39 protein-coding genes and 3 pseudogenes are annotated in these 42,209 nt (G+C 42.2%); 24 read left to right on the top strand and 18 right to left on the bottom strand.

What is annotated here, in order from left to right:
• The 3 genes and pseudogenes from B2866_RS05430 to B2866_RS05420 all read left to right on the top strand — a co-directional run.
• Positions 1-270 (top strand): annotated as a pseudogene (locus B2866_RS05430) (Mg2+ transporter-C, MgtC family protein); the annotation flags it as partial.
• Between the two features lie 497 nt (positions 271-767).
• Positions 768-1,460, top strand: coding sequence for a VIT1/CCC1 transporter family protein (locus tag B2866_RS05425; protein WP_296191376.1), 693 nt, complete (start codon positions 768-770; stop codon positions 1,458-1,460).
• A 238-nt stretch (positions 1,461-1,698) separates the two neighbouring features.
• The gene (locus B2866_RS05420) at positions 1,699-2,430 is read left to right on the top strand and encodes an IS1 family transposase (RefSeq protein ID WP_109592153.1); all 732 of its coding nucleotides are present in this window, start codon (positions 1,699-1,701) and stop codon (positions 2,428-2,430) included.
• Here B2866_RS05420 and B2866_RS05415 read toward each other — a convergent pair.
• Positions 2,431-3,539: pseudogene (locus tag B2866_RS05415) on the bottom strand (IS3 family transposase).
• 272 nt (positions 3,540-3,811) lie between these two features.
• Here B2866_RS05415 and B2866_RS05410 point away from each other — a divergent pair.
• On the top strand, positions 3,812-4,876 hold the full coding sequence (locus B2866_RS05410; protein ID WP_058023639.1) for a 2,3-butanediol dehydrogenase: 1,065 nt from the start codon (positions 3,812-3,814) through the stop codon (positions 4,874-4,876).
• 598 nt (positions 4,877-5,474) lie between these two features.
• On the opposite strand, the gene B2866_RS05405 is transcribed toward B2866_RS05410, so the two are convergent.
• Positions 5,475-6,305, bottom strand: a complete 831-nt coding sequence (locus B2866_RS05405) for a cation transporter (RefSeq protein WP_087814222.1) — start codon at positions 6,303-6,305, stop codon at positions 5,475-5,477.
• A gap of 326 nt (positions 6,306-6,631) precedes the next feature.
• On the opposite strand from B2866_RS05405, the gene B2866_RS05400 reads away from it, so the two are divergent.
• The 7 genes and pseudogenes from B2866_RS05400 (at position 6,632) to B2866_RS05370 (ending at position 12,284) form a co-directional block, all read left to right on the top strand.
• Complete coding sequence (locus B2866_RS05400) at positions 6,632-7,606, top strand: VOC family protein (protein ID WP_211317073.1); 975 nt, start codon at positions 6,632-6,634, stop codon at positions 7,604-7,606.
• Entirely contained in the window at positions 7,596-8,657 is a 1,062-nt protein-coding gene (locus B2866_RS05395) for an ArsO family NAD(P)H-dependent flavin-containing monooxygenase (RefSeq protein ID WP_109592152.1), read from the top strand. The genes B2866_RS05400 and B2866_RS05395 overlap by 11 nt, the downstream gene beginning before the upstream one ends.
• A gap of 100 nt (positions 8,658-8,757) precedes the next feature.
• Positions 8,758-9,117 (top strand): ArsR/SmtB family transcription factor, encoded by a 360-nt coding sequence (locus B2866_RS05390; protein WP_102076267.1) that lies wholly within the window; start codon positions 8,758-8,760, stop codon positions 9,115-9,117.
• A 52-nt stretch (positions 9,118-9,169) separates the two neighbouring features.
• Positions 9,170-9,502: pseudogene (gene arsC / locus B2866_RS05385) on the top strand (arsenate reductase (glutaredoxin)); the annotation flags it as partial.
• A 51-nt stretch (positions 9,503-9,553) separates the two neighbouring features.
• The gene (arsH, locus tag B2866_RS05380) at positions 9,554-10,309 is read left to right on the top strand and encodes an arsenical resistance protein ArsH (RefSeq protein ID WP_227678594.1); all 756 of its coding nucleotides are present in this window, start codon (positions 9,554-9,556) and stop codon (positions 10,307-10,309) included.
• A gap of 58 nt (positions 10,310-10,367) precedes the next feature.
• Positions 10,368-11,678, top strand: a complete 1,311-nt coding sequence (locus B2866_RS05375) for an arsenic transporter (RefSeq protein ID WP_109592150.1) — start codon at positions 10,368-10,370, stop codon at positions 11,676-11,678.
• Positions 11,679-11,837: 159 nt separating this feature from the next.
• Entirely contained in the window at positions 11,838-12,284 is a 447-nt protein-coding gene (locus B2866_RS05370; protein WP_102076270.1) for a MerR family transcriptional regulator, read from the top strand.
• Between the two features lie 180 nt (positions 12,285-12,464).
• Here the strand turns inward: B2866_RS05370 and B2866_RS05365 are convergent, their stop codons facing one another.
• On the bottom strand, positions 12,465-13,454 hold the full coding sequence (locus B2866_RS05365; RefSeq protein ID WP_109592148.1) for a zinc-dependent alcohol dehydrogenase family protein: 990 nt from the start codon (positions 13,452-13,454) through the stop codon (positions 12,465-12,467).
• Positions 13,455-13,592: 138 nt separating this feature from the next.
• Positions 13,593-14,354, bottom strand: a complete 762-nt coding sequence (locus B2866_RS05360) for an NADPH-dependent F420 reductase (RefSeq protein WP_407691884.1) — start codon at positions 14,352-14,354, stop codon at positions 13,593-13,595.
• Positions 14,355-14,440: 86 nt separating this feature from the next.
• On the opposite strand from B2866_RS05360, the gene B2866_RS05355 reads away from it, so the two are divergent.
• Both B2866_RS05355 and B2866_RS05350 read left to right on the top strand, forming a co-directional pair.
• Positions 14,441-14,824, top strand: coding sequence for a winged helix-turn-helix transcriptional regulator (locus B2866_RS05355; RefSeq protein ID WP_095570550.1), 384 nt, complete (start codon positions 14,441-14,443; stop codon positions 14,822-14,824).
• A gap of 238 nt (positions 14,825-15,062) precedes the next feature.
• Entirely contained in the window at positions 15,063-15,914 is an 852-nt protein-coding gene (locus tag B2866_RS05350) for a thymidylate synthase (RefSeq protein ID WP_036600623.1), read from the top strand.
• Positions 15,915-16,085: 171 nt separating this feature from the next.
• Here the strand turns inward: B2866_RS05350 and B2866_RS05345 are convergent, their stop codons facing one another.
• The 6 genes from B2866_RS05345 to lgt all read right to left on the bottom strand — a co-directional run bounded on the left by B2866_RS05345 (position 16,086) and on the right by lgt (position 24,102).
• Complete coding sequence (locus B2866_RS05345; protein ID WP_109592144.1) at positions 16,086-16,598, bottom strand: hypothetical protein; 513 nt, start codon at positions 16,596-16,598, stop codon at positions 16,086-16,088.
• Entirely contained in the window at positions 16,595-18,703 is a 2,109-nt protein-coding gene (locus B2866_RS05340; protein WP_296191352.1) for a site-specific integrase, read from the bottom strand. Before B2866_RS05340 ends, B2866_RS05345 begins: the two co-directional genes overlap by 4 nt.
• A complete protein-coding gene (locus B2866_RS05335) occupies positions 18,703-21,156 on the bottom strand; it encodes a site-specific integrase (protein WP_109592140.1) in 2,454 nt (817 codons plus the stop codon). Before B2866_RS05335 ends, B2866_RS05340 begins: the two co-directional genes overlap by 1 nt.
• The gene (locus B2866_RS05330) at positions 21,153-22,388 is read right to left on the bottom strand and encodes a tyrosine-type recombinase/integrase (RefSeq protein WP_109592138.1); all 1,236 of its coding nucleotides are present in this window, start codon (positions 22,386-22,388) and stop codon (positions 21,153-21,155) included. The genes B2866_RS05335 and B2866_RS05330 overlap by 4 nt, the downstream gene beginning before the upstream one ends.
• A gap of 42 nt (positions 22,389-22,430) precedes the next feature.
• Positions 22,431-23,075: a thymidylate synthase gene (gene thyA / locus B2866_RS05325; RefSeq protein ID WP_296191346.1), complete on the bottom strand. Its 645-nt coding sequence runs from the start codon at positions 23,073-23,075 to the stop codon at positions 22,431-22,433.
• 142 nt (positions 23,076-23,217) lie between these two features.
• A complete protein-coding gene (gene lgt / locus B2866_RS05320; RefSeq protein ID WP_296191344.1) occupies positions 23,218-24,102 on the bottom strand; it encodes a prolipoprotein diacylglyceryl transferase in 885 nt (294 codons plus the stop codon).
• Between the two features lie 180 nt (positions 24,103-24,282).
• On the opposite strand from lgt, the gene B2866_RS05315 reads away from it, so the two are divergent.
• A complete protein-coding gene (locus B2866_RS05315; protein WP_296191342.1) occupies positions 24,283-25,896 on the top strand; it encodes a DUF4139 domain-containing protein in 1,614 nt (537 codons plus the stop codon).
• Between the two features lie 35 nt (positions 25,897-25,931).
• Complete coding sequence (locus B2866_RS05310; protein WP_296191341.1) at positions 25,932-26,744, top strand: NRDE family protein; 813 nt, start codon at positions 25,932-25,934, stop codon at positions 26,742-26,744.
• A gap of 83 nt (positions 26,745-26,827) precedes the next feature.
• Here B2866_RS05310 and B2866_RS05305 read toward each other — a convergent pair whose 3' ends face one another.
• Entirely contained in the window at positions 26,828-27,349 is a 522-nt protein-coding gene (locus B2866_RS05305; protein WP_068403735.1) for an RNA pyrophosphohydrolase, read from the bottom strand.
• Between the two features lie 550 nt (positions 27,350-27,899).
• Between B2866_RS05305 and B2866_RS05300 the strand changes: the two genes are divergently transcribed.
• Both B2866_RS05300 and B2866_RS05295 read left to right on the top strand, forming a co-directional pair.
• A complete protein-coding gene (locus B2866_RS05300) occupies positions 27,900-28,313 on the top strand; it encodes an OsmC family protein (protein WP_296191337.1) in 414 nt (137 codons plus the stop codon).
• Between the two features lie 14 nt (positions 28,314-28,327).
• Positions 28,328-28,753 carry an MAPEG family protein gene (locus tag B2866_RS05295; protein WP_296191335.1) on the top strand — a complete coding sequence of 142 codons (426 nt, stop codon included), beginning with the start codon at positions 28,328-28,330 and terminating at the stop codon, positions 28,751-28,753.
• Between the two features lie 71 nt (positions 28,754-28,824).
• Here the strand turns inward: B2866_RS05295 and B2866_RS05290 are convergent, their stop codons facing one another.
• From B2866_RS05290 to hisIE, 6 genes are all read right to left on the bottom strand, one after another.
• Positions 28,825-29,874: a tRNA dihydrouridine synthase gene (locus tag B2866_RS05290; protein WP_296191333.1), complete on the bottom strand. Its 1,050-nt coding sequence runs from the start codon at positions 29,872-29,874 to the stop codon at positions 28,825-28,827.
• Positions 29,875-29,933: 59 nt separating this feature from the next.
• Positions 29,934-31,433: a UvrD-helicase domain-containing protein gene (locus B2866_RS05285; RefSeq protein WP_296191331.1), complete on the bottom strand. Its 1,500-nt coding sequence runs from the start codon at positions 31,431-31,433 to the stop codon at positions 29,934-29,936.
• A 224-nt stretch (positions 31,434-31,657) separates the two neighbouring features.
• Positions 31,658-32,524, bottom strand: a complete 867-nt coding sequence (gene tatC, locus B2866_RS05280) for a twin-arginine translocase subunit TatC (RefSeq protein WP_296191329.1) — start codon at positions 32,522-32,524, stop codon at positions 31,658-31,660.
• A complete protein-coding gene (tatB, locus tag B2866_RS05275; RefSeq protein ID WP_296191327.1) occupies positions 32,524-33,225 on the bottom strand; it encodes a Sec-independent protein translocase protein TatB in 702 nt (233 codons plus the stop codon). Before tatB ends, tatC begins: the two co-directional genes overlap by 1 nt.
• Positions 33,226-33,250: 25 nt before the next feature.
• Complete coding sequence (gene tatA / locus B2866_RS05270) at positions 33,251-33,490, bottom strand: Sec-independent protein translocase subunit TatA (RefSeq protein ID WP_296191325.1); 240 nt, start codon at positions 33,488-33,490, stop codon at positions 33,251-33,253.
• A 181-nt stretch (positions 33,491-33,671) separates the two neighbouring features.
• Entirely contained in the window at positions 33,672-34,517 is an 846-nt protein-coding gene (hisIE, locus tag B2866_RS05265) for a bifunctional phosphoribosyl-AMP cyclohydrolase/phosphoribosyl-ATP diphosphatase HisIE (protein WP_296191323.1), read from the bottom strand.
• 357 nt (positions 34,518-34,874) lie between these two features.
• Here hisIE and rpmI point away from each other — a divergent pair, with 357 nt between their 5' ends.
• From rpmI to B2866_RS05240, 5 genes are all read left to right on the top strand, one after another.
• Positions 34,875-35,072, top strand: coding sequence for a 50S ribosomal protein L35 (gene rpmI / locus B2866_RS05260; RefSeq protein WP_011281253.1), 198 nt, complete (start codon positions 34,875-34,877; stop codon positions 35,070-35,072).
• A gap of 131 nt (positions 35,073-35,203) precedes the next feature.
• Positions 35,204-35,560 carry a 50S ribosomal protein L20 gene (rplT, locus tag B2866_RS05255; protein ID WP_058369591.1) on the top strand — a complete coding sequence of 119 codons (357 nt, stop codon included), beginning with the start codon at positions 35,204-35,206 and terminating at the stop codon, positions 35,558-35,560.
• A 364-nt stretch (positions 35,561-35,924) separates the two neighbouring features.
• Positions 35,925-36,980 carry a phenylalanine--tRNA ligase subunit alpha gene (gene pheS / locus B2866_RS05250; protein WP_296191320.1) on the top strand — a complete coding sequence of 352 codons (1,056 nt, stop codon included), beginning with the start codon at positions 35,925-35,927 and terminating at the stop codon, positions 36,978-36,980.
• An 82-nt stretch (positions 36,981-37,062) separates the two neighbouring features.
• Positions 37,063-39,477, top strand: a complete 2,415-nt coding sequence (gene pheT, locus B2866_RS05245; RefSeq protein WP_296191318.1) for a phenylalanine--tRNA ligase subunit beta — start codon at positions 37,063-37,065, stop codon at positions 39,475-39,477.
• Positions 39,478-39,725: 248 nt separating this feature from the next.
• Positions 39,726-40,025: an integration host factor subunit alpha gene (locus B2866_RS05240; protein ID WP_200663362.1), complete on the top strand. Its 300-nt coding sequence runs from the start codon at positions 39,726-39,728 to the stop codon at positions 40,023-40,025.
• A gap of 187 nt (positions 40,026-40,212) precedes the next feature.
• Here B2866_RS05240 and B2866_RS05235 read toward each other — a convergent pair whose 3' ends face one another.
• Positions 40,213-40,569, bottom strand: a complete 357-nt coding sequence (locus tag B2866_RS05235) for a hypothetical protein (protein ID WP_200663360.1) — start codon at positions 40,567-40,569, stop codon at positions 40,213-40,215.
• Between the two features lie 497 nt (positions 40,570-41,066).
• On the opposite strand from B2866_RS05235, the gene B2866_RS05230 reads away from it, so the two are divergent.
• Together B2866_RS05230 and B2866_RS05225 are read left to right on the top strand one after the other, a co-directional pair.
• Positions 41,067-41,951, top strand: a complete 885-nt coding sequence (locus B2866_RS05230; RefSeq protein WP_296191313.1) for a KPN_02809 family neutral zinc metallopeptidase — start codon at positions 41,067-41,069, stop codon at positions 41,949-41,951.
• A gap of 112 nt (positions 41,952-42,063) precedes the next feature.
• Positions 42,064-42,209, top strand: a 146-nt coding sequence (locus B2866_RS05225; RefSeq protein ID WP_296191381.1) for a helix-turn-helix domain-containing protein, incomplete at its 3' end; no start/stop codon positions are given.

The raw sequence follows: 42,209 nt of genomic DNA, 5'->3' as shown, positions 1-42,209 counted from the left end.
TGGCTGGGTGACGCCGGTCTTATCGCAGGAACCGTACTGAGTTCTATGTTTGAGGTGCATGCAGCAATGGCTGCTGTAGTCATGCAAGGGAACCCAACTAACCCTATTTTATTGCTCGCCTTATTATTGGGTTTAGCGACACATGCAATTTCTAAATCAATTAATGCGGCAATTACGGGTGGTTTTCAATACGCACTTGCTTTTGTTCCAATCCAAATTATTCATATGATTGTTTTAATTATCTTGATATATACTATGACAAATAATTAAAAAAACTCGGTGGTGTGTCAGAAAGTATGCTGGGGAATAAAGGAGGGTGACAGCCGAGGCAAGATGATATATTTGAGTAGATATCAGCTGCCCCGACTGTCACAGTCCCGGTTTAAAGAAACCCCGATATTAACAACGTCACCTAAGGAAAGTAAACTTCATACCTCAGTCTTCTACACTATATAAATAGTAGCATATAGAGCTTTCTCGACTCATAAGATTTAAATAAACCCATAGTAATTATAGATATTAATAATATTTCGAGCACTATAATATTGAGGGATCCACTACCTAATAAGTTATAGTGCAGATTGTATAGGTTAACTGATCTCTAATATCGCTCTCAAATTCGGAACTGAATCTTTAACTTGATTAAAATTTGAACAATTCTTGAAGCCTTGAAAGCCCTATAGAATCAGAGAACTTAGCATAGATTTCTTATTGATTTTATCGCCAGCATACTTTTTAGAACACCACCGTATTTTTTGAGGATGTCTATGTCATACTCTATTCACGATGAGCCGCACCTAAGTAACCGGAGTCAATGGCTCAGAGCAGCGGTACTTGGCGCCAATGATGGACTCATTTCTACCGCCAGTTTACTGGTTGGTGTTGCCGCCGCAAACGCGAGCAGCCAAACCTTATTACTGACAGGATTGGCGTCACTGACTGCAGGGGCTTTATCGATGGCGGCTGGTGAGTATATCTCTGTGTCCTCACAAGCAGATACTGAAAAGGCTGATTTAAAAAAAGAGCTTTACGAGCTGGCGCATAATCCTGAGCGGGAGCTTGTCGAGCTGACAACAATTTATAAGCAGCGTGGACTTGATCAAGACTTAGCACACCAAGTTGCTGTCGCCTTAACTGAGCACGATGCACTTGAGGCTCATTCTCGTGACGAGATAGGGCTAACTGAAATCAGTCAAGCAAAGCCCCTGCAAGCTTCCATTGCCTCCGCATTGGCCTTTAGTACTGGTGCCATATTTCCTGTCATCGGCATCTTGGTGTTTCCAGCCCAGATCCTTGTTTGGTCATTGGCCGCGCTGACCATAGTCGGCTTAGTCCTACTTGGCATGGTATCGGCGCGCTTGGGCGGTGCACCCACTCTCCCTGCTGTCACTCGCGTCGTCGTGTGGGGTGTATTGGCCATGGTCGCAACATCACTTATTGGGCGATTACTTGGGGTGTAGCAGATTCAATTTAAAAGTATGACAGTTTTATTTTCAAATGACTAGAACGGTTTAGAGCCCAGTTTATTTTTAGCGCTCATTACTTTTTCGTAACGCATCCTAGAACGATACGTCTGTATCAGCGCGCGTTTGTAAGTAAAGACCTATTAAGGTATTCAAAAAGTGGTGGTGTGTCAGAAAGTATGCTGAGGAGATGAAAGGAGGGTGACAGCCAAAGCAAGATGATATATTTGAGGTTATGAAGACACAAATACAGATCAATTGCCCCGACTGTCACAGTCCCAGTTTTTCGATACACGGCAAAAAAAGCTATGGCAAGCAGAACTATCAATGTAAGGACTGCAAACGCCAGTTTATTGGCGATCATGCCCTAACTTATAACGGCTGTCACTCTAGAATAGAAGATAAAATACGGCTAATGACAGTGAGAGGCTGTGGCGTCAGAGACATTGCTATTATAGCCTCAGTTAGCATTGGTAAAGTGCTTAGCACCATAGGCTCATCTGTTTATAAGATTGCGCCTAAGAAGCGCTATTATGAACGCTTAGAGGTTGATGAGTTTTGGACTTACGTGTATCGCAAGAAGCGTAAAGTTTGGCTTATTTATGCTTATGACCGCGCTACCAATGAGATTGTCGCTTATGTCTGGGGCAAACGTGACCTGAAAACAGCTAAGAAGCTAAGAGCCCGTCTTAAACAACTGAAAGTCAGCTATGGCTCTATTAGCATGGATAACTGGGATAGCTTTATAACCGCATTCAAGCCTGACAAGAAACAAATCGGCAAGCAGCATACGGTAGGCATAGAAGGTAATAACTGTCGCCTTAGGCACCGATTGCGACGAGCCGTTCGAAAGACCTGCTGCTTCTCAAAGAAGTTTGATAACCACTTTAAGGTGTTTGATTTGGTATTCTTCTATGTCAATGACCCCTGCCGTCAAATCCGTATACATAAACTTGGGAGATTTTAGTTACGCAGCTTGACGATAATAATCAAACCACATCTGTCTTGGCGATTTATAGCTCAAGCCCTTTTGAATCCTAGTCTGGTTGTAATATAGCTCGATGTATCTAATGATATCGGTAATGGCGGCAAATCTAGTTTTATAATCCTTATGATATACCAACTCATTCTTCAATATGCCCCAGAAGCTTTCTATTGGAGCATTGTCGAAGCAATTACCTTTAGCGCTCATTGAACCTGTAAACTGATGCTGCTTAACGATCTTGTGGTAGGCATGGCTGCAATACTGGCTGCCTCTGTCAGAGTGAACGATTAGCCCTTTGTTTGGACGTTTATTCCTGATGGCCATGTTCAATGCGCGACAGACCAAATCTGCGGTCATGCGTTTGTTAATAGCGTAACCGACCAGCTCTTTGGTATATAAGTCTTTGACTCCCGCTAAATACAACCAGCCCTCATGTGTCCAGATATAAGTAATATCGCTTACCCATGCTTGGTTAGGGCGATTGGTGTCAAACTTCTGATCGAGCACGTTTGGATAGACCAGTTTGTGATGATTAGAGTCAGTGGTGACTTTAAAGCGCTTATGACGACGGCATTTGATGCCGTGTTCCTCTTTGATGCTTCTGACCATGTATAGACTAATATCATACCCTTGCTCGGTGAGCGTTGCATGCAGACGCTCAACACCATAGCGCTCATGAGTCTCACTATGAGCGGCTTTAACTAGTAGCTCGCACTGATTACGGTGTACCTGCTGACAGCTGATATCACGACTCAGCCAGTCGTAGTAGCTCGATGGTTTAACGCTAAGTACGCGGCACATCCTACTGATGCTAAAGATTTGCTGGTTGTCTTTGATAAAGGCGTACTTTACTAACTGTTTTTCGCGAAGTACGCCGTCGCCTTTTTTAAGATCTCGCGCTCCTATTCGGCAACTTTAAGCTGTCGCTTTAGGCGTTTTACCTCTTCAAGCGCACTCATAAGTTCAGGGTCATACTGCTTTGTTCCTACAAGCTTGCCTTGATTGGCTTTGTTATGCCAATTTGAGAGCGTTTGCATCTCTATTTCGAGCTGCTGAACAGTTGCACTCAAGTTACGATTGTTGTCTGTTATCTTTTTGACAGCTTCTACTACAAATTGACTGCCATGTTATGCCCTTTTAATGCCATAAATCTGATATCGTTCTCTTAGGCTTATATGTGTGTAGCTCACGGTTGCAATCTTGCTTTGGCAGTGGATAATGATTTTGAGGTTAGGGCATCTATGCCTATTTTTTATCTGCTCAGCCAAATATTTACAATCATCCATTATGGCTACGTTTGATGCCAGCATAATTTTTGATGCACCATCCAATATTTTTTTAATGACAATCAAAGGAGATTTATATGAAAGCGGCACGTTTTTATGACAAAGGCGATATTCGTATTGAAGATATTCCAGAGCCTACTGTAGAGTCGGGTACCGTTGGAATCGATGTCGCTTGGTGTGGCATCTGTGGTACCGACTTGCATGAGTTTATGGAAGGTCCTATTTTTATTCCCCCTTGCGGTCATCCTCACCCAATCTCAGGAGAGTCTGCCCCAATCACTATGGGTCATGAATTCTCAGGCGTCGTTTATGCTATTGGTGAGGGTGTTGATGATATTGAGATCGGTCAGCATGTCGTGGTTGAACCATATATTATCGCTGATGATGTTTCTACCGCGCCTGGTGAGAATTATCACTTATCAAAAGATATGAACTTCATTGGTCTTGGTGGTCGCGGTGGTGGTTTGTCTGAAAAAATTGCGGTCAAGCGCCGCTGGGTACATCCTATCTCTAATAAAATACCATTAGATCAAGCAGCCTTGATTGAACCGTTAGCCGTTGGCTATCATGCTTTTGTGCGCAGTGGCGCCAAAGCAGGTGATGTTGCTTTGGTCGGTGGCGGTGGTCCGATTGGATTGTTATTGGCGGCAGTTTTAAAAGCCAAAGGCATTACCGTCATTCTCACTGAATTGAGTACCAAGCGCAAAGAGAAGGCTAAAGAAAGTGGGATTGCCGATTACATTTTAGATCCGACTGAAGTAGATTTGACTGAAGAAGTCATGATGCTTACGGATAACCGCGGTGTGGACGTGGCTTTTGAATGCACCAGCGTCAATAAGGTATTGGACTCGCTGGTTGAACTTACTAAACCTACTGGTGTGGTTGTGATTGTCTCTATCTGGAGCCACCCAGCTTCCGTAAATGTACATAGCGTAGTCATGAAGGAGCTCGATGTACGTGGGACTATTGGTTATGTAAACAATCATCAAGAAACCATCAAATTGGTCGAAGATGGCTTAGTGAACCTTGAGCCCTTTATTACTCAACGTATCAAATTGGATGACTTGATTGCTAAAGGCTTTGAGACTTTAATTCACAACAATGAATCAGCAGTGAAAATTATTGTGAACCCGAACCTGTAAATAGTAAGGCAAGGGATATCCGGCTAGCTAGGTGGTTTTAATCCGTACGTTAGAATTTACCAAACCTCAAGTTGCCCAAATCTACCTAGGAAGCCTTAGACACACTGATCCCTGCTGTCAATCCCGTACACTTAAACTTGGGAGATTTTAATCAGACAACTGGCGGAAGTTTTTTAGGGTATACCCTAGCGAACCAGTCAAGTGCTTTCACTGGTTCGGTTCCCTAGTGAGGACTTGAATCTTTGGCTGTGAGCTAATGGTATTAAGGTTTCAACTTGCTGAGATAGCCACAGTGTACTTCATGATGTACTTACCATAGATATTCTATCTATGATCGGTGCGCTAGTGAGGACTTGAAGAGACCATCCCAGATTCTGTGTAACTGACGTTTAGATTAAATACTTACACAAAATTTAGGAAGGTCTCCCAGATTCTTATCAAAGACTTCATCATCTATTATTCGCCAAACGGCAACTTGCTGATGGTCTTTGGTGGTGACTAGATTTAAAGTTTGTTCAATCATTGCTTGAGGTCTCATATCCTTATGATGTTTATTTGCTTCAAACCCAGTTACTTTACACTTAGCGGTTTAATTAAGCTACTTACTCAACTTCAATATTCTAAAGGCGCCCTGAATAACTAAAGCAAATACGATGCTACCAATAATCAAATCAGGCGTACTAGAGTGTAACCAATTAACCAAAATCCCTGCAACAATTACCCCTAAATTGATAATCACATCGTTTGAAGTGAAAATCATACTGGCTTGCATATGGGCTTCTTCTTTGCTTTTCGATTTTTGTAGTAAATAGAGGCAAATCGAGTTTGCAATTAGCGCAAGAATCGATATGACTATCATGGTAGAAAAGTCAGGTAACTGCTCATTGCCAAAGAAACGTCTTAGTACTTCTAAAAAACCAAGAATCGCTAGCGTAATTTGAAAATATCCGGCAATTCTAGCAATCCGTTTTTTCTTAATGACCGTTCCACCGACCGCAAATAAGCTAATTCCGTACACGAAGCTATCTGCTAACATATCTAAGCTGTCGGCGACCAACCCCATCGAACGAGAAATCAGTCCCGTGCTCATTTCAATAATAAAGAAAGCAAAGTTAATGACCAGCACTATCCATAGTAGCTTTCTTTGCTCAGCATCTTTTTTGTGACTAGAGTCAGCATCAATTTTAAAATTATTGTTGGGATCAGAGGGGTCAATGGTTTCGGTCGAGAGTAGGGTGTCTCCTAATTTTAGGTCATGAATAGCAGTCTCTATCCCTTCTATATTGTCATGATGAAACACAGTTAATTGACGGTTAGGAATGTCGAACTCAAGATGTTCAATATTCGAGTGGCCCTCTAATTTCATTCGGATTAGGTTTTCCTCCGAAGGGCAGTCCATCTTCGATATTTTAAAAGTTGTTTTATTCATAGCTACATTTATATCCGGGTGGTGGTTCAAATGCCCAGCCTGTCTAAGTGACAATATAAAGAAAAATGGTTTCAAAAGCTATACCCTAAAGTGCATCGTAAACAGTTATACATGAGCTAGCTATTTCAATTAAAAGCTTACAGGCTATATCATAGTAAATCCTAAATATATCGAGCTAGAATTGACGGACAACTTAAAGCTAATGTCAGGATAGTCTTGATTTATCTCATTATGTCTATATTATTAGACATATAGAAACAATTAATACTATACTTTTAAAAAAAGTTCGATGAAAATGTTTATGTGATTTGTTCATTAGAATCCTGATGAACCATCTGATTGGTATAGATAATTTATATTATCAAGCATATGTCGCATGTTTATCAAAGCAAGCAAATCAATCGTGTGTATTTACAGGGCTTACTATGAAAAACATCCTATTTCTTTGTGTCGCTAATTCGGCCCGAAGCCAAATCGCTGAAGGATTGGCCAGATATTATCTGCCAGAAAGCATCCAGGTTACGAGCGCTGGATCTATACCATCTAACCTTAATCCTTATGCCATTAAGGTGATGGCAGAGTTAGGTATTGATATCAGTCAACAACATGCCAAAGCAGTTGAGGAGCTAGACACCCACCTTGTAGATGCTGTTATAACTCTGTGTGCTGAAGAGGTCTGTCCTATTTTTTCAAGAGATGTTCAACGGCTGCACTGGCCGCTAATCGATCCTGCAATTGGTTCAAGTTCGTCAGACGAAGCACTTGAGCGTTTTAGAATGGTGAGAGATCAGTTGCGACAACGAATTTTAGTATTGGCGGAGCTAATAAAAATGCCATCTGGTATCGATTCTATAGAGTCTCATACTAGTATTCGAGTCAATGATTTAGCGAAGAGTACGGCGTTTTATAGCTGGTTATTAAACACGTGGCCAAAAGAGTGGACCCATCGATATGCGACCTTTATTCGCCCAGACCTAAACTTGAATATGGTTCTGGTCGTCTCTGATGGTAAAGAGCTTAATCATGACACGCTTTATCATTTAGGGGTAAATGTGAATAACCAGCAAGAAGTTATTGATGCTTTTTTTAGCGCAAAAGATGCTGGCTTAACTGTTTTTAAACCACCGAGAACCACTTGGAAAGGCACACCGTTACATGAATTATGGCTAAAAGACCCTGATGGTAATCTAATCGAGATTTATGCACGTCTAACAGATACAGAGATTTTAACAAAACCCCAAAATGAGCAGCCTACTTTTTTAGTAGCAGGAACTGATACTGAGGATAGTGATGTCAACTAAGATATTTGACGTGATAGTAATTGGCGGCGGTCAAGCAGGTTTGGCGGTAGGGTATTACCTGAGACGTGCTAAGCTTGATTTTATTATCCTCGATAATCAAATCCAAAGTGGTGGAGCGTGGCGTCATACTTGGCCATCACTAAGGTTGTTTTCTCCAGCAGTAATGAGCTCATTACCTGGTAGGCTCATGCCAAAGGCTAAAGATAATGAATACCCGCATCGAGATGAGGTGCTCAGTTATCTTGCTGATTATGAGCAGCACTACCAGCTGCCTGTGTATCGACCATATCAGGTGACCAATGTACAACGAGATAGTGAACACAACTGTTTGCGAGTGACGGATGGAAAATTTACTTGGTTGGCTAAAGCAGTGGTTAATACGACAGGTACATGGAGTCATAGCGTTATACCAACGCTTGAGGGTCAAGAGATGTATCGCGGTGAGCAGTGTCATTCTGCAAACTATGCGGGTATTGAGACGTATAAAGGCAAGCGGATACTGGTAGTCGGTGGCGGCAATTCTGGCGCGCAAATTTATGCTGAGCTAGCTGAGGTTGCCGATGTAAGCTGGGTCACGCGTGAGCCGCCATTATTTTTAGCAGATGATGTCGATGGTCGCGTATTATTTGAGAGAGCTACGGCTCGGATTATGGGTAATAATGGAGATGCACCGGTGGGCGGAATTGGTGACATTGTTATGGTGCCTCCAGTGAAAGCGGCTCGTGATAAAGGTATTTTAAAAGCGGTGTCTATGTTTAGCCGATTTACTGAGCAAGGTGTCGTGTGGAACGATGGACGTGAGGAACAAATCGATGCGGTGATCTGGTGCACTGGGTTCAAACCAGAGCTTGACCATATAGCCAATTTGGGTGTGCTAGAGGATGATGGTAAGGTAGAAGTAAAACAAGGCCAATCTATAAAAGAGCCTCGTTTATGGCTATTTGGCTATGGTGATTGGGCAAGTCCAGGTTCAGCTACTTTAATTGGTGCTGGACGTAGTGCTAGAGAAAATACTCCCGCTTTGATTGATTTTGTGCAAGGGGTTTCTTAATACTCAACTCGATTTAGACAGTTATAGCTTGAGAAAGCCAGTTTATGAAGACCTCATAAAATATCTTGATTTATTTTTATATGTCTATATTATTGGACTTATGGAAATAATAAATGCTACTGCCAGCTTTGCTGCGCTCTCTCAAGAAACTCGATTAAAAGCTTTTAGACTTTTGGTTAGTCATGAGCCTGATGGTCTGCCTGCTGGTGAAATCGCTCGCAATCTTGGTGTGCCACATAATACGATGTCGGCTCATTTAGCCGTGCTTGCCCGGGCAGGATGGGTAAGCTCACAACGACAAAGCCGCCAGATTATTTATCGTGCGTCTCTTACGCATGTCGAAGATGTCATTCAATTCTTGTTAAAAGACTGCTGTGCAGGTCACCCAGAGTTATGTGGCTCTCTTTTGGACAGCTTGAGTGCCTGCGATATCAACCCATCCGACAAACCCAACAGCTAAGCTACTATTCTTTTAAGAATACAAACCCTTCTAACACTATAAAAAGGTCGTTATGACACCTATCATTTTTCACAACCCTAATTGTGGTACGTCTCGCAATACCTTGGCCATCATGAAGGCTTCAGGCGAGCAACCGAACGTCATTGAATACCTCAAAACACCGCCTACTCGTGAATATTTGATTGAGCTGTTAGGATTGATGAAACTTTCACCGCGTGAGCTTCTACGCCGTAAAGGTACGCCTTATGATGAGTTAGGTTTAGACGACCTTGTATTGTCTGATGATAAGCTTATTGATGCAATGATGGCGCATCCTATTTTGATAAACCGTCCTATTGTGGTGACTGATAAAGGCGCAGCATTATGCCGACCTTCAGAGCGGGTATTTGAGCTATTGCACCATCCAGTGAGTCGTTTTACCAAAGAAGATGGCGAAATCGTCCAATCTACTAAAGACAACAGTCTAGACCTCTCTGTCGATTTAACGGAGTTACCAAATATAGATGCAGTAGAGCTGCAGCCGATTGATATTGATGCTCTGATTGGTGCAAATGATCCCCGTCATCCACCAAGAATATTGGTGCTATACGGCTCTTTACGTGAACGCTCGTTCTCTAAATTAGCAAGTGAAGAAGCGAGTCGGATATTGCGTTGGTATGGTTGCGAGGTGCGTACCTTTGATCCTACGGGTTTACCATTGCCTGATAGTACTGATGCTAATCATCCGAAAGTACAAGAGTTACGTGAGCTAGCAGCGTGGTCTGAGGGCATGCTATGGGTTAGCCCTGAGCGCCATGGCAGTATCACTAGCATCATGAAAGCGCAGATTGATTGGATTCCACTGTCATTAGGTGGCGTTCGACCGACTCAAGGTAAGACGCTTGCAGTGATGCAGGTCAGTGGCGGCAGTCAGAGCTTTAATACCGTCAATCAGCTGCGTATCTTGGGGCGCTGGATGCGTATGATTACCATACCCAATCAGTCGTCTGTTCCGAAAGCTTTTTTAGAGTTTGATGACAATAATCGTATGCTTAATTCGCCTTTATATCAGCGTATCGTTGATGTGTGTGAGGAATTAGTGAAGTTTACGTGGCTCACACGTGGTCGCTCCACTTATCTAACCGATCGTTATTCTGAGCGCGTAGAGAGTCGTGAGGAAGTATCACAGCGTGTAAATCAAAAATCACTCTAAACTCAAGCGTATCTAACGTTAACCTTCTCTAATACCATTGTTTTATTAAGGCACCTTTATGCTCGCATTAGCGATTTTTATTGTCACTTTGACTTTAGTCATATGGCAGCCAAAAGGACTGGGTATCGGTTGGAGTGCAATGGGCGGCGCAGTAGTTGCCCTGCTTCTAGGGGTGGTGCAATTATCAGATGTGGCTATCGTCTGGAATATCGTCTGGGATGCCACCTTTACCTTTGTCGCGCTTATCATCATCTCATTGATATTAGATGAGGCTGGATTTTTTGGCTGGGCAGCATTGCATGTTGCAAGATTAGGTAATGGTCAAGGTCGGCGACTGTTTCCCATGATTGTTATTTTAGGCGCATTCATTGCTGCCTTTTTTGCTAATGATGGGGCGGCGTTATTGCTTACTCCTATTGTCATTGCCATTTTGCTGCGCCTTGATTTTGCACCCAAATCAGCTTTAGCCTTTATCATCGCTACTGGCTTTATTGCCGATACCGCAAGTCTGCCATTAGTAACGTCTAATCTAGTCAACATCGTTAGCGCTAATTATTTTGATATTGGTTTTGGTCGCTATGCAGCAGTCATGGTGCCAGTGAATATCGTATCTGTTATCTCAACGCTACTGATATTATGGCTTGTCTATGCGCGACATATTCCGAAGCATTATTCAATGGATAGTCTAAGCTCACCGCAATCTGCTATCAAAGACCCTTTGGTTTTCCGAGCGGCCTTCCCAGTATTGGCCTTATTACTCATCGCTTATTTTGCCACTGAGTCATTGGGACTAGTGATTTCGTTGGTGACTAGTATCGCAGCACTAGTGCTAATAGCAATCGCAGGCCGCTGGTGGCAAGGTGGTCGTGGTACCAAGCTTTCCGTGACCCATGTCCTACGCAAAGCGCCATGGCAAATCGTGTTGTTTTCAATCGGTATGTATTTAGTGGTTTATGGCTTGGGTAACGCAGGACTCACGGCATATGGCGCGCAAATACTAAACTGGTTAGGACAGCAAGGTAACGTCATTGCGACGGTCGGAACAGGCTTTCTATCAGCTATCATCGCCTCAGTCATGAATAATATGCCGTCAACGCTTATAGGAGCGCTGGCGATTGATAGCGCCCAAGTTCCCGCTGCAACGCGCGAGTTGATGATTTATTCCAATATTATTGGTAATGATTTAGGGCCAAAATTCACCCCAATTGGTAGCTTAGCAACCTTGTTATGGTTACATGTACTGGCGGAAAAGGATTATAAAATCAGCTGGGGTCAGTATATGAAGATTGGCTTATTCATAACACCGCCAGTACTACTCGTAACGCTTTTAGCTTTAGTATTTTGGTTGCCTATGTTACCCAGTGTTTAAGTAAGCGGTCATTCTTATAGTACGGTGCCTGTATAGCGCACCGATCATGTTCCCACAACAGAGTTTATGACGTTGGATGTCAGAAATCAGTTCTTACTGGTTCTATTTAGGTATAATTATTTAAAACTAGATAAAAATTATATTTTTAAGGTATATGGTATGGAATCTGATACATCATTCTTATTAATAGGAGCTTTAGCAGCCCAAGCTAACACAACCAAAGATACTATTCGTCATTACGATGAGATGGGGCTACTGAAATCTCGAAAACGCCAAGCAGGATCACGCCTATACACCGAATTTCATCCTGAATGTATTGAGCGTATTAAAATGATTAAAGGCGCACAAGCTATCGGTTTTACTCTTAATGAATTTAAAAGACACCTAAATGATCATTTCAATGGCACTCTCAATATTGATAAAGATTTAATTACTATTTCCAAAAAACTTACTGAAGCGAAACGTCAAAAAACTGAGATCATCAATACTATTAACCGGCTTAGTGCTTATTATATTATTCTAGAAGAAATAAAGTCAGACAATATCGGCTTCATTTCTAAATCTGAATGGGAAAAGCGAATAGCGGCGCAGCTCTGCTTAACCTGAATCGCACCGATCATGAATAGAATATGTATGTTAAGTACACCATGAAGTACACTGTGAATATTTCAGCGATTTAAAACGTTGATAACATTAGCCCGCAGCTTAGCATTCAAGTCCTCACTAGGGAACCGAACCAGTGAAAGCACCTGACTAGTTCCCTTGAGGTATGCCTCTAGAAATTTCCTATAGCGTCACAACAATTTTGCCAACCTGTGTGTTGGATTCCATATAGCTGTGAGCTTCCGCCATCTCTTCAAAAGCGAATGTCCGATTAATAATAGGACGCAGCTCGCCATTGGCAAGGCCATGATTGATGAAATTCTTTGCCTGTTCCAGCTTGTCCAGATCGCCAGTAATTTCAAAAAGCTCATAGCCACGCAGCGTTAAGTGCTTGCTCAATATATCCATGACCGGAACGGGAATATCGCGGTTATCCAGTGCACCGTACTGAAAGAAGATTCCTTGCATGGACAGCGTTTGAAGAATTTTCCCAGCATCGGGACCTCCCACAGGATCGAACGCCATGCGTGCACCTTTGCCGTCAGTGAGCGCCATTACCTCGCTAATCAGATCTTGCTCTTGCGTTGCAATCACGTGCACAGCTCCGGCGTCAAGCAATGCCTGTCTTTTCTTGCTGCTGCGCGTCAAGGCTATCGGTGTCGCTCCAACCATATTCGCAATCTGGATTGCGGCTAGTCCCACGCTGCTTGAGGCTGCCCCGATCAGTACGGTTTCGCCCGCTTCAAGCTTACCAAATTCGATCAAGGCGCCGTAGGCAGTAACAAACATCATCCACGTTGCCGCAGCCTCGATAAAGGACAGATTTTCTGGATGCTTAACCACCGCATGCGCGGGCGCATTAACCAACTCGCCATAAAGACCGTAGTCAGCAAACGAAAAAGCGGGCACCACACTGACTATATCGCCAACCACAAACTCGGTCACGTCCGGCCCGACGGCTTCAACAATACCAGCTGCTTCATAGCCTAAAACAGCGGGAAACTGCGGCTCAATGACGTACTGTCCAGTTCGATACATAATTTCGGCACGATTAATACCAAGGGCTTTCACACGTATCTGAACCTCTTTGGTTTTGGGAGCAGCGACGTCGACATTATCGATTTGAAGAACGTCAGGACCGCCAGTTCGGTGAAAACGAATGATTTTGGACATAAGATTTGTTCCTATTGATAAATGGAAATAATTATTGGGTTACAATTTGAGAATTAGGTGCTCGCCATAATAGGCATGGTGTTCAGGCAATATCCGATCTCTGTTAAAGCATTTAGCTTCTATCCATAGAGTAATATTTTACATAAATAGGGCACGACTTAAACGTACAGCATAGTCAGCATCAGGATTTGTCTTACTATCGCCCATTCGCTCAGAGATAGCTTCGACAGATATATCTCTTCTTTTAGGGAGGCGTTTTTTTTCTGCCATTGAAAGTGCAGAACCAAGCTCCTCATAAGTCAAGTCAGTACAATAAGATGGTGAGCCAGGCTGTTGTCTCCACGACTCTGCAAGCGTTCCAGAATATCTTGCATCGAATCCCGTTTGTTGAACAAGCATCATTCCGATCTCTTTATGTTCCTCATTATCAGCAGCAACAGGAATCGCAATGCGATCAACGCTATTGACGGGAGATGATTTTTCGGCGAAAGAATGGGAACCAATAGCATTCCATGCCTTGACTACTGACCTACCTAATATCTCTGTTACCCACAAACTTTCAACTTGACCCTCATCAATACTTTCTATTCGATCATCTCGAAGAGGATAGTAATTCGAAGTATCGACAACGATTGTTTTAGCTGGAAGTTTTCTAATGAGAGGTGCGATATCTGGAATCCGCATTAGTGGGATAGACAATATAACGACATCGGCATCTGCTACTGCTTCCTCAGTCGTTGCAGGCTGCGCTCCATTTATCAGCAAATCAGCTTCGATAGATTGTGGACCTCGTGAATTGGCTACTTTTACCTGATGACCCGCTTCACTTAATCTTATTACTAATGTTTTTCCAATATGACCGGTGCCAATAATTCCAATTTTCATAGATAAATGCCTCACTATTGATTTGCTAATTAAGATATACTTAAACTTACTAAATAACAAGAACCTACCAAAAAGTATGGTACACACCAAAAGGTAAGTATATGAGTGAACGAGATTGGCATTGCGAAGATCCGAAACAACAGCTTATTTGGGCTGCGGCAACGAGTGAGACACTTAGAGTCCTAGAAGGGAAATGGAAAATGGTGATTATCTGTCAACTGTTTGCAGCAAAATGCCCCCTACGTTTCTCTGAGCTTGAGCGACGTATAGATGACATAAATCAAAAAATGCTGATCCAACAACTTAAGCAACTTGAGAAAGATGGTATTGTAGAGCGAACGGTTTACCCGCAAGTGCCACCTAAGGTTGAGTATCATTTGACTAAAATGGGTATCGCTTTGGGACCGTCAATGGAGGCTTTGATCGATTGGGCATTCTTACGACGTGAACAACTTATTCAAGAAGACAAAAAAGAAAGGAGTTAACGTATAAAGGTACATCATGGTAAATGGTTTTAGATAGAATGATTCGGTTTCATTGGATCCATTGGGGCATAGCCTGTTGATAAGTTATTAAGACAATTAGTTGTTACGAACAGGTTTGTACAATTGAGCCTTGAAACTTTATAATGCTCAATGAAATCAAAAGGTAAAATGTATTGTCCACGCAGTTCAACAAAAATCACCTTTTGAGATAAGTTTGTAGTCCAACTAAGGTTATTGAATGAAACAGTATCTAGATTTATGTCAACGTATAGTTGATGAGGGTGTATGGGTCGAGAATGAACGGACTGGAAAACGCTGCTTAACCGTTATTAATGCTGATTTAAACTACAATGTAGGAGCTAATGAGTTTCCCTTAGTAACTACTCGAAAGAGTTATTGGAAAGCAGCTATCGCAGAATTATTAGGGTATCTACGTGGTTATGATAGCGCAGCTCAGTTTCGAGCTATTGGATGTAATACATGGAACGCTAATGCCAATGAAAATGAAGCTTGGTTAGCTAATCCTTATCGTAAAGGTAAGGATGATATGGGCCGAGTTTATGGTGTACAGGGGCGCAGGTGGCGTAATTCAGTAGGAGAGGAGTTTGACCAGCTTCATAAGATCTATGATAACTTGCGAAACGGTATTGATGACCGAGGTGAAATTCTAACCTTCTACAATCCAGGTGAGTTTCATATGGGATGTTTACGTCCTTGTATGCATACTCATACATTTTCGTTGTTAGGTGGCAAGCTTTATTTGACTTCATCACAACGTTCATGTGATGTACCATTAGGTCAAAATTTTAATCAGATTCAAGTGTTTACCTTACTAGCTCTCATGGCTCAAATTACGGGCCACGAGGCCGGAAAAGCTTATCATAAGATCGTAAATGCACATATTTATGAAGATCAATTACAATTAATGCGTGACGTGCAATTAAAACGCGAACCGTATCCAGCCCCTAAACTTCACATTAACCCTGAAATTAAGTCTCTCGAAGATATTGAGACATGGGTAACATTGGACGATTTTGAAGTGGAAGGGTATCAGTATCATGAGTCTATCGCGTATCCATTCTCAGTTTGATACAAATATAAATTAAAAGTTAAGAAAGATGATAAATTTCTGTTAGGCATAAAGTATTAATATATGTGATTTATGCTATAAGGTATATATTTGTTAGCTAAGCTCTTGCTAGCTTTTAAGTACAAGGAAATTAAGTTTATACTTTTTATAGCATAGGTAGTTTTCGATAGATTAGTGCATCAGCTGGTTCGGTGTTGCATCTTTTAAAGCTAACATTTGTCTCAGTTTTTTAATCTCCTGTCTAGCTTCTAATAACGACCTTTTATCTGTATCAGATTGTGTTTTATAATAATCTCGTGACTCTCTCATTTTTTGTAACCGTTTATCTGAGTGTTGAGCGACTCTTTTTATATCTTGATATTCATTAAACCAGTAGATAACCTCATTTTGTGCTTGAATCATTTTTGCTTCAAGCGCATTCTTAACATCAGCGTTATCTATAGCTTTTTTTTCTTTACGCGATTTCTCTTCAGCTTTTCTGATATCTTTGAGCTGATTTAGCTTTTGGACAGGCCAACCACGGTTTGTAATAGTATTTCGATGAATACCAGTCATCTTCGAAAGTTGCGCTATAGTGGGTTTTAGTTTTTTGTTATTTTGAAGATCTATTAGGGCAATATTTAGAGCAGAAGTTATTGCTTCATAGTCATCATTATTTTTTTGATCATAAGCTTCATTACTCATAGTTCGATTGCCTCACCAAGATTTTCCAATACCATTTTGGCCTCGTTCATTGCTGCTAGAATTTGCTCACGAGACTCCAAATATTCTGGTTTATTGAGGTTGTTCTTATTTAACATGTAAACTTCACGCCATTTAGGAGCATGCTTGGTAGTTACAACGGCTTGTTTGCATCGAGCTGGGTTACAACGTAGTGAACCAATACATGGTAGGCTTGAGTCATACTCTTCTGCTCTACCACCATAGCAAAGCCCTTGTCCCATATAGACCATGGCAACCCCTTGATCTACCATAGCCTCATAAATCTCATCCTCTGTGTATCCTTCAGCCATATATCCACTAAACGTCTTGATCAGACCTTTTTTATGCTCACTCGCTTTACCACCATAATATGTACCATTTGGATTATGGGCAGTCTTAATAGCATCTAATTCAGCTGCTCGGCGCAGTGATTTCGTATCACCTTTTCGGTTACCGTCTTTTGACAGCATCTCACCTATATCACCGTAGCCTAACGTAACTGACGAGGTGGCGCCAGCAGATGTGTACTTAGAGATACTCTCTACAAAATGTTTCAATTGAAACGATATAAGAGGCAATCCAACTTCAGCCTTAAACAATTGATATGTTAATGTGTGTCTTAGCATGTAGGGATTGAACTTCAGTTCATCAGCAATGTTTTTGCCTAACAGTTGGCCTATAAAACTATTCATTTGATGTGTAATGCCATTACTAGCCATCGACTGAGGGGAGCTACCTGGTTTAACAGTATCTACATTAGAAATTAAGTAAGGTGAAACTTTAATTTTTGAAATATACGATGCTGCTAATATTGCATCTTTAACAATCGGTATAGCTACCCATCTGTCGTCAAACAAACCTGTACTAATTTCATCTTTATGTTTCTTGACGGTACTTTCAATAAGCCAAACGCCATCATCTTGAACTAAGCACGAACAATCTTTAACTCTTATTTCTGATAGTTCAGATGGTCTCATACCTGTATACTGGCCTACTAAATATGTGCATGCATACGCTACGAGGTTAAAGTATTCTCTAAGATCGTCTAACTTGTAACCACGTTTTTTCAATGCTTTACGTAAAGTCAGTCCACCCATAACATTAGAGTCTTTGTTAAGCATCCAATCATAAGGTTCGACTATATTTGTAACGAAACTCGGAGGATAACCTTTGGTTCCTAATCTAATAGCAATATAGGCGTTGAAAATTTCGTGGGTTACTCTTTCTTTATTTGCCCATGATACGTAGTTGCTTGTATCAAATCTTTCTAAAGAGTTAGGATCTGATATCTTTGCTGAAGCTCCTATAGCACTCAAAAAATCTACTACAATAAAAGATGCAATCTTTGATAAAGATTCAAAGACTAAGTCTGGTAACACTTGGCCTTTCTTGTCTTTATCAGCATTCGCCAGCTTCTTCCATTTCAGGCTATTTAACTCTACATAAGCGATAGGTTTTTCAAATACATATTTAACCGAAGCTGGACTGCGTAGATATTTAAAAAATTCATCTAGTTCTCTATCTTTTACACGATCATAGTTTTCAGCGGCTTTGGAATACAGTTCGGGTGTTATATCGGAGAGCGTTCTAACTTTTTCTTGAACAAACTCATAGCCTAACTCATAAGATGCCTGTTTAAATATTTCATTAATAAATGCTAAACCTCTTTCGAAAATTGCAATCAACGAGTTCACTTTTAATGATTTTTTTATTCGGCTTTTCCCCTCTTTTCCCTGCGGCTTGAAAATCGAATTGTTTAGCAGAGCCAGCTCGAATATAACTTTAATTTCTGTTAAAACGAATATTGGGATATCTGTATGCTTTGAAAAATTAATGCGGAGCTTTGCACCTTGGACATTTTGTGCAGCATTAGGATAGTCGTTATTAAAATTCCAACACATGTCAGAAAACTTTGATAATTTCGATACAGGTTTGTCCATAAGGTACGTCACATACGCTATGTCATATGTGTAATTATTTTGAAGGTGTTTCTTCTTTTGAACTGTAGCATGGTCTAGAGCATCTAAGATATATAAACGATGTTCTGCAAAACCTACTAATACATTTAGCTTTTTTTCATAGTCCATTAGATTACTCCATCAACTAGTGTGGTCGTTTCAATGTATTCTGCTAAACGCCGCCCATTTTCTAATTCTTCTAAGGAAAAATTAGATAGTTCTGGTTCTGTGATGCCTTTTATCAGCTCTAAATTCTCTGAGATTACATGCCCATAGGGTGTGTCCATGACACGGGAGTGCTCTGTCAAAAGCGTATAGTCACGCTTCATTGCAAAGATTTCAGGGAGGTTTTTAGCTGTAATAATGACATTGTCACAGCTCAAGCACTTATTATATTGTGAGCATGGAGTACCAGGTATGTAGGATGAAAGGTTTTTTACAAAATTTGGCGGGTCAAAAATATTTCTGCATTCAGCTAGAGGAGTATGAAAGGTTGTTACCAACTCATCATTTTTTTTGGACTTTATATCTTCTGGCACTTTCTCAACTTGTTTATCCAGAGTCGATTGATGTATCTCTTCTAATTCATCTTTTATCTTCATTCTACTCATGGAGTTAAAATCTAGAGAATCTATATAACCGAGAGTTGTTTGGAGTGAGGAGTGGCCCAACATGAGCTGAATTTCACGTACAGTTACGCCATTTCTAAGCATATCACTAACAAATGTTGGTCTAAACCGACTTATTGTAAGAGTTAGGGGGTCTCCTTCATCATTTTTTAAATTATATTTTTTAACAAACCTAGATAAACTAGCTCCCAATGCTTTTGCATTTTTTCCTTTGTTTCCTAATAGTGGAGATACTCTGCCGTGCTTTTTTGTACTATTCGACTGATAGATGAACAACCTATCTTTAAAAGCATCATCTTCAATATCTTGTCGAAAACTACCAGTTAATTGGTCCAACTCTTCAAAAATAACTTTTATCGACTTAGCTTGAGATGATGTAAGCCATGTCAGTTCTGCATTAAAAAGATCAAGGTGGTACTCTTTATAACCATCAGATCGCTCTTTCCAATATCTAAGGCAAGGTTTTGATGTTGCTTTATGAGAGTCTACGTAATCATCAATATCAAGTGAAAGTAAGGAGTCTGCATTTAGTCCTGTAATTTGGGCGAGTCTTAAAAGGTAAGGGATGAGTACGTCTATATTTATCATTGGGGGAACGCCCCATTCGTTGTATACCTCTATCAACCCTTTATCTGAATCGGCAATAATTGCCAAGAAAGATTTCTCGATAGTTGATTTAGCTGTATTATGATGGACTGGCTTACATTTTAAGCAGTTTTCAAAAAGCCATCTTGCATTGTCCAGTGTTGAAAGCCCGTATATTCGACCTCCTTTCTTATCCAGAGGGTTTTTTCCGACTCCACTTTTTTTGTAAGGAGTTAGAATTGCTCTAGATTCTCCTATACCTTTTTCAATAGCATCTAATATTTGAAGCCGCTCGTTCATTGTAAACGGCTTTTTAATATCTGTTTCTCTGCTTACAGAAAAACCACCCACATCAAAAAAAATGTAGTCTATATCGGACACTTGTTTTAATCTATATAAGGCCTTACGTACGGCACTTAGGTTTGTATTTGCGTAATGGCTTGAGATTTCTTCTTTTATTATCTTCTGTTCCAAATGCTTCCGATATCTAGACAGGAGATGCTGGTCAAAAGCTATTAAGATATTTAAGGGTACAGTTCCATGAAGATCTGATAAGAACTTGATAAACGACGTGCTCGCAGCTCTATAGTTACTCTTGCCTGATTCTGAGGCGACAGTCTTACAGTATGAAGCAAATAGTTGCTCAACCTGAATGAAAGGTTCTAACTTTGAAGGAATAAAAAAATCATTAGTAGCATTTAATTCTCTTGATGCAAGTCTATTAAAACGGTCTATCTGACTTTCACTGGAATTTTTTCTATTGACATTCGCTTCGCTTGTTCGCTCAACAACACTTTTATAATTTGGATCAATGATCCCAAGTTTTTCTAGATCATGATGGATTAAGTCAAAAGCACTTCTAACAGCGTTGAACTTTAAAGTATATTGTTTTATAGGTAATTTTTGTGAAGACATTCGACTAAGACAGATCTTATTGCCAAAAATAGGCAATTCACGCTTTTCTTTTTCAGATAACTTTCTATACCAATTCAGAAGTTTTCTTCGGTTTTCGAGGCCAGTAGCCTGGCTTTTTTCATCTAGAGTTACTAAAATTCCTTCTTCAGTCATTTTCTTAATTATAGGAGATGTAAGCTCTCTGTTTTCAGATGCAGCAAGATATGAGATTCCTACTGCATTTTGTATATATTTGACAGACACCCCAAAGCCTAAAGAGTTTTTAGCCGTACTAATCGGTATTTCCCACAATTCTTCTATATCTTTAACTGTTTTTGATACCCATTCTATGACAGCTGCTTCGGCGACATTAATCGGTTGTTTTTCTTCAAATCCCTTAAAGTCTGTATCTACGATATTTAGCTCAGAAAAACTCTCATGAACCTTCTCAATAGTTATTCCGCCGTTTTTCATTTGATGTCCTTAATGCCAATTCTTAACTGTGTCTGTTCAGATAAGCGCCTCATCTTCTCGGCCCTAGTTAATAAGTCACCATTCTCATCACACATACTGTTATAGATATCTTGGGGGATACTTGTATATATCTGTGTAGTCTGGAGATGGTTGTGCCCTAAGTTTTTTTGCACAATAACGAGCCGATCTAAGTAATCGGAACCTAAATCATTTGACTGCAATATTGCATAAGCATTTCCGTGCCTTAACTTGTGAGGAGAGATGCTTCGATCAAGGCAACCCTTCTTTATTGCACGTTCACTTATACGTTCAAGCAATTTGTTGATTGCACTAGGCGTATAGGGAGTACCTTTAGCATTAAAAAATGCTGGGGTTTTAGACGGCTCTACATATTTACGGGCGTATTTTTTATACAGGGGAGATGCATGATATTTCTGCACACGTTTGATAGTTGCTAAGCTAAGCAGAGTCCAGCGAGGCTTAATTTGATTACCACGGCCTTTACTTCCTTTAACTTTCAACGGCACGTAATCAGCATGAATAGGCTGATCAGTATCGCAGGAAATAAATTTTTCAGAACTAAAATTGCTAGTATCTTTAAAGTCCTGAAGGGTAACTCTAGGTAGTTCTGAACGACGTAAGCCAGAGTCGTACAGAAACTGGAGTAAAGCTCTTTCTCGTTCTGAATCAGTAAATTCAATCAATATGAAAAGGTCATCAAGTGTGCAAGAGCTAATCGGTGTGCGCTTTGGTGGTTTTGATAGCAAGCCATCGCTATATGGGTTGTCTTGTCTAAGCTTATCACGGTCTTCTGTAGGGCTACAAAGGTATTGGATGAAGGCATGTATTGTCTCATCTCGACTCCTAACAGTAGATGAGCTCTTATGATCTTCACGAATTAAAAATGTCAGGTATTCTTGAATTACGTATTTTGGAATCGTAATAAACACTTCATCAGATTCATTATCATCATAATCTGGACGACTACGAATATAATTTAAGAAGTAGCTTAGGTTTCTACCATAAGTAACTGCTGATTTGTAGGAGATTATTTGATGTTTAGATTGATACGATAAATACTCAGAAATAATAGGAAGGATCTTGCCATCATCGTCAAATATTCCAACACCATTCACTGTTACGGTTTTGTTCAATGATAAGTTTGGAATCTCATTGAGTAAACAAGACTTAGATAAATCTAACTTTGCATCAGAACAAACTTTAACATCCATAATAATCACTATCTCAATACATAGACTAAATTATGTATTGCATTATATACGATCTATTACTCCGTATTGTGCATTATTGTTATGGGGGTATAATAGAAATAAATCCGCTGAGCGCTGATAAAGCTGGCAGGACAGTTTATTGTCCGCAACGAAAAATTGAAATAAGGTATGGCAAGGTGGCAAAGCCACTTGCTCGGCTTCCTTTGGATTCCAACCAGAAACGATTAAGCGGCGCGAATTAGGATTGGTCTTTATTTGTTCAATCACGTCAGTGATTTGATCGACGCCATCGTTCTCATAGCTGCCGTCTTCCCGCTTGGTGGCGCCATAATTACGCCATTGATGACCATAAATGGGACCCAAGTCGCCAGCAGGACGGTTAAAGCGCGCGGTTTGGTCAGCGGTCGCCCATTCATTCCAGATACGCACGTTATTTTCTTGCAGATAATCGACGTGAGTGCTACCGCTTAAAAACCAAAATAGCTCATAAACGATAGATTTAAAATGGACTTTTTTGGTGGTTAATAAGGGAAATCCATCGGCTAAGTCAAAACGTAGCTGCGCACCGAAGTGGCTTAGCGTACCAGTGCCAGTACGATCGCCTTTTTCAGTGCCATTCGTCATGACATATTTTAGCAAGTCTAAATAGGCTTGCTCATTTTTACTGTTATGGTAATTACTGGTCATAAAGGTACTCTTTTACGCTGTTAAAACGTTTCTTTAAATTATTTCTTAAAATACAGTTTTTAAAAACATCGTTATTAAAAATCTGGTTCTTAATATCATGCTCACTATAGCCTTTAATAGGGTAGTGGATACTAAATAAGGCTTAATAAGCCGACTGCTTACCCCAATCATAGATGCCACGCTTATAAGCGTAAATCAGCATGATGAGACCAATAATAATCATTGGCGCGCTCAGTATTTGGCCTTTGGTCATCCAGCCCAGTAAAATAAAGCCTTGGTCGGCATCGGGCTGACGGAAAAACTCGATAATAAAGCGGCTGAGACCGTAGCCTAATAAAAAGATAGCCGAGACCGCCATACGAGGACGCGGTTTTGAGGAATACCACCACAAAAAGATAAAGAGCAGCAGACCTTCAGCAAAGGCTTCGTAGAGCTGTGATGGGTGACGCGGCAATAAATACTGCCCATTGACCTCTAGCATCAATGCTTGCAACTCAGGGTTGGTTTGTAATTGCTGCGCATCAAATGCTGCGGCTTGCGGAAAGTAAGTCAGCCAATTGTAGCCACCGTCTGAGACGCGGCCCCATAGCTCACCGTTGATATAGTTGCCGATACGACCAAACAGCAGACCCGTTGGTACACAAGGAATAATAAAATCGAGTACTTGAAAAGGGGGCTTTTTATATTTGCGGGCAAAATACAACATGCCTAACAAAACACCAATCATGCCGCCGTGAAAAGACATACCGCCTTCCCATACCTTGAAAAGATAAGCGGGATTTTGCAAAAGCTCGCCAAATTGATAAAACAATACATAGCCAATACGGCCGCCCAAAATCACCCCAAGGGCACCAAAAAAGACCAAGTCAGACACCATGTCGGTGGTCCAGTTATCGCGTTTGGAGCTGCGATACCATGCAAGGCCATAAGCAGCGGCAAATGCCAATAAGTACATTAAACCATACCAGTGCACTTCTACTGGCCCCAAGGACAGCGCTACGGGGTCGAACTGAGGATGAATCATCATAAAGGCATCATATTATTGATAATGGAATGTGGCCCATAATAGCAAAATTCATCCGTTGGGAATACTATGATAAGTTTATCGATAAATAAATGGGTAAGTAAATGGTGTATTGAATCAATAGCAAAGCACTGCAAAAACCGCTAAGATGAAAAAAAGTGCTTCAATTTCTAAGGAATCCTTATGCAGCTGCCTTTATCAACATTATCCTTGCTAGGAATCATAGCTTCAGGCCTCACGCTGTGGGTTCCGAGTAGCGCCCAAGCAGCGATGAGCAATATTGAAAACATCACTATCTATCAAGGCTTGGCAAGTGTCACACGTTCATTGCCAATCAATGGTAGTGGCGAGCAAACGCTGGTTTTTTCTTGTTTATCGCCGACTATTGACTCAGATAGTATCAGCGTACAGGCACTAGGCAATGTCAATGTTGGCGAAGTCAGTATCGAAACCTTGAGTGCTGAGCAAGCGGCGCAATGTCAATATGGCCAATATCAAGGCGATGCCAAAGTACAAGTCCAGAAAAACAATCTTGCCGATATCAGTGCTGAATTAGAAGCCGCACGCTTAACCAAAGCCTATTTGCAAAATTTGACCAAAGTGACGCAAATTAATACGACTGGCACATTGGCCAATAACGCGCGTGATTTAGAAATGCAAGCGGCCAATATTAATAAAAGAATTGTCGAGCTACAGCAGCGCGAGGCACAAGCAAAAGATGCGCTCAATCAGCTGCTAGCGGGCAGTACGACCTCAAAACAGAATAGCGTGACCCAAGTCAGTGTACGCACCGCCAGCCGCACGCCAAGTACGGTTAAACTGCATTATCAAGTACGCGGTGCCAGTTGGGAGCCGACTTATCAAGCGCGCTTAAATACCGACAGTAAGCAGCTGAATATTACCGCCTCCGCCATCATCGCTCAACAAACCGGCGAGAACTGGAGCAACGTGCCCGTTATTTTAAGCACGGTTAATCCCAACCAAACGACCACCAGTCAGCTGCCACAAGTTGAGCGCTTGTCATTATATGAAGAACAGCAAAATAGTAAATTGGCGCGTTATGCAGCGCCGATGATGGAGATGGAAGCATCGCCTGTCGTTGTTGTTTCTGCAAGAGACAATTATGGCGGCGGTGCAGAGATGCCGCCACTACCGAGCTTTACCGTGAGCAGTCAAAACAAAAACGGCATCACCGAATATCGCTTGCCGCAGCGTGTGAGTATTCCCAGTGATGGCAGGCGCGTACGCACGGTCATTGATGAGCAATCTGGCACCAGTAAGCTTTGGCTACGCAGTACACCAAGTGCCGAGACCGCCGCTTATTGGTATGCATCCGCGCCGTTCTTGACGCCTGCTTGGGCTGATGGCTCGTTGCAGCTATACCGTGATGATAACTATGTCGGGCAGTCGCGCTATAATTATCAAAACTTAAAAGAGCAGGGTATTGGTTTCGGTATTGACCCAAGTTTGCTGGTCAAGCAATTGACCGATGAGAATAAACAAGGCGATAAAGGCGTGTTTAACCGTCAACAAACCAAAACCATCACTCAAGCGTATCAATTTACCAATCAGCACAATCGCAGCGTACGCTTGCAAGTGTTAAGTGCTGAGCCGTTGAGCAGTGATGACAGTATCAAAGTCACGGCGGCGCACACTCCAACTGTCAGCCAAAAAGATTGGAATGACCATAAGGGTATGGTCGCTTGGGAGTTTGATTTGCCAAGTAAGCAATCACAAGTGCTGCAATCGACGTATCAAATCAGCTACCCTGCCGATAAAAAACTGAATACCAACTAAGCGCTAATAATTTAATATTTATATCAAGGAAAACTATGTGTATCGTCGCCATTGCTTGGCAGTTGTTTGATGAGTTGCCGTTGGTTTTATTGTCCAACCGTGATGAGTTTTTGCAGCGTCCCACAGAATCGATTCATCAATGGGAGGATAAGCCTATTTATGCAGGGCGCGATAAGCAAAGTGGCGGTACGTGGCTTGGCATTCATCAACAGCAACATGGCGATTTTTACGAGCAAAACGGACGCTGGGCGGCAGTATTAAATTTTCGTGATGGTGTGCAGGCAAGTCATGACGAACGCTCACGTGGTGCATTGGTCACCGATTTCTTGATCAGTACACTAAGCCCGATAGAGTTTGCTCGGCAAATCAGCTTACAAGATTATGCGGGTTTTAATCTTATTATTGGTGATGCGGCGCAAGCGGTGATTGTCAATAATCGTGGTCATGCACCGACACCTTTATATGCTGGATTGTACGTACTATCTAATGGTCAGCCAGAAGAAGGGTGGTTTAAGACTGAGAAGTTACGTGGCCGTTTAAGACAAGAAGTATTGCCTTTGATTGCTGAAAATAGCGCTCCTAAGTATTGGCAAGAAGCGGCGTTTGCCGTGATGTCTGATAAAACGCCAGCGCCAGAAAATAAATTACCCGAAACGGGTGTTGCTAAGCAGATTGAGCGAGCACTATCTTCTATTTATATCGAGTCTGCTGAGTTGAGTAGTATGAATAAAACAGCCATGCCAAGTTATGGAACGCGGACGCAAAGTATTTTAACCTTACGTAAAGAAGAGAGATCAGACAAAAAAATCAAAGCCACGCTTGTAAGCCGTGAATGTCAGCCTAGGTAAATTTAACATAAAAAAAATACCCCTATGAATAGTAGCTATTAATAGGGGTATTTGTTTTTTGATTGTCAAAGCAGGCAATATGCTTATTCCACCAACAAATGGTTGTTTTGTTCTGGAATAATCAGTTCTTGTTTAAGCGGTAGTTCGCGCACCAATTCTTGCAAGGCGCGACGATATACCCCGCGTTTAAAATGAATCACTTGTCCGAGTGGATACCAGTAGCTGACCCATTGCCAATGATCAAATTCTGGTTTACCCTCATCAAAGCGGATATGTTGAGTATTCGGCTCATCTAAGCGCAGCAAAAACCATTTTTGTTTTTGCCCAATACACAAAGGATACTGCCCATGACGCACATAGCGTTTTGGCAAACGATAACGCAACCAATCTTGCGTGACCGCCAGTAGATCCACATGACGCGGATGTAACCCGACCTCCTCCCAGAGCTCGCGATACATTGCATCCATCGGCGTCTCCCCGCGGTCGATACCGCCTTGAGGGAACTGCCAAGCGTTGTGACCAATACGTTTTGCCCACAGAACTTGCCCTTGTGTATTTGCCAAGATGATGCCGACATTGGCGCGAAAGCCGTCTGCATCTATCATGACTAAACCCTTTTAAATTGTTTAAAAATAGCTTATTTCGACAAGGTACAACAACAGCAATCATAGTTATTATAGGGTGATCACCATCAGTACTATGACAAAATAAGATTCATTACCGTTATTAAACCAAGAAACAACCAAAATGTGTAACAGTATTTTGCTATAAAATGTTTCACAAGATTAATACTTTAAAATCAGTGACTTATAAGTCTACTTTTGTAAGTAAATTCCGTAGATTTTTCTAAGAATGATAAGTCGCGGTAACGATAGGTGTATAAATACTTAAATATCGAATATTATTGTTAAAGCATAAATAAGGTAGCGGTTTATAAAAGGTAAGCAAGAAAAGGCAAACGAGGAAAGGGCGTCATAAATCTGGTTTTTGCTTATGCTACACTAACAAAAAACAGTATTTTTCAAGAAAAGATTGTATTTCAAAAAATAAGAAACCGTTACTATTCAAGTTAAAAATCATGTCAAATTAAAAAGCATATGAATTAAGAAGCATGCGCATTCAAAATCGTAGCAATTAAAACAAGGAATATCTAAGATGTCAGAGTCAAAAGCAAGCATCACGTGGCAAGAAAATAAAGCCTTTATGGGTGTATCGCCATCAGGACATAACGTCCAAATCGATGCTGATAAAGAAAAGGGCGCCAGTCCAATGGAGCTGATTTTATTAGGACTTGGTGGCTGTGCCAGCTACGATGTGGTGGCAATTTTACAAAAATCGCGCCAACAAGTGACAGACGTACGTTGTGAGCTGACCGCTCAGCGGGCTGAGACCATTCCAGCAGTTTATACCGACATTCATATGCATTTCATCGTGACCGGACAAGAAGTCAAAGAAAGCCAAGTAGAAAAAGCCATCAAACTATCAGCCGAAAAATACTGCTCAGCCAGTCGGATGCTGGTGCAGGGCGGCGTCAATGTGACTCACGATTTTGAAGTCATTGCAGGATAGGGGCGAGTATACTGATGAGTCTATTCTTTGGGTTGATTCCCGATAGTGCCGCAGCGGCTATTTGGGCGATGGTGGTGGCAAGTTTGCTGCCACTGGCGATGGCGCTGACGGCAAAAGCGCTCGGCGGTTTTAATTTGGCTGACAATGCCCATCCGCGTGATTTCTTACAAGGGACGACGGGAGCTGCCGCGCGGGCCAATGCTGCCCAGCAAAACAGCTATGAAACCTTGCCTATATTTTTGGCGGCAGTGTTGGTTGCGATGCTGTTTTTTGTACCGCAATTAATTATTAATACCATCGCTTGGCTATATGTGCTGATTCGTATTGGGTTTTGCGTGGCTTATATTACCAATTTAGCCACCTTTCGCTCTATTCTATGGGTGCTGTCGATGGCCTGCTCATTGATGTTATTTTACTTAGCAATTAGGGTCAGTTTTTAGCTTATTGCTGCTGTAAGTCTTTTGATATTTTTGTTTTTAACACCATCACAATATCGATCATAAAGCGCTGATTATTCGAATGTGCTCTTTTGCAGCGCAGCGATAATCACCGATTTATTTTTTTCTCTTTTGATACTTTCCCACAAGGTTTGTGCCTCAGAGTAACCCTTGGTTAGCATACCAAGCCACTGCTTATAACGCCCGACCAACACCACATCGTTTTTCGCCGCACCCTCTAAAAACTTAATCTGATGGGCAATTAAATCTTGCCATGCTAAGACTGTCAGCATTTTTATGTCGTTATTATCCGCATCAATCTTGGCAATCAAATCGGGACGGGTGACAGCGCCGCGCCCAAGCATTAAATGCGTCGTACCTGATTGCGTCATACAGTTTTGTGCGTGTTCACTATTCCAAATCTCACCATTGGCAATCACTGGTATAGCAAGCGTATTAAAATTTTGGATTTTATCCCAATAAGCGGGCGGCTTATAGCCTTGGGTTTTGGTACGCGCATGAATGGTTAACCAATCGGCGCCGCTCGCAGCAATCGCTGCTTTGATATCATCCATGCGACACGTATCGGTATAACCCAAACGAATCTTTGCGGATACAGGAAGATGAGCGGGTACGGTTCGGCGTACGGCGCTGATAATCTCATATATCACGTCAGGCTCATCAAGTAGCACCGAACCACCGCGATGGCTGTTAACCGTTTTAGCCGGACAACCAAAGTTGATATCAATCGCTGGCGCACCAAGCTCGGCAGCATAAGCGGCATTTTCTGCCATCAATTGCGCGTCACTACCAAGTAGCTGAATATGAATCGGTGTACCAGATGTGGTTTTGGCATCATGATGCAACTCTGGCACGTATTTATAAAAAACGTGTGCTGGCAAGACAGTTTGGGTGACGCGTATAAATTCACTGACCGACCAATCATAAGGGCGACCCAAGTCTGTGGCAATTTGCGTCAATATTTGGCGCATCAATGGATCGGTCAAACCTTCCATGGGTGCAAGCAGGCGAACAGGATTGGCAAATAATTGCTGTATGGTGTTTTGACGCTTTTGTAGTGCTTGAGATAAAGATGAAATGTTAGGCTGCTGCTTATGGTTCATGGCTAATTAATCATTGAATAGAAGGGAGTAGAGAGGTTTGGTGGGTATAGACGGGAAGATTAAGTATTACCAAAAATCACTTTTTTACCCGTCTGCAACCCTGATATCAAATCTTTGATATTATGGATATCTAAATTGTTCTGTGCCCGCGTGCAAGCAACGTAGAGCAAACGCAACTCTTCTGGGCTTATCTTTACCGCATTGGTGGTTACGTCATAATAAAAATCATCATCGAGCTGCACTTTACCCCACTCAAGCCCTTTGGCTTTATGCGCGGTTGAGATGACATAGTCAGCATTTTCGATACGCGTTAGGCTATTTACCGCCTGCGTCAACACATTGGTACCATGGTCATCGACCAATTTCACCAAGGTTTTAAGGTCGCTGCCTTCATTGGTTTCAGAATATTCTTGGACATCCCCCCAATTATAAAAATATGCCAGTTCGGGCACACCATAAGCCGATTTGCCATTTTTTAAGTTTTCAGCTGCCTGACAAAATTTAAGCATACGATCGGTATCGGCTTGCAGAGCAACTCTATGCCCAAGCTTTAAGCCCGTCAGCAATTGCGACATAGCAGCCGCATTGGTACGGCAAAGAATGGCATCTTTTTTACTGTGTACCATGCCTTTGTCGGTAGACGATTGCTTATTTGGATTGCCTTTTAATGGTACTTCTTCTTGTAAAGCTTTGAGCAAGGTATTGGCAATCTCAGCAATCGGTTCGCCAAAACGAAAAGATTGGGTCAATAAGGTTTGTGGCAACGGCAGTTTTTTCATTGCATTGACCGCCCCGCGCCACTCATAAATCTGCTGATGGGCGTCGCCGACATAAATCACCTGCCGTGGCTGCTGGGTCAAAATCCCCATCATTAATGGATCGGCATCTTGTGCTTCATCAAACAAGATAAAATCCGCAGGAATGCTCGGCTTCGATAAGGCCCACAATTTAAGATAAATATCATGGCCGATACCAGCAGGATGACGGGCATCAATCGACTGTAACCAGCGCTGTTCAACAGCAGGGTAGAGCATTTCGCGCAACTGCTCGCTATCTGACTCAGCAAGCCAGCTTGGAAATTCAAGATGCCTTGGGGCAGGATAGCTGGCGTGCGTGCTACAAAAATTGCTCACCGCATCACTGACAAAGCGCGACAAGCGAGCTGGCGTGAGGGTAATATATTTATTCACCCCATCCATTTGCCGACGCACTTGCACGGGTTGTAAGCCTAAATCATCACCCAAACGCTTGGGTGAAAATCTTGGTAATGACAATTTAGCGGTAATATCACGTGGTACATGACGGTAGGCTAATGAGTGAAACGTGCGACAATCGACGTGACCGGGAAATTTTTGCCGCGCATCGTTGGCAATGGCTTTGTTAAAGGCTAAATACAAGCCGCGACCGCGCAGACGCTCACCGATTAATTTGAGCGTCGTAGTTTTCCCTGCACCCGCATAAGCGACCACTTTAAATGACTTGTGATCCATCGCCATGTTTAGCGCGTTCAGCTGCTCATCAGTGGGATCGCTCATATAAGCTGGCATCGATGCGGACATAATAAAGCTACCTAAAAAACTAGAATGGAGTCAAGATTAGCGGCGGTAAAAAAAGCCACTGCATAAACAATGGCTGACGGCTGATAATAACGGTGATATTGAGACATTCATTAACACTGAGGGTAGTACTGAGCGATTTAAATAAGAAAGCGATTTAAATAAGAAAGTTATATTAACAGATTAGCGTGTTGGCTGCTTTTTGAATAAGTGCCTGATAAGTAAAGTTATTCTTTCTTCAACTCTATATCGTCTGTCAAAGTCAGTTTGCGTTCTTCTTTGATTAAAACTTTCGCTAAAAACAATCCCAGCTCAAACAATAACCACATCGGAATGGCGAGCATCAACATCGACACCCCATCAGGCGGTGTAACGACTGCTGCAACGGCAAAACAGCCGACGATAATATAGCGGCGTTTATCTTCTAGACTTTGAATGGAGACGACACCCGCCAATATCAATAGTAAGGTGACCACTGGAATCTCAAACGTCAGCCCAAATACCATAAACAGCTTGAGCGCAAAACTTAAATAACTGTCGATATCTGTCATCGGCAAGACGTTTTGCGGCGCAAACATGATAAAAAACTTAAGCACGCCTTTTAACACAATAAAGTAAGCAAACGCCACGCCCGCATAAAATAAAAATATCGAAGACATCAGTACAGGAATAGCGACTTTTTTCTCTTTTTTATACAAACCGGGCGCGACAAACGACCAAATTTGATACAAGATATAGGGCATTGCCAAAAACGCCGCGACAAAGATACTCAGACGTATTGGCGCCATAAAGTTGGAAGTGATATCGGTTGCTATCATCGTTGAGTTGGCGGGCAACTGGGCAACCAGTGGGTCGGATAAAAAATCATAGAGCTCACGTGAAAATCCGACCAAGGCCAAAAATATCACCAGTACCGCGACGCATATCTTAATCAGATGTCGGCGCAATTCAATCAAATGCTCAGTAATCGGCATATCAGCCATTGAGCTTAGGATATCACCAGAGTCATCATGAGCCGTGGTATCTGGGGCAGCATCGATGTCTGTAGCCGTTACTTTTTCTTGACGGCTTTTTTTACGCTTTAATAAGCCCACTAATCATTCTCCTGCTGCTTGGCAGAAGCCTGCTGAATTGATGGTTTGTTTAAATGGTTATCTAATAATGTATCGGCTTTATAATTAGGCAGGTAGGGCGGCTGCGGTAAACGACGCGCCTTATCATAAGCGCCAAGACGAAACCACATGTTTTCCCAAGGTTTGGTTATGGCGATTTGGATCATTTGCTTGGTATGGTCGTTGACATCAGTTTTTAGACTATCGTCATTATTTGAGCGCTGTGATTCTGATGGTTGAGACGCTGTTAATTTTTTATGGGAGTCATAGCTGTCATAAGCGTAGTCAAATTCTTTTGGCGTTGCTAATGAATGAACGTCTTTTTCATGGTCGACTGTATTGCTATCCCCATACGCTTTAGCAGTATTAACTTGATGCGCGGCTTTAAGGTGCTGGTTTTGCGAGGATTCAAATTCTTGCAGACTGCCGCGCATCTCTGCCATCTCACGGCGCATTTCAGCTTCAGTCTCACGAATTTTAGCCAGCTCTCTGTGCATCTGTTGCCGTGTCTCTGCTAAGTCAAGCTCAGCTTCGATTTCAGACTGCAACGTAGACACCGTGCGGCGAATTTTGGCATACCACTGCCCAGCCGTACGCGCCGCTTGGGGCAGTTTTTCTGGCCCCAAAACGATTAAGGCAATGACGCCAAAAAGCAGTAATTCAGAAAATCCAATATCAAACATAATGTCCCAATGCCACTATTAAATGCTATACATTATGCTTGTCATCAACCTTAGTGGTTGTTCGCTCTTCAGTGTGCGCATTGCCATCATGATCAAGCACGACTTGCTTTTTGGCATGTTCGGTATTTTCATCTTTAACGGCTTCTTTAAAACCTTTGACCGCGCCGCCCAAATCTTTACCGGCATTTCTTAGCTTGGAGGTGCCAAATACGACCACCACCACCACCAATAAAATCAGCCAATGCGTAATGGAAAAACTACCCATGATGCTATCCTTCTGTCTTGGTTTTTAGTCTTTATATGAATACTTTGAGTGTATAGGAAGTTGCTATCGTAAACAAAAAGTATCGACATCTTATGCGAAATAAAACAGAGCTATATTATAACCTGCCGTCAGGGTAAAAAGGTGAAAGCAACAATAATCAAACAGCGCCACGCTAAAAACACTAGCGTGCTGCTTTTTCAGCAATACCTGACAGACCAAAACGTCGGCCTAGCTCGTTTAATACCGCTTCTGATTCTATATCAAACCATGCCAAGCCCACTAAAGTATGGAACCAAACATCAGCAACTTCATAGATCAGCTCGTGACGCGCTTCGTCATACTGGGTTTTATCCACATTTTCATCGCAATTGGCTAAGTCTTTGGCCGCGATGATACTTTCTGTACTTTCTTCACCCACTTTTTCTAATATTTTATTCAGGCCCTTGGCATATAGACTTGCCACATAAGAGCTGTCAGCGTCCGCTTGTTTGCGCTCGGCCAATACCTTATCAAGCTGCTGCAAAATAGAATGAGTGGTAGCAAGTCTGTTATTTTGATGGGTGTGCGAATGGTCTATATCTTCCGCCGCTTCATTAATTTGAGGCGTGGCTTTTGCTGCGGCGTTTGTCTGATAAATCTCTGCAGGATCTTTTAATACTTTATCGACGGTTTGCCATTCAGGCGTTTGCCCAGACAAATCTAAACGCTGATAAAAACAAGACTCACGGCCAGTATGACAAGCGATACCGCCTGCTTGCGTGACGCTCAGTACAATCACATCAGCGTCGCAATCTAGACGAATATCATGCACGCGCTGGGTATGCCCAGACGATTCGCCTTTATGCCATAACTTGCCACGCGAGCGCGAAAAATACACTGCCGTCTGCGTTTCGGCAGTTAATTGCAGCGATTCGGCATTCATCCACGCCATCATCAAAATACGTCCGGACACATAATCTTGGGCGATCGCAGGAATCAAACCATCAGTATTAAAATTTACGGCAGCAAGCCAAGCAGGTAAAGTCATAATCTATCAGTCATCTTATAAGAAGTAATGAGAAGGTGGTAAAAAGTATAAAGTAATAAAGATAGCATTCAATCCCTACTTAAACACAGCTATCACTGACATTCAATATGTTCACGCAGGAAATAAAACACAATTATAGCAGTAGCACGTTTTTATACGCATTGTATTTATTTAATAGCAACTAACGCACCCTATAAGGTAGCGATAAAAACTTTGCTTGGCAAAACAGCGCACTATCTGCTAAAATAGCGCCTCCCACCTCGAGGCAAATAGCCGTTTAGTGCTTGTTTTTAAAGCGACTATTCGTTTTTACTATTTGACGACCAGGTTCTATCAAAGACAAAGAGGCAAATCATCATGAAAGTTAAGATGAAAACCAGAAGCGGTGCCGCTAAACGCTTCAAAAAAACAGCGAACGGCTTTAAACGTAAACAAGCATTCAAAAGCCATATCTTGACCAAGAAATCAGCTAAGCGTATTCGCCAGTTGCGCGGTCTAAAGATGGTGGACAAGTCTGACGAAGCAGCAGTTCGTCGTATGTGCCCATACATCTAATAGCCTATCGTCATTTAGCTTTAATCAATTAAAGATATTTGACTTTGCAATTTGATAACGATGTCTATTAGTCAATTGTTTGATGACATCGTGATTCGTTTAATAATGATTAAAAAATCTTGGAGTAATTTATGGCCCGTGTAAAACGTGGTGTACAGGCAAATCGCCGTCACAAAAAAATCTTAAAGCGCGCAAAAGGCTACTACGGTGCTCGTTCACGTGTTTATCGCGTAGCAGTACAAGCAGTGACCAAAGCTGGTCAATATGCATATCGTGACCGTCGCAACAAAAAACGTACTTTCCGTCGTCTTTGGATTGCACGTATCAATGCTGGTGCACGTTTAAATGGCTTAAGCTATAGCCGCCTTATCAACGGCTTGAAAAAAGCAAACATCGCTATCGATCGTCGTGTACTTGCTGACATCGCTATGCATGATGCAGCGACTTTCACCGCCTTAGTTGAAAAAGCAAAAGCGGAATTAGCCTAAATATTAACTGTCCTTTAGGTATTCAGATTTTTTGATTGCTTAAATGGGTAGGACTAATATTGATTAATAGGTCGATATTAATAAAAGCTACCGCTGGTCGGTGGCTTTTTTTATAGTAGATTATTTTACGACCAGTTTTATCATCGCTAATAGGCAACATGCTTTCTATAAAGTTGCAGTTCTCATTGTCTAACGTTTTTATTTAAAATTATTTTTAAAGTCATTGTCTAAATATTCAAGCCATTCATATAGTGCGCCTTTATCGTAAAATGAATGGGTAAATGGTTTGCAATATTTGGTCAAATCCCTACAATTACCTATCACTATCATTAATAGTCCGTTTAAATCAGGAAGAATGCGTCTTATGACTACCCCTGCTGCTACCACCGATTTGTCGGCGCTACCGACCTTGTCCTCAGAGCTAAGCGAGCTTAATGAAGCCCAGTTAAGCGAGTTTGCCAGTGCTGCTGAAGCATTGGTTCTACAAGTAACCGATGTGCGTGCCCTGCAAGATTTGAGGGTGCAACTGACCGGTAAAAAGAGCCCTTTAACCGGCTGGTCAAAGCAGATGGGCAAACTTAGCAGCGATGACAAAAAAACTTACGGCGGCTGGTTACATCAAGTGCGTAGCCGTATTCAAGATGCATTGACGGCGCAGCATCAAGAGCTAGAAGTGGCGGCATTAAATGCTAAGCTTGCCAGCGAGAGCATTGATATCACCTTGCCTGCGCGCGGTGGTCAAAAAGGTCATCTGCATCCCGTGACCATGATTACCCAGCGTATGCAGCAGTATTTTATCCAAGCGGGTTTTAATGTCGCCACTGGCCCTGAAGTTGAGAGCGATTATTATAATTTTGAAGCGCTAAATATCCCGTCGCATCATCCAGCACGGGCGATGCACGATACCTTCTATTTTGACGCGCACTATCTGTTACGTACCCATACCAGTCCGGTGCAAATTCGCACCATGGAAAAAAATGAGCCGCCGATTCGTATTATTTGCCCGGGCCGCGTCTATCGTAATGACTCGGACCAAACCCACTCGCCGATGTTTCATCAGTTGGAAGGGCTTATGGTGACTGAATCGAGCACCTTTGCTGAGTTAAAAGGCTTGATTAGTGAATTTTTAGAAGCGTTTTTTGCCAAAGAGCTGACCGTGCGTTTTCGTCCATCATTTTTCCCGTTTACTGAGCCTTCTGCTGAAGTTGATATCCTTGATGATAATGGTAAATGGCTTGAAGTCATGGGCTGCGGTATGGTACACCCGCAGGTGCTGACCAATTGCGGTATTGATAGCGAAAAATACACCGGCTTTGCTTTTGGCATGGGTATTGAGCGCTTTGCCATGCTGTATTACGGTATCGACGATTTGCGCCTGTTTTTCCAAAACGACGTACGCTTCTTAAAACAGTTTGGCTAGAGTTTTCCTTGTCAATATGACAGGTTAATACGTCACCCTTTATTCTAAAATCTTTATTATAAAATTCAGATCCGAGATATTTATGAAAATTAGCGAACAGTGGCTACGTCAATGGGTAAACCCCAACAATAGCAGTGAGCAATTGGCTGAACAACTCACGATGGCAGGGCTTGAGATTGACGATCGCTTTGCAGTTGCTCGTGCTTTTAGCGGCGTGGTGGTCGGTGAAGTGATCAGCGTTGAACAGCATCCCGATGCCGATAAGTTGCGCGTGACGCAGGTCAATATTGGTGCCGCTGAGCCGTTACAAATCGTTTGCGGCGCGCCCAATGTGATGGTCGGTATGAAAGCACCGGTTGCGACCGTTGGTGCTGTGCTGCCCTCTAACGACGCAGAAGGCTTTAAAATTAAAAATGGCAACTTACGCGGTGTCGATTCTAACGGTATGCTGTGCGGCGCGTCTGAAATTGATTTAATCGATAGCATCGATGGTCTGCTTGAGTTGCCAAGTGATGCACCGATTGGCATGGATATCCGTGAGTATTTAGGTTTAGACAATCAAATACTAGATATCTCTATCACGCCAAATCGCGGTGATTGTTTTAGTGTACGTGGTATTGCGCGCGAAATATCAGTGATTAATGATTTGCCTATGCAGCAGCCTACAATTCCTGCCAACGTACCAACTGATGCTAACGGTGCTAAAAATACTACGCCCGCAGTAACGGTAAGCGCGGTTGGAGCGTGCCCGCGTTATTTACTCCAATCAATCAGTAACATTGATCGTAGCATTGACACGCCGAAATGGATGACTGACGCGCTAGTCCAATCGGGACTGCGCTCGCATAACTTTTTAGTCGACGTGACCAACTACGTGTTGATGGAACTCGGCCAACCGCTACATGCGTTTGATGCTGATACCATTGAAGGCGATATCGTGGTACGTTTGGCGCAGCCTAGCGAGACCATTACCTTATTAAATGAGCAAACCATTACCTTAACCGGCGATGAATTGGTCATTGCCGATGATAAAGGTGCATTGGCACTTGCTGGTATCATGGGCGGTCAGCGTAGCAGTGTCACTGACAGTACCACCAATATTATTGTAGAAAGCGCTTTCTTTAGTCAGCTTGCTATTGCCGCTCGTGCACGCCGTTTTGGTCTGCATACCGATGCCTCACAACGCTTTGAGCGTGGTGTCGATTTTGAGTTACCAGAGTTAGCACTAGCGCGTGCTGTTGATTTGATTACCAGTGTCACTGGTGGTCAAGCTGGGCAAATAGTAAAAGTGGAAAGCAGAGAGCACTTGCCAGCACGTACGCCGATTACTTTGCCAATCACTAAAGTCCGTGAGGTCATCGGTATTGAGATTGAGCCAGCTGTGATGGTGCGTATTTTGACTCAACTAGGCTTTGAGGTAGATCAGCAAGCCGGTAGGCTGATTTGCACGCCGCCATCGTATCGCTTTGATATGAGCATTAAGGAAGACTTAATCGAAGAGATTGCCCGTATTTACGGTTATGACAATATTCCGAGTGTGTTGCCGCATTTGCAAGTCAGCATGGATTATGACGATACGGCGGACTTAACGCACGAGATGAAGCTGGCCTTGGTCAATAATGGCTATATGGAAGCCATTAGCTTTAGTTTTAGTGATGCAAAAATAGAAGCCTTGCTCGATGATAAAGCGCTTGGAGAAGTGTTGGCATTGGCCAATCCTATCTCTAGCGACTTGGCGGTGATGCGCCGTACTCTGCTATCAAGCTTATTGCCTTGTGTACAATATAACCTCAATCGCCAGCAGCCGCGAGTACGTTTCTTTGAAACGGGTTTAAGCTTTGTCGGTCAAAGTATTAGCGAGTTGGTACAAACGCCAAGTATTGCGTTAGTTGCAGTCGGCGATGTGTGGGATGAGCAAGCGTATCAAAACCGTGCGCTAGACTTTTATGATCTTAAGCATGATATTGAGCAGTTATTACCGGCGCAAATCGACAGTACGCGTATCCGCTATGAGCGTAGTGCACTTGCTTTCTTACATCCTGGTCAAAGCGCCAAGCTCTATATCGATGAGGTATACGTCGGCTGGTTCGGTCAATTACATCCTAACACCGCTAAGCAGTTAGACTTGCCAGCGACGTGGGTGGCGCAATTGTCACTTGCCCCATTATTAACCTTGGTGCGTGAGCAGCATGCCATTACTACCCCAAGCAAATTCCCGCAAGTACGTCGCGATATCGCCATCTTAGTCGATATCGATATTAGCTTACAGACGTTAGAGGCGACGATACGCGCGGCAGCTGGTGCGCTATTGACAGATTTATGGTTATTTGATGTGTATCAAGGCGACAAGGTCCCGACCGGTCAGCGCTCTTTAGCGTTTGCTTTAATATGGCAAGACAAAGCACAGACATTATCTGATGAAGCGGTAAAAACTGCGACAGATAAAGTCGTGCAAGCGCTAACTGAACAGCACGCCGCTCAGTTGCGTGATAGCTAAAGCTAAGATATAACCATCTAAAACGCTCTATAGCCTCTGCATAAGTGAGGCTATGGCGTTTTGCTATTTATAAAAATGATTATCTGATAGAAATTTTCATCTTTAAAAAAGTTAAGTGGTTATTAATAAAGGATTTTCATGCAGACTTTATGAAAAAGATGACAAAAAACCTTTATAATAACTAACATTAATTCTCATACCGCTAAACCATGATATTCGACATCACGACATAGCATAGGAGTCGTACTGTGAGCACCTTAACCAAATCTGACATGATTGAGCATTTGATGAGTCATCTTAACCTAACACGCCAAGAAGGCCGCTGTTTGGTAGAGAATTTTTTTGACGAGTTGTCAGAGAGTTTGATTGATGGCAAAGAAGTCAAGCTGTCAGGCTTTGGCAACTTTGAGCTTAAAGATAAAAACAGCCGTCCTGGACGTAACCCAAAGACAGGCGAGCCAGTTGCCGTATCAGCACGCCGCGTGGTCACCTTTAAGACGGGTCAAAAATTTCGCCAACAGGTAGATGAGAAATTATTTGACCAATAAGGATCGGGCAGTAAGTAAAAATGATGGTTATCACAGTAATATATTCGATAGACTGTGATAACCATCATTTTTTTTATGTCGCGCTTTTATGACACCCCACTTTTTTATAAAGTATAAATAGTAGGCATAAAAAAGAGAGCATAAGCTCTCTTTTTTACTACAGTACTTTTATTATGAAAAATAAAAATTACTGAGCTGGTTCTTCAACAACAACTTCGTCAGCAGCGTCAACAGCTGGAGTTTCGCTAGCTACGTCAACGCTAGTAGTAGTACCGTCTACAGGTACTTCAGCATCGATTTCGTCAGTAGCAGTAGCAGCTTGTGCTTGAGCGATGTCAGCTTCAGCATCAGCTACAGCAGCTTCAGCTTCTGCAGGTACCGCTTCGCCTTCAGCAGCAGCGTCGTCTAACTGTTCTTGAGCGTCTTGCACTTCTTCTTGCGCGTCAGATAAATCTTCAGCAGCGTTTTCTTTGTTGCTATCACAGGCAGTAAGGCCCATAGTTGCAGTCATGATACCAGCTAGAGCAAGTAATTTAAGTTTCATAAGGTTTCTCCGGGAAAATGAAATGATCAGTAGCAGCAAAAAAGGTTGAATCTCCGAGATTTCCCAGAATTCAACTAGTATTAATTACAGCTACTCAGCTTTCACGCATTCTATATGATTTCTTTCTGGATGGAAAGAGGTTGTACAATTAAGTAACAATAAAATTGTAAATCAACTTTTAACTTGCTCATTTAATATACTTTTTAATACAACAACTCAAATTAATCGACGTATAATCAATGACATCAGGACGTTTTGGCGCTTTTTCTATAAAAGGATTTTCTTCATAATTTTAAGAGTATTTTTTGCTTATTGGTAGCCTTAGTATCAATAAAATTGACATTTAAATACCTATAAAAATATAGAAGCGATTATGGTTGAAAGCTAGAATAAAAAATCAAAGGATTGAGGCAAATATCTTATAACACCAATAATCAAATAACAGGATTTACTACGATAGCGATAGGTATGCTATTGGATTTTTTAGGAGAAGTATTATGAAATGGCAAGACAGACGTGGCAGCTCAAATGTGCGCACCACCAGTGGCGGTGGCAAGATGATTGGCGGCGGTATCGGCGGTATTATCATTGCTGGTATTTTATGGCTGGTGTTTGGGGTTAATCCGATGACCGCATTGCAAACGGGGCAAGTGATTACGGGCGGCGGCAATACGTCTACCCAGCCTGCTACTAGCGACGACCGTGATACACGCTTTGTCAAAGTCGTGTTAGCGGATACGGAAGAAGTTTGGCATCAGATATTTAACGAGGCGGGGAGTACTTATAAAGAGCCATCATTGATTTTATTTAATGGACAGGTCAGCTCAGCTTGTGGGAGTGCCAGCGCCGCCACAGGGCCTTTTTATTGCCCAGGGGATCAAACGGTGTATTTGGATACGTCGTTCTTTGTAGAAATGCGTCAAAGTTTAGGCATTACTGGCGATGAACAAGGCTCAGGTGATAGCGAAAATCAAGGTAAAGCGGGAGATTTTGCGCAAGCCTATGTCATCTCTCATGAGGTCGGCCACCACGTGCAGACTTTGCTTGGTATTACTCAGCAAGTCAACGAAGCCAGCCGCCAAGTAACGCGCGCGCAGGCTAACAAATTATCCGTCATGCAAGAGTTACAAGCCGATTGTTTTGCAGGCGTTTGGGCGCAGCGCAATCAGGAGCGCGTACAGTTCTTAGAAGCGGGCGACATTGATGAGGCCATCAATGCTGCTGGTCAAATTGGTGATGATCGTTTAGCGCGTGCCGGCGGCGGCGCCGTGGTACCCGATAACTTTACTCATGGCACCAGTCAGCAGCGCGTGCAGTGGTTTACCCGTGGTTTAGAGAGCGGTAATGTACAAGCGTGCGATACTTTTAGTGGCGCGTTATAGAGGTTAGTGTTGCGTTATAGCAGTATTTAGGTATTGCTTACCCTATAAACGTAAAAAAGCCTGCAAATGAACTGACCCCCATAAGTTGGACACAACTTTTGGGGGTATTTTTATGCGTTACGATCTAGACTTTAAGATCAAAGTCATAGCATACTACAAAGAAGGACATAGTAGCGGTGCGACAGGTGAGAAGTTTGGCGTAAATCCAAAGTTTGTAAGCAAATGGGTTGAGCAGTATCAAAGCGGTGGTATAAACGC

Source organism: Psychrobacter sp. UBA3483 (assembly GCF_002377905.1).
Lineage (GTDB): Bacteria > Pseudomonadota > Gammaproteobacteria > Pseudomonadales > Moraxellaceae > Psychrobacter.
Note: the sequence above shows the minus strand (reverse complement) of the source record. Positions and strands in the feature narration are given on the sequence as shown.

Coding starts and splice junctions, on each gene's coding strand:
- B2866_RS05425 (WP_296191376.1), top strand. CDS start 768: ATGTCATACTCTATTCACGATGAGCCGCACCTAAGTAACCGGAGTCAA.
- B2866_RS05420 (WP_109592153.1), top strand. CDS start 1,699: ATGAAGACACAAATACAGATCAATTGCCCCGACTGTCACAGTCCCAGT.
- B2866_RS05410 (WP_058023639.1), top strand. CDS start 3,812: ATGAAAGCGGCACGTTTTTATGACAAAGGCGATATTCGTATTGAAGAT.
- B2866_RS05405 (WP_087814222.1), bottom strand. CDS start 6,305: ATGAATAAAACAACTTTTAAAATATCGAAGATGGACTGCCCTTCGGAG.
- B2866_RS05400 (WP_211317073.1), top strand. CDS start 6,632: ATGAACCATCTGATTGGTATAGATAATTTATATTATCAAGCATATGTC.
- B2866_RS05395 (WP_109592152.1), top strand. CDS start 7,596: ATGTCAACTAAGATATTTGACGTGATAGTAATTGGCGGCGGTCAAGCA.
- B2866_RS05390 (WP_102076267.1), top strand. CDS start 8,758: ATGGAAATAATAAATGCTACTGCCAGCTTTGCTGCGCTCTCTCAAGAA.
- B2866_RS05375 (WP_109592150.1), top strand. CDS start 10,368: ATGCTCGCATTAGCGATTTTTATTGTCACTTTGACTTTAGTCATATGG.
- B2866_RS05370 (WP_102076270.1), top strand. CDS start 11,838: ATGGAATCTGATACATCATTCTTATTAATAGGAGCTTTAGCAGCCCAA.
- B2866_RS05365 (WP_109592148.1), bottom strand. CDS start 13,454: ATGTCCAAAATCATTCGTTTTCACCGAACTGGCGGTCCTGACGTTCTT.
- B2866_RS05355 (WP_095570550.1), top strand. CDS start 14,441: ATGAGTGAACGAGATTGGCATTGCGAAGATCCGAAACAACAGCTTATT.
- B2866_RS05350 (WP_036600623.1), top strand. CDS start 15,063: ATGAAACAGTATCTAGATTTATGTCAACGTATAGTTGATGAGGGTGTA.
- B2866_RS05345 (WP_109592144.1), bottom strand. CDS start 16,598: ATGAGTAATGAAGCTTATGATCAAAAAAATAATGATGACTATGAAGCA.
- B2866_RS05340 (WP_296191352.1), bottom strand. CDS start 18,703: ATGGACTATGAAAAAAAGCTAAATGTATTAGTAGGTTTTGCAGAACAT.
- B2866_RS05335 (WP_109592140.1), bottom strand. CDS start 21,156: ATGAAAAACGGCGGAATAACTATTGAGAAGGTTCATGAGAGTTTTTCT.
- B2866_RS05330 (WP_109592138.1), bottom strand. CDS start 22,388: ATGGATGTTAAAGTTTGTTCTGATGCAAAGTTAGATTTATCTAAGTCT.
- thyA (WP_296191346.1), bottom strand. CDS start 23,075: ATGACCAGTAATTACCATAACAGTAAAAATGAGCAAGCCTATTTAGAC.
- lgt (WP_296191344.1), bottom strand. CDS start 24,102: ATGATGATTCATCCTCAGTTCGACCCCGTAGCGCTGTCCTTGGGGCCA.
- B2866_RS05315 (WP_296191342.1), top strand. CDS start 24,283: ATGCAGCTGCCTTTATCAACATTATCCTTGCTAGGAATCATAGCTTCA.
- B2866_RS05310 (WP_296191341.1), top strand. CDS start 25,932: ATGTGTATCGTCGCCATTGCTTGGCAGTTGTTTGATGAGTTGCCGTTG.
- B2866_RS05305 (WP_068403735.1), bottom strand. CDS start 27,349: ATGATAGATGCAGACGGCTTTCGCGCCAATGTCGGCATCATCTTGGCA.
- B2866_RS05300 (WP_296191337.1), top strand. CDS start 27,900: ATGTCAGAGTCAAAAGCAAGCATCACGTGGCAAGAAAATAAAGCCTTT.
- B2866_RS05295 (WP_296191335.1), top strand. CDS start 28,328: ATGAGTCTATTCTTTGGGTTGATTCCCGATAGTGCCGCAGCGGCTATT.
- B2866_RS05290 (WP_296191333.1), bottom strand. CDS start 29,874: ATGAACCATAAGCAGCAGCCTAACATTTCATCTTTATCTCAAGCACTA.
- B2866_RS05285 (WP_296191331.1), bottom strand. CDS start 31,433: ATGTCCGCATCGATGCCAGCTTATATGAGCGATCCCACTGATGAGCAG.
- tatB (WP_296191327.1), bottom strand. CDS start 33,225: ATGTTTGATATTGGATTTTCTGAATTACTGCTTTTTGGCGTCATTGCC.
- tatA (WP_296191325.1), bottom strand. CDS start 33,490: ATGGGTAGTTTTTCCATTACGCATTGGCTGATTTTATTGGTGGTGGTG.
- hisIE (WP_296191323.1), bottom strand. CDS start 34,517: ATGACTTTACCTGCTTGGCTTGCTGCCGTAAATTTTAATACTGATGGT.
- rpmI (WP_011281253.1), top strand. CDS start 34,875: ATGAAAGTTAAGATGAAAACCAGAAGCGGTGCCGCTAAACGCTTCAAA.
- rplT (WP_058369591.1), top strand. CDS start 35,204: ATGGCCCGTGTAAAACGTGGTGTACAGGCAAATCGCCGTCACAAAAAA.
- pheS (WP_296191320.1), top strand. CDS start 35,925: ATGACTACCCCTGCTGCTACCACCGATTTGTCGGCGCTACCGACCTTG.
- pheT (WP_296191318.1), top strand. CDS start 37,063: ATGAAAATTAGCGAACAGTGGCTACGTCAATGGGTAAACCCCAACAAT.
- B2866_RS05235 (WP_200663360.1), bottom strand. CDS start 40,569: ATGAAACTTAAATTACTTGCTCTAGCTGGTATCATGACTGCAACTATG.
- B2866_RS05230 (WP_296191313.1), top strand. CDS start 41,067: ATGAAATGGCAAGACAGACGTGGCAGCTCAAATGTGCGCACCACCAGT.